Genomic DNA, 57,671 nt, shown 5'->3' with positions numbered 1-57,671 from the left:
TCAGCATTTTCCCCCACAACCCCACTTGTCGCAAGAGCAAAATCACAATTTGAAATTTTAAAAATCCCTTTAAGCATAAAATACACGCATTTTTCGCTATATTCTCCACCATGTTCTAAGACACTTTCGCTAATGCCTAGCCACTCATGTTTTAAACGATTTGAATAGCTTATGACAGATCCTTCAAAGCAAGAACTCACACCATGTATCTTTGTAAGCTCACTTGCACAAAGTCCTCCTGTGCAACTTTCTGCAAAAGAAATTTTAAGCTCATTTTCAAGAAGTTTGTTTGCAATGAGTTCTAGTAAATTATCTCCTAAGATAAATTTTGTTCCAAAAAGTTTTTTTGTTGCTTGTAAGAAAGTTTGAAGTTTTCCAAACTGATACTGCGTAGCCTTTACGAGCGTGAGATTTTTCAAAATTTCACTTGTTTGAATACTTACTTCATAAGATTTTGATAAGGTTTCAAGCAGAATTTTTGCACCTTGTTTATCTGTATCTTGAAGATAAAAATATTCAAATTTTGTTTGAATTTCTCCAAGCAAACTTGGTAGCTTATCGCCCACTTCTGTTCTGATGACATTGATTTTACAATTTTGAATTTGGGTTAAAAAACTATCTTTTCTAAACTCTAGAGCTTTTTGAGGCACAAGAATTTCATCTTGAAGCACTAAGGTATCTTCGTTGAGCGTGGCAAGGATTTTAGTTGTGATATGGTATTCTTCCTTATCGACGAAAATACTTATAAATTCATAATCAGCAAATAGTTTTCCAAGAATAAAGGGTAAATTTTTATCATTTTTTTCTAAAATCTTTATATCTTTTATTTGTTTAAATTTTTCTTTATATGTCCTTTTAATGTAGGATTGATAGATTTCATGGTTAGCAAGTTCTTCGCCGATGATAAAAAGGAGATGATTCATTATAAATTTCCTTGTTTTTTCCTCAAATTATATCTAAATTTAAAGTCAAATTTAAAGCATTTTAAAGTAAAATTAGTCTTTTAATTTTCAAATTTGAGGTTAGCTATGGATTATAAAGATACCTTGCTCTTGCCATATACAGACTTTGCTATGAGGGCAAATTTAAGCGAGGGCGAGCCAAAGATTTTTGAAAAATGGTTTAAGGATAATTACGCTTATGAAAAGATGAAGGCCAAAAGAAAAGATGCTGTAAAAAGCTTTATTTTGCACGATGGCCCTCCTTATGCAAACGGACATATTCATCTAGGTCATGCTCTGAATAAGATCCTAAAAGAAACCATTATAAAAACGCATTATTTTAACGCAGAAGCCGTGCGTTTTACTCCGGGCTGGGACTGTCACGGTCTTCCCATAGAACAGCAAGTTGAAATTAAGCTAGCAGCTAAGAAAAAAGAACTTAGCATAAAAGAGCTTAGAGAGCTTTGCAGAAAACACGCTGAGGAGTTTATAGACATTCAAAGAGCTGAGTTTAAAAGTCTTGGGGTCATTGCTGATTGGGACAGGCCTTATATCACTATGGATTTTAAATTTGAAGCTGATATTTACCGCCTCTTGTGCGAACTAGCTAAAAAGGGGCTTTTGGTGCAAAGACATAAGCCTGTTTTTTGGAGCTGGGCTGCTAGATCAGCTTTGGCAGAAGCTGAGGTTGAGTATGAGGATAAGGAGGATTATTCTATCTTTGTGGCCTTTGATTTAGATGAGAGCTCTTGTGCTAAGCTTGGGGTTTCAAAGGCAGCTGCTGTTATTTGGACTACTACGCCTTGGACCCTGCCAGCTAATCAAGCCATAGCCTTAAATCCAAACGAAGGCTATGTTTTAACAAGGGAGGGTCTAATCTTTGCTAAGCCCTTGCTTGAAAGCCTAGCTCAAAAAGAGCTTACTAAGGGCGAGATCGTGAAAGAATTTAAGGCAAGCGAGCTTGAAAATTTAAATGCTATCAATCCTCTTAATCAAAGAAGTTCAAGGCTTATTTTAGGTGAGCATGTTTTGATGGACGGAGGCACAGGGCTTGTGCATACTGCTCCAGGACACGGCGAGGATGATTATTATGCTTGTTTAAAATATGATATAAAAATGATCATGCCTGTTGATGATGGGGGGCTTTATGATGAGACTTTAAGAACTGAAAAGCTTATGCCAGAATCCTTGCTTGATGAGTTTATAGGACTTCATATCTTTAAGGCTAATGAGAGAATTTTAGAGCTTTTGGGTAAAAACTTACTTTCTAGTTCTAAATTTATACACTCATATCCCTTTTGCTGGAGGACACATAAGCCTGTGATTTTTAGAGCTACTAAGCAATATTTTATCGCAATGGATGAGAAAAAATTAAGCGGACAAAGCTTAAGAGAACTTGCCTTAGATGAAATTTCAAAGACTAAATTTTATCCTCAAAGCGGGATTAAACGCATAGGCTCTATGGTGCAAAAACGCCCTGATTGGTGTATTTCAAGGCAAAGGGCTTGGGGAACGCCAATAGCCTTTTTTAAGGATAAAACAAGCGGGGAGCTTATCTTAGATGAGAAGCTTTTAGAGCATATTGCTAATATTTTTGAAAAACAAGGAGCTGATGCTTGGTGGCAGCTTAGCACAGAAGAGCTTTTGCCAGCTCATTTAAAATACGATCCCTCAAAATTAGAAAAAATTTATGATATTTTGGATGTGTGGTTTGATAGTGGAAGTACTTGGAACGGGGTTTTAAGGGCTAAAAATTACGAGGCTGGGGATTTTCCTGCAAGTATGTATTTAGAGGGAAGCGATCAGCACAGAGGCTGGTTTCAAAGCTCGCTTTTGCTAAGCTGTGCGGTGAATGAAAAGGCTCCTTATAAGGCTATTTTAACCCACGGCTTTACCATAGACGAAAAGGGTCAAAAAATGAGCAAGAGCAAGGGTAATGTGATTGATCCTAAGGATATTGCAAGAGATTATGGGGTTGAAATTTTAAGGCTTTGGATCTTGCTAAGTGATTTTACAAGTGATTTAAAAATATCTCAAAATATCTTAAAACAAGTTGCCGAGCAATATAGAAAAATAAGAAATACCATAAGATTTTTACTTGCTAATACTAATGATTTAGAGTTCTTAGAAACAAAGCATTTTAAGCTTTTAGATCAGTGGATCTTAGCTCGTGCAAGCAAGCTTTTTAAAGAGGTTAAGCAAGGCTTTGATAATTACGAATACGCCAAGGGCTTTAATGCTCTTTTAAATTTTTTAACTAGCGATTTAAGTGGGATCTATCTTGATGTATGCAAAGATAGGCTTTATTGTGAGGCTAAGAGTTCTGAAAAAAGACTAGCCGCACAATCTGCTATGGCTTTAATTGCTAAAAGATTGCTTATTTTACTTGCTCCAAGCCTTACTTACACTGTAGATGAGGCCTTAGGGCATTGTAATCCCATCATCAAGGGCAGGGCAAATGATGTCTTTGATTTAGTCTTTGAAGAAGAGCTAGAATATGAATTTAAAGAAGATAGCGAGCTTTTGCTTGAAAGTAGGGAAAAGTTCTTAGAGCAAATTGACGCTCTTAAAAAGGAAAAAAAGATTAAATCCACTTTAGAATTAAGCCTTCAAAGCTCATCAAAAGAGCTTTTAAGCTATGATTTAGATGAGCTTGAGGATTGGTTTTTGGTAAGCAAGATTGAAGGCCTTGATGAAAATAGCGAAGCCTTGGCTGAATTTAGCGTAGGAGATCTTAAATTTAAGCTTGTAAGAACAAGGGAGTGTAAGTGTCCTAGGTGTTGGAAATTTAAAGCAAAGGCAGAAAATGAGCCTTGTACTCGCTGTAAAGAGGTGCTAAATGCTTGAAAAAGAAATACCAACTAGCCTAGTAATCATCACCATAGTGGTGATTTTTAGCCTTAGTTTTATATTAGCTATTTTGATTAAAAAGGGAAGAAAATGATAAGCTTAAAAGAGGCTTTAACATACTCAAAAGAAGAACTAAAAGAGCTTAAAAAAGAGCTAAATTTAAGAGCTTTAAAGCAAAAAGAGCTTGGAGCTTATGTCGAGCAGTTTTTAGCAGAGCCTTTGAGCGAGGTTGAAGAAAGCGGAGTTCCTATTGCTATTAAGGATAATATCAGCGTTAAGGGCTGGGAGCTAACTTGTGCGAGTAAGATCTTGCAAGGCTACATCGCCCCTTATGATGCGACAGCCATTGTAAATTTAAAGCAAAATGGTTTTGTGCCCTTTGGACGCACCAATATGGACGAATTTGCTATGGGAAGTTCTACGGCTACTTCATGTTATGGCAAAACCCTTAATCCTTTAAATTTAAGCAAGTCTCCTGGCGGAAGTAGCGGAGGAAGTGCTGCTGCTGTGGCTAGTGGCTTAGCCTTAGCAAGTCTAGGAAGTGATACAGGAGGATCAGTTCGCCAGCCAGCTGCTTTTTGTGGCTGTGTGGGTCTTAAGCCAAGTTATGGCAGAGTGAGCAGATACGGCCTTGCAGCGTATTCTTCAAGCTTAGATCAAATCGGGGTTTTAGCTAGAAGTGTCGAAGATGCAGCCCTTTTGTATGATGCTATTGCAGGACACGATGAAAAAGATAGCACCAGTGCTAAGCTTGATTTTATCAAAACAGCCCCAAAGTTAAATGCAAATAAGAACTTTAATATTATCGTTATTGAAAATTACATAAATGAGGCAAGCGAGGAGGTAAAAAAGGCTCTTTTAAAAGCAGTTGATATGCTAAAAGCAGCAGGACATAGCATAATTTATAAAAACTTACTTGATTTTAAATATGACATAGCAGCTTATTATATCATCGCTACAGCTGAAGCAAGTGCGAATTTAAGCAGGTATGACGGCATTCGCTACGGACAAAGGGCGAGGGATTTTAAAAATCTTAAGGATTTATATGTAAATACCAGATCTCAGGGCCTTGGCGAGGAGGTTAAAAGAAGGATCTTGCTAGGCTCTTTTGTGCTAAGTAGTGGCTATTATGATGCTTATTATATCAAGGCCTTAAAGGCAAGAGCCTTGATAAGAGCTAAGTATGAGGAGCTTTTTAAAGAAGGTGAGCTTATCTTTATGCCTGTAAGTCCTACCACAGCCTTTGGCTTTGAGAGTAAAAAAAGTCCTATGCAGGTGTATTTAGAAGATATTTATACAATTTCTGCAAATCTTGCAGGACTTGGGGCTATTTCTGTGCCTATTGCTAAGGATAAGGAAGGGCTTAATATCTCAGCTCAGCTTCTTTGCAAGGCCTTTGATGAGCAAAGCTTACTTGATGGGGCATTGAGTTTAGAAAATATAATAAAAAATGCCTGAGCTTTTGAAACCTTTAAGCAATGCAAATAGGCTATAATAATAAAATTTAAGCTTTAAGGAGGATAGATGAGGATTGTAAAAAGAGCCTTAACCTTTGAAGATGTGCTTTTGCTCCCTGCTTATTCAGAAGTTTTACCTAAAGATGTTGATATTAAAAGTAAGCTCACTCAAAAAATAACCCTAAATATGCCTATCATTTCAGCTGCTATGGACACGGTTACTGAACACCGTGCAGCAATTACCATGGCTAGGCTTGGAGGGCTTGGGATTATCCATAAAAATATGGACATTGCTTCTCAGGCAAGAGAGGTAAAACGCGTTAAAAAAAGTGAAAGTGGGGTTATTTTTGATCCTATATTTATAGACGCAAAAGCTAAGGTGCGTGAAGCCTTAGAGCTTATGGCAGAATATAGAATTTCAGGTGTTCCTGTTGTCAATAAAGAAAAAAAACTTATAGGTATTTTAACAAATCGTGATTTAAGATTTGAGACAAATTTAGACAATCTAGTTGAAGCAGTGATGACAAAGCCGCCTCTCATCACAGCTTTAAAGGGTTGCACCCTTGATGATGCAGAAAGGATTTTTAGTAAAAATAAGGTTGAAAAATTACCTATCGTTGATAAAAATGGGCGTTTAGAGGGGCTTATTACGATAAAAGATCTTAAAAAACGCAAAGAATATCCAAATTCAAACAAAGATGCTTTTGGGCGTTTGGTTGTCGGTGCTGCTGTTGGTGTTTATCAAATGGACAGAGTTGATGCCTTGGTGGAAGCTGGGGTGGATATTGTAGTATTAGATAGCGCTCATGGACATTCAAAGGGTATCATTGATACGGTAAAAGCGATAAAGGAAAAATACAAAAATCTAGAGCTTATAGCAGGCAATGTCGCTACAGCAGCTGCTACAAAAGCCTTATGTGAAGCAGGTGCTGATGTTGTGAAAGTGGGCATAGGTCCTGGAAGTATTTGTACCACACGCATTGTTTCAGGTGTTGGAGTGCCTCAAATTTCAGCTATTGATGAGTGTGCGAGTGAGGCTAAAAAGCATGGGGTAAGTGTTATAGCTGATGGGGGTATTAAGTATTCAGGCGATATCGCAAAGGCTATTGCCGTTGGTGCAAGTTCTGTTATGGTGGGTTCGCTTTTGGCAGGAACTGATGAAAGCCCGGGAGAGCTTTTTACCTATCAGGGAAGACAGTATAAGAGCTATCGCGGTATGGGTTCGCTTGGAGCTATGCAAAAGGGAAGTTCAGATCGTTATTTTCAAGAAGGAACAGCTAGTGAAAAGCTCGTGCCAGAGGGCATTGAGGGGCGTGTGCCTTATACAGGGAGTATAAGAGGGGTCATTCATCAGCTTTTAGGAGGTCTTCGCTCTTCCATGGGTTATGTTGGGGCTAAGGATATTGCTAGTTTTCAAGAAAAGGCTGAATTTGTTGAGATCACAAGTGCTGGACTCAAGGAAAGTCATGTTCATGATGTGTTTATCACTCAAGAAGCACCAAATTATAAGGTAAGTAATTAATGAGTTTTGAAGAAAAATGTAAAAAAGCTAACGAAGCTCTTGAAAAGCTTAATAACAATGAGCTTAGCCTTGATGATAGTGTAAAAATCTATAAAGAAGGACTTAAAAATATCAAAGAAGCAAGAGAAATTTTAGAAAAAGCAAGGCTTGAAGTGGAGCAAATCGATGAGTAAAATCGCTGCTTTACAGCTTCCAACACTTTCTTTGAGTAATTCAAGGCTTGATTATTATCTTAAGATCGCAAGGGATAATGACGCTAGGCTTGTTGTTTTAGGCGAATATGTGTTAAATAGCTTTTTTACAGAGCTTTTGAGTATGCCTCGCACCATGATAAAAGAACAAAGTTTAAGCAAAAAAGAAAGCCTTATAGAGCTTGCAAAAAGATACGAGCTTCAAATTCTCGCACCCTTTGTGGAAGTTGGGGCAAGATCTTTTAAAAAGCTTTGTTTAAGTGTAGATCAAAATGGCATAAAAAGCTATGAACAGCAAATTTTAATGCCTTATGAGCATTGGAATGAGGAAAAATTTTTTTCTAACAAATGTGAAAAATTAAAACTTTTTACTTTTTCTTATAATGAACTTAAATGTGCTTTAATGTTTGGTTTTGAAGTGCATTTTGATGAGTTTTGGCAAGAAGTAAGAGCTAAGAAAGTAGATCTTGTCATCGTGCCTTGTGCTTGTGCGTTTAATTCTCAGCAAAGATGGCTTGAGCTTTTAAAAACTAGAGCTTTTTTAAATTCTGTAAATATCCTTAGGATAAACCGCATAGGAACTTTAAAAACCCCACATAGTGAGCAAGAATGGTATTTTTACGGGGATACTTTTTTTATTAATGCTTATGCAGAGCTTGTTGATAAGCTTGGCGATAAGGAAGAAATGCTTATCATTGAGCCTAGTAAAGCAGATGAAGCAAGAAAATTATGGGGCTTTGAAAAGCTTATAAAAAAACATTCAAAAGCTTAGTAAGGAAAAGCATGAATACTATCTTGCAAAACAATATCAATGCCCTAGCAAGTGGGACAAACAAACCCTTAGCTCAAAAGTTGCTTGTTTTGCTTGATAGAGGTTTTACTCGTTTTTTTCTTGATGAACATAACAATATCTTTGATAAGAAAAAACAAAGCTTTTTTTATGAGAATTTAGCCGATGAACTAACTTTTTTTGAGCAAAAAATTCTTCATGCGAGTTTTAGATATCCTATTCTTTTCCTTTATGGTATAGGTAATGGTCTTTTGCTTCAAAATTTAGCTCATGGGGGGGGGCATTATAGCCGTATTTTTGTATTTGAGGAAGAATTAGAGCTTATTGCCTTAGCTTTAAGCGTGGTTGATCTAAGTAAGGAACTTTCACAAGGAAGTATTCATATCTTAGATATGCAAGAAGATAAGAGACAAATACAAGCTTTAATGCTTTTTGACCATAAAAACAATATAGAATATTTAAGTTTATATGAACTTTTTATCACTAATTTTTATTATGAGAACTTTTATAAAGAAAAATACTTACTAGCTGATGAGTTTTGTAAGGAATGCATTTTTTTGGTATCAAGTCCTTTTCTTAAACATAAGTCTTTGTATTTTACCTCTTATGAACATATCTTACTTAACACCCCAGCCATGCTTGAAAATATCCCTTTTCAAAGGCTTTTAAGCCAGAGAAAGAATAAATTTGAAAATGCTGTGGTTGTGAGTGCTGGTCCCTCGCTTGCCAAACAGCTTGATTTACTTGCAAAATATCAAGATAAGCTTGTGATTTTTGTTGCTGATGGTGCTTTGAAAAGCATGGAAAATGCAGGCATTAAGCCTGATTATGTGTTAAATATTGATCATACGAATAGGGCTTTGAAATTTTTTGATCCTGATTTAAAGAGGGATTATTTGTGTTTATTATCTACTGCGACGCATCCTGATTTGGTTTGTGCTCTTAATCACAAATGCTTGATTTTAAGATCAGATGATGTGTGTAGGCGTTTTAAGCTAAATGATTTTGGGTATTTGGATACTGGAACTATGGTTTCTCATGCAGCTTATGCAATAGCCTTAGAGCTTGGTTTTAAAAATATCATCATGATAGGACAAGATTTAGCCTTTGATGAAGATGGAAGAACGCATGCAAAGGGTTATGCTTATAGTGAGCATTCACAAAGAGAAATACAAGTTCAAAAGATAAAAACCCTAGCTTATGGTGGAAAAAAAGAAGTTTTAACACATGTATCGTGGAATCATTACCGAATAAAGCTTGAGTTTTTCTTAGCTAATTATCAAGACAAAGCTCATTTTATCAATGCAACAGAGGGAGGAGCTAGGATAGCTTGGACTGAGGAGTTAAGTTTTAAAGAATGTTGTGAAAGACTTTTGAGGGATAAAAAGCCTTATTTTCCTCCTATAAAAACTTTAACTAAGAACAGATCAGATAGACTTTTATCTAAATTTATAGAGAATTTAAAAGAAGATAGCCAAATTTTAGAGTATTTTTTGCAAAATTCCAACTCCTTACATGATATGCTTGAAAATGTTTTAAATGCAAATAAAGATTTGCCCCTAAATTTCTTGCAAAATGTAGTCATAAGTATAGAAAATTTCAACGAACAAATAAGCAAAGACAGCTTACTTGGCGATATTATTTTTAAAGCTTGCTTTTTTCAAAGAGGTGTGATGATTAGCAAGGTGTTAAGTCTTAAACTTATAGATGAGAAATATCACTTGCTTCATTATATCAATGCTTATAAAGAGTGGCTACTGATCTTTCAAGAAGATTTACATAAGAGAAAGGATATTATCTATAAGTCTTTACAATCATACGAAGATGAAGATAAATCTTGATCATTTGCAAGATAAATGCATAAATTTAGCTATAATTAGAATTTATTTATGATGCTAAGGAGAGCTAACTTGCAAAAAATTCACTTTATAGGTATAGGAGGCATTGGCATTTCAGCCCTTGCACGCTTTTTAAAAGAAAAGGGCTTTAGTATAAGTGGGAGTGATTTAAAAGAAAGTAAGATCACAGATGAGCTTTTTAAAGAAGGAGTTAAAATAAGCATTCCCCACAGGGCTCAAAATGTGGCTGGGGCTGATTTGGTGATATACTCAGCTGCCATAAAAGAAGAAAATGTCGAACTTAAAGAGGCACTAAAACAAGGCATTAAATGTCTTTGCAGAAAAGAAGCCCTGCCTCTTATCTTGCAAGATAAAAGAGTCTTTGCCATAGCTGGAGCTCACGGAAAAAGCACCACCTCAAGCATACTAGCTTCTTTAATGAGTGAGGCCTCTGTTATCATAGGGGCTATCTTAAAGGAATTTGGCTCAAATATGATTTATAAGCAAAGTAAAGACTTGATCTTTGAAGCTGATGAAAGCGATAGTTCTTTTTTAAACTCAAACCCCTACCTAGCCATAGTTACAAATGCTGAGGCTGAGCATTTGGATCATTATAAAAACGAGCTTAAAAACTTACACAAGGCTTATGAGGATTTTTTAAGCTTGGCTAAGCTTAGGGTCATTAACGCAGAAGATGAGTTTTTAGCTAGTTTAAATTTAGAAGCCATAAAATTATATCCAAGTAAGGATATCAAAAAGCTTCGCATGAGCGTTCAAAATTTCAAGCCTCATACTAGCTTTGAGCTTAAGGATTTAGGCGAGTTTAGCCTTTTTGGAATGGGGCAGCACTTGGCTATTGATGCAAGTTTAGCCATATTAGCAGCTCTAAATTTCACAGACTTAGATACCATTAAAACAAGGCTTAAATTTTATCAGGGCATTAAGAAAAGATTTGATATTTTATATGCTGATGAAAAAATAGCTTTGATTGATGATTACGGTCATCATCCAACCGAGATTAAAGCCACACTTAAGGCAGCTAAAGAATACGCAAAATTAGCTGGATATAAAAAGATCACAGCCTTTTTTGAGCCTCACCGCTACAGCCGCTTGGCTGCAAATTTAAAGGAATTTAGCAAGGCCTTTGAGGATATTGATGAGCTTGTGATCTTGCCTGTTTATAGTGCTGGAGAGGCTAAAATAAAGCTAAATTTAAAGGATCATTTTAAAAACGCTCTTTTTATAAAAAATCTTAAAAGGGAGGGTAAATTTTTGCTTGATGATAAGGGCAGGGTCTTTGATGAGGGGCTTATGATAGGCTTTAGTGCTGGGGATTTAAGCACAAAATTAAGGGGAAAAGATGGCTAAATTTTTTGTTTTTATCATACTTGTTCTTTTGCTTTTTGCACTAAGCTATGCTCTAAGAAAGAGATTGAGGGATAAAATTTATTATTTTTTCTTTTTTTTCTTTGGGGTTTTAATCATTGTAGCCGTGCTTTTTGAGTTGCGATCTTCAAAGGAGGATAAAAGTAAAGAAGAACTTATCCTAGCCTTTTTTCAAGGTAGTAGCCTAAAATGTAAGGATATTCATGTAAGTAAGGAAAATTTTAATTTTGATTACGGAACAAGTGCTTTTATCGCAAATGATAAAAATGCTAGCCTTAAATTTATGATATTTAATGCAAGGGATTGCGAGCTTGAATAAGGATCTTTTTGCTAAACTTGATCTAAGTTCTTATTTATGGGATTTTGAAGCTCTTTTAGCCAGAAAAAAAAGCTTTGTTTTAGAAGGGGATTCAAGGCTTCATTTTAAACGCATAGAAGAGCTTTTAAAGCTTGATTTTAAACCTCCAAAAGAAGTAGCAAATTTAAATACAGCCCTAATGCATATAAGCAAACAAGGCATTATCCACCTTGATACTTGCTTTGAATTTGTTAAAATTTATCTTTATTTTTCTTATCTTAAAAGTTTAAAGGCTGAAAGGGAGCTTAAAACTTGGCTTGATAAGATTATCCTTGAAAAATCCTTGCTCGAGCTTTGTGCTTATTTTAACGAAAAGGGCGAGCTTAAAGATAGTCTTGATGAGAGGCTTTTACATTTAAATGAGAGCATGAAGCTTAAAAAAGAGCAAATTTCAAGTGAGTTTAAAAGGCTCATTTACACTAAAAATATCAGCTCCTATCTTTTAGATAATCAAATTCATTTTATTAATGGCTTTGATACCCTTTTGGTGCGTGGGGGCTTTGCTAGTTTTTTAAAGGCTAGCATAGTAGCAAGAAGTGCTAATGGAGGCTTTTATGTTAGGCCCCTAAGCATAGAAAGGCTTGAAAATGATATGCAGGGTTTAAGAGAGCAAAAAGAGCAAATTTATTATGAATATGCTAAAAAATTTTCAGCCCTTTTTTATAAATTTCATTCTCATTTAAGCTTTATAAATAGGGCCTTTGATTTATTTGATCACTATCAAGCTAGGGTTTTGTTAGCTAAAAATAAGGACTATGACTTTGTTTTGGCTGATGAGAGTAAGGATTTGATCTTAAAGGACTTTGCTCATCCTATGCTTAAAAATGCCAAAAGCGTTGATGTAAATTTTTCAAAGCAGGTTTTAATCATCACAGGGGTAAATGCAGGAGGCAAAACCATGCTTTTAAAAAGCCTTTTAAGTGCAGCCTTACTTGCTAAATATCTTTTGCCTATGAAAATCAATGCAAATAAAAGCAAGATAGGCTCTTTTAAGGACTTTGAAGCCATTATAGAAGATCCTCAAAATGCCAAAAATGATATCTCCACCTTTGCAGGCAGAATGCTAGCCTTTTCTAAGCTTTTTGAGAAAAAAGAACTTCTTTTAGGCATAGATGAAATAGAGCTTGGAACGGATTTTGAAGAAGCGGCAAGTTTATATAGCGTCTTGGTTGAAAGGCTGATTTTTCAAAAGGCTAAGATCATCATCACAACTCATCATAAAAGACTTGCCTTTTTACTTGCTAAAAATGAAGAGGTCGAGCTTTTGGCTGCTTTGTTTGATGAAAAGCTTATGAGACCAAGATTTGAGTTCTTGCAAGGAACTATAGGAAAGTCCTACGCCTTTGAAACAGCGCTAAGATATGGCATAGCCTTAAATTTGATAGAAAAGGCAAGGAAAAATTATGGGGAGGATAAGCAAAACTTAGAGGAATTAGTTGGAAAAAATATAAATTTAGAACTAAGCTTAAAGCAAGCTCTTATAGAGCTTGAAAATAAGCAAGAAAGGGCAAATGAGCTTTTAAATAGCTTAAAGGAGCAAAAAGAGCTTGAAAAAGAGCGTTTTGATAAGGAGCTTTCAAGGCTTGAACTTGATTTTTACAAGGCGATTGAAGAGGCTAAAAAAAGCATAAGGGCATTAAATTTAAAGGATAAGCAAAGGGCTTTAAATAAGGCAAATGAGCTAAAAAAAGAACTTAGTTTGCCTCAAAAAAATGAGGCTAAGGACTTTAAAATAGGAGATTTTGTAAAATACAATCAAATCAAGGGACAAATCATAAGCCTTTTTAAAAATGAAGCTCTAATAGAAAGCGAGGGGCTAAGGCTTAGGGTAGGGTTAAGCTTACTTAGTCCAAGTTCTAGCATAAGGGCTAAAAATACCAGCAAAATAGAGCTTGTAAGGCTTAAAAATGCTAGTATGAGCCTTGATTTACACGGCTTAAGAAGTGAAGAGGCTATTCAAAGGCTTGATAAATTTATCTCAGATGCCCTAATAGCTGGCTTTGATGAGGTGTTAATTTATCATGGCATAGGCACAGGCAAGCTAGCTTATGCGGTAAAAGAGTTTTTAAAAGCTCATAAAAGTATCAAAGGCTTTAGCGATGCACCCCTTAATCAAGGAGGCTTTGGGGCAAAGCTTGTCAGGCTTTAAATTTATATCTTTTTAAGATAAAATCGCTATAATCTCTAATTTTAGGAGGATAAAATGAAAAAAATAGCGGTCGTTTTTTGTGTGCTACTTGCATTTTTTACACAAATGCTTGAAGCCAATTCAAAGGATAAGAGTATGCAAAAGGAAGTTTATATCGTGCATGGTTTTGATGCAAATCCTAGCAAACATTGGTTTTCATGGCTTAAAGATGAGCTTGAAAAAGAAGGTGCTAAGGTCAATGTTTTAACTATGCCAAATCCTACTGATCCTAAGCTTAGCGAGTGGGTTAAAACTCTTCAAAAGCAGATTAAAGTAGGGGAAAATACCTACATAGTAGGACATTCTTTAGGTTGTATCACGATTTTAAGATATTTAGATAAGCTTAAGAAAAATCAAAAAATCGGTGGCGTTGTGCTTGTAAGTGGTTTTTATGAAAAATTAAGCATTCTACCACAGCTTGATAGTTTTGTAAATCCTACACTTGATTTTGAAAAGGTTTCCAAAATAGCTCAAGAACGCGTTGTGATTTCATCAAGAGATGATATGATTGTTCCTACAAATTTGAGTTCAAATCTTGCTCTTAAATTTAAGGCAACATTTATTCAAACTGAGCTTGGTAAGCATTTTATGCAAGATGACGGATTTACAAGTTTTCCTTTAGTGCTTTCAGTTTTAAATGCTATGTTCGTAGATAAAAGATGAGTTTATAACTCATCTTTATTTGATTTTTGAGCGTTCTTGCTCTAGTCTTTCTTGCATTTGCTTTCTTGTATTTTCAAGCCAGTGTTCATCATTTGCATCAACAAGGGGTAAGCAAATGAGCTTAAGTGTCCCACTTTTCACGCTAAAGCTTTTGCTGTCTAGAATTTTTGATGAATCTACTATGAGAATGGGCTGAATTTTTAAGTTAAGTTTCTCGTTTAAAATTTTAGCTCCACTTTGAAATTTAAGCATTTTATCACTTTTTGAGCGTGTTCCCTCAGGAAAAATAGCCAAAACTCTACCCTCATCAAGTCTTTGTTTAGCCTCTTTTAAAATGCGTACCAAATCGCGTGGATTTTTTCTATCTATGCATAAAAGTTTTGGTTTAATCATCGCATATTTAAAAATAGGGAGTTCTTTAAGTTCTTTTTTGGCTATCCATGCTAAATTTTTAGGATAGAGTGCTTCAAGTGCTATAATGTCAAGCATGCTTTGATGATTCATCAAAATCATACTAGCTTCTTGCTCAAATTCGCCCTCAAGTTCATAATCAAAGCCAAAGATAAAGCCCTGTAACTTAGCCCATTTTTGGCGAATTTGCCAAATTTCATGTTGAGAGCGAGTAAAACAAAAGGCTAGAAACACAAGCAAAACGCTAAGTATGAAAAAGGGTGCGTAAAATACAGCCTTAATTTTTGAGTAAATCATCTTTATGTACCCAACCTATCTTACCATCTTCAAGGAGAATTTTTACATAATCTTGTCTTGTATTTAGCACTTGCACTTCTTCTTCTTTATCGCTGATGTAAAAAGAAGTTGATTGTGATGTTGGCAGTAATTTTGCCTTAGTATTTGCCTTAAGGGTTTGTTTATGTGTTGTTGTATCAACAAGAAAGCTAAGGATAAAAAAGATCAAAGCAGCAACAAAGAAATAATAATTTTTTCTTAAAACAAAGACCAAGGCACAAATTCCAGCCAACACCCAAAGAGCAATTTGTTTGTAAAAATTAAGATCATTGTTTTTTGGATTAAGATCAGTTTGTGTGCTTATCTCATCATCATCGCTTATTTCAACCTTTAAATTTATATTTTCAAGCTTTTGTGTTTGCGTGTTAAAATAACTAAACTCAATATTTTGTTTTGATGGCTCAAAAACAGCTGAATAATAAGCACTTGAAGCATTGAAATCTCCTTGGATATTATCTACTCTTTGCTGTAAAATTTGAGGATCTTTGAGTTTAAAGTATTTTAAATTTGCATTTTGAGCTTTTAAATGAATAATCATGACTAAATTTTTATCATCAAAATAATTTGTCTTGAAAAGACTAACTTCAAGGTTTTTAGCAACAATTTGTGAATAATTTTTATCCACATCAACCCTTTTAAATTCTATAGGATTTAAATTTAAAATCGAGCTTTGAAAAATATCATTATTTCTTGTTAAAGAAACAATGATTTGGCTTAAATTTGCATTTGCACTATGGGCTTGAAAATAAAGTGTGGTTTGGTAGGTATTGCCATCTTTTTGCCATTTTACTTTAGGATTTAAAAATTCCAAATCATTACTTTTGCTAAATTCAAGCTTAAAGTCAAATAGTGTATTTTCATTTGTTATGGCTTGTAAATTTATGGAAAAAACTTCGCCTATAAAGTATTGTCCCTTATAATCACTTGCATTAAGAACCAAAGAATTTGAAGCTATATAGGGATCAATATTGTTTTCTTCGTAGTTTCCAAGCTCATCACTTGGTAAAATATTGTTATAAATTTCTTTTTCTTTATCATCAAGTTCAATACTAAATGCCTGAACAATAAGCATAGTAATAAGTAAAATTTTTTTTATCATAAGAAACCCTTAAGCATTTTAAGTCCTATTTTACTACCCAAAAGCTCATCACAAGCCCTTTCAGGGTGAGGCATGAGACCAAAAATCCTTTTACCCTCATCGCAAATTCCAGCGATATCATCGCTTGAGCCGTTTGGATTATCCTCATATTTAAGAGTGATGAGATCTTTGTCTTGAAGGTTTTTAAGCGTAGACTCATCAGCGTAAAAATTTCCTTCTCCGTGTGCTATAGGTAAGCTTATAAGCTCATCTTTTTGGAAATTTTTTAAAAGGGTATTGTTGTTTGAGATAATTTTTAAGCTTTGATCTTTGGCTATGAAATTAAGATTTTTATTTCTTAAAAGTGTGCCTTTTAAAAGGTGAAGTTCGGTAAGCATTTGAAAGCCGTTACAAATTCCAAGTATAAAACCACCTTTTTTGGCATGTTCTAAAACCACTTTCATCGCAGGGGAAAATTTCGCAATCGCCCCACATCTTAGATAATCCCCATAAGAAAAACCACCCGGCAAAACGATCAAATCAGCACTAAAATCCTGCCTTTCATGCCAAATGATCTCAGCACTAACGCCAAGCTTTGAAAAGGCGCAAGCTGTGTCAAATTCACAATTTACTCCGGGAAGCTGAATGATGGCTATTTTCATATCAAAATCTCGTAATTTTCAATAACCGTATTTGCCAAAAGCTCTTCACACATCGCCTTAGCTTGCTCTAAGGCTTTGTTTTTGTCCGTTTCATCGAGCTTAAAGCTGATTTCTTTTGATACCTTAACATCGCTTACTTTAGTGAAATTCAAGGAATACAAAGCCTTTTCTATGGCTTTTCCTTGAGGATCAAGCACCCCTTCTTTTAAAAATACTCGAATAACAACTTTCATCTTAGCCCATTATCCTTTTTAAAACTTCCTCATAAGCCATTTTTACATTACCCAAGTCTTGTCTAAAGCGGTCTTTATCAAGCTTTTCGTTTGTTGCTTTATCCCAAAATCTGCAGCTATCAGGGCTGATTTCATCAGCTAAAACAAGCTCATTATCTTTGGTAAAGCCAAGTTCGATTTTAAAGTCAATGAGGCGTAAATTTTTGCTGTCAAAGAAAGGCAAAAGTATGGAGTTGATTTTCTTTGCGATATCTTTGATTTCTTTGATTTGGTTTTCATTTTGCACCAAATTTAAGAGCAAACAATGATCATCATTGATAAAAGGATCGCCTAAGGCATCATCTTTAAGACAAAATTCCACCAAGGTAAAAGGCAAAATAGTGCCTTCTTTGATACCAAGCCTTTTGCTAAGAGAACCTGTAGCGATATTTCTAACGATGACCTCGATAGGAACGATTTTGCATTTTTTCACAAGCTGTTCGGTCTGGCTTATAGTTTTTACAAGATGTGTTTTGATACCATTTTTTTCAAGCAAATGAAAAAGCTCGGTTGAAATTTTACAATTTAACGCACCTTTTCCTTGCTCACTCCCTTTTTTTTCCGCATTAAAAGCGGTTAAGTCGTCTTTAAATTCGCTGATGAGTAGGTTTTCATCATCAGTTTTGTATAGCTTTTTACCCTTGCCCTCATACAAAAGCTCTTGTTTAGTCATTTTTTATACCTTGAATATTGAGGATTTTTACAGCATCAATAGCCGATTTTAGCTGTGCGTCGTTGTTGATTTGAGTTTTTGTTATGAGATTTTTATCCTCTTTTGAGCTTTTTGGCTTGCTTTGTTCGATTTTTTGAAGTTCCCCTTCAAGATGAAATTTCAAATCACTTTCTTTAATGCTAAAATTATTATCAATCACATTGATCTTGCCCGCCATAACTTCTATATCAGGCTTTACACCCACAGCTTGTATAGTTCTCCCACTTGGTAGATAATATCTTGCTATAGTAAGTCTTATACCCTCAGTTTTATTGATAGGCACGATATTTTGAACACTACCCTTGCCAAAGGTATTTTCTCCTATGATGATAGCTCTTTTAAGATCTTGTAAAGCCCCACTTACGATCTCGCTAGCACTAGCACTTCCACCATTGACAAGAACAACAAGGGGAGCTTTTGTAATTTTCTTTTTAGCACTTGCTTCATAGCTTCTATCCTCGCCTTCAATTCTTCCTTTTTGAGAAACAATCACACCCTTATCAACGAATAAATTTGTAAGTCCTATGGCTTGATCTAAGAGACCTCCCGGATTATTTCTAAGATCAAGAACTATACCCTTTACTTCAGGGTATTGTTTGATGAATTTGCTTGCATCAGCAGTTACTTTTTCGTTGAAATTTGTAACCCTAAGATATAGAATATCTTCATCTTCGATCATCTTAGCATAAACACTATCAACCTTGATAATATCCCTTGTTACACTTACATCAAAGGGCTGTATATTTCCCTTTCTAAATATAGTTAAATTGACCTTAGTTTTAGGCTTACCTCGCATTTTTTCCACAGCTTCATTGAGGCTTAGATTAAGGGTTGATTCTCCATCTATTCTTAAGATAACATCGCCTGATTTAATCCCAGCTTTATCAGCAGGTGTTCCCTCAATAGGCGCAACAACAGTTAATGCTCCGTCTTTCATCTCTATAGTGATACCAAGTCCGCCAAATTCCCCACTTGTTTGAATTTTAAGCTCTTTAAATTCTTTTTCATTCATAAAAGAAGAGTGTGCGTCTAAATTTGAAAGCAAACCAGAAATCGACTTATCGATTAGGTCCGTAATATTTTGCTCATCGACATAAAACTGCTCCACCATAGAAAGGGTTTTAGTATATTTATCTAAGGCTTCTAAACGCTTGTTGATTTGTGCGTTTTTTGAATTGTCGGTTTTTGCATAGGAATTTGTTGTAAGTAAAAAGCATAAAGATAAGGCACTTATAAAGCCAAGTATGCTCATGAGAATCTTTTTTGTTTTCAAGTTCAGCTCCTTTGATTTAAAAATCTTATTTTATTAAATTTTGTTTAAAATTTCATAAATAAAAATTTTTTATCCTTAAAAAATTCGAATATTTTTGTGATAAAATTTCTGATATATTTATAAGGAAGCGTATTTATGTCAAAATCTCACATACATTCAAAAGGGCACGATAGAGCAATGATTAATCGCTTAAGTAAGAGCATAGGACACTTAGAGCGAGTTAGACAGATGATAGAGCAGGGGAAGGATTGTGCTGAAGTGCTAATACAACTTGCTGCTGTGCGTGGAGAGATTAATGCTACTGGCAAAAGTATACTTAAGGAGCATTTGAGCCATTGTATTTTGCATGCTATTGAAGAAGGCGATGAACAGAAGATAGAAGAGTTAAATAAGGCTATTGATATGTTTGTGAAATAAAAGAGTTTTAAGCTCTCTTTTGATATAATCATAAACTTCATTCAAGTAGTATAGTTGCAATGTTTTGCCTAATTATATTTTAAGGATTTTTGTGTGAGAAGTATTTTTTTATTATTTTTTTCTATTTTAAGCCTTTTTGCAAAGCCTATTGTGAGCGTTTCCATACCTCCACAAGCCTTTTTTGTGGAAAAAATCGCTAAAGATAAGCTAGAAATTAATATCATCGTGCCACCAAATACTGATGAGCATAATGTGGATTTTAAGCCTGAAATCATGGCAAAGCTTGAAAAAAGTGATATTTATTTTACTACAGGACTTGAGTTTGAAAAAATCATGCTTGATAAATTTAAGAGCCTTTTTAAAAATCTTGAGATCGTAGATTTAACAAGGGGTGTAAAAATCATTCAAGAAAGGCATTCACACGAACATTCTCATCATGAAAATGAACCACACATTTGGCTTGATCCTATCCTAGTCAAAACTCAGGCTCAAACGATAGCCGACGCTTTAAGCGCTAAATATCCGCAAGAAAAGGTGTTTTTTGAGGCAAATTTAGAGGAATTTCAAAAAGAACTTGATAGTCTCAACGCTGAAATTTTAGAGCTTTTAAAGGATAAAAAAGGCAAAAAATTTATCGTTTATCACCCAAGTTGGACTTATTTTGCCCTAAGATATAATTTGGTGCAAATTCCGGTTGAAATCGAGGGAAAAGAGCCTAAAATTAAGGATTTAAAAGCCCTTATTGAAAAAGCTAAGAAAGAGGCAGTAAAAACGATTTTTGTGCAAAAAGGTTTTCCTCAAAATGCAGCCAAAACCTTAGCCAAAGAAATTGGTGCAAAGGTGCTGGAAATCGATCATTTAAGTAGGAATTGGGATAAAGAGCTTCTAAAAAGTGCGCAAATTTTAAGTGAAAATTAAAAGCTTAAATTTCATTTTATTGTAGATAAATTTAAGCCTTTTAAAAGCTTAGTAAAACTTCCTTAAAAATTCTGTAAATTCTTCGTTAAATTTATAATTCAATCAATTTTTATAAAAGCTTATTTTTAGTAAATTTAGAACGGATTCAAAAATAAATTTAAAAAAATTATTTAAAAAACTTGACATTAACTCACTAAAGTTATATAATAGCACCCATATAAACTTATAGTAAAAAAGGATTCGATATGGCAAATATACAAGATTTTTTAACAGATTCTATGCTTTCAAATTTAGAAAGTGCGGCTTCTTTAGCCCTTCATTCTAAAAATGCTGAGATTGTGCCCTTGCACTTACTTTGGGCTTTAAGTGTTGATAGTTCTAGCATTTTAAATCAAATTTTAAACAAAATGAGCCTTTCAAATGCTGCTTTGGAACTTGAAATCAAAAGCAAGATTGCGAGTTTTCCTACAAGTTCAGCCATAAATAGAGAAAATTTGCGTTTTTCAAAGGACATGATAGATAGTCTTGAAAAGGCAAAAGCCTTGATGACAAGCAAGGGCGATAATTTCTTAGCTGTTGATACTTGGCTTTTAAGTACGAGCGAGGAGGGAGTTATTAAAGAAATTTTGGGCAAGTTTTTAAATTTGCTTGATTTTAAAAAAGAACTTGAAGCTCTTAGGGCTGGCAAAAAAATAGAAAATAAAACCAGCGATGAAACCCTTGACGCTCTTAATAAATTTGGTATTGATCTAACCCAAAAAGCAAACGAGGGCAAGCTTGATCCAGTCATTGGCAGAGAAGAAGAAATCAGCCGTCTTATGCAAATTTTAATTCGCAAAACCAAAAATAATCCCATTTTATTAGGAGAGCCCGGAGTTGGTAAAACAGCCATAGTTGAGGCCCTAGCTCAAAGGATAGTAAAACAAGATGTGCCTACTAGCCTGCAAAATAAACGCGTTATCGCTCTTGATATGAGTGCTTTAATAGCTGGGGCAAAATACAGAGGCGAGTTTGAGGATAGACTTAAGGCTGTGGTGAATGAGGTGATTAAAAATGCGAATATTATTTTGTTTATAGATGAAATTCACACCATAGTTGGAGCTGGGGCAAGCGAGGGTTCTATGGATGCTGCAAATATCTTAAAACCAGCCTTAGCAAGAGGGGAGCTTCACACCATAGGAGCAACAACACTTAAAGAATATCGCAAGTATTTTGAAAAAGATGCCGCCTTGCAACGCCGTTTTCAGCCTGTAAGTGTGAGTGAGCCAAGTGTAAATGAGGCTTTGGCTATGCTAAGAGGCATTAAAGAAAAGCTTGAAATTCATCACAATGTAAGTATAACAGATAGTGCGCTAGTGGCTGCTGCTAAGCTTTCTAAGCGTTATATAGCTGATCGCTTTTTGCCTGATAAGGCCATTGATTTAATTGACGAGGCTGCGGCTGAGCTTAAAATGCAAATTGAAAGCGAGCCAAGCTCCTTAAGAAAGGTTAGAAAGGAAATTGAAAGCTTAGAGGTTGAAAATGAGGCTTTAAAAATGGAAAAAAATGATAAAAATGCCTCAAGACTTGAAGAAATAGCCAAGGAACTTGCAAATTTAAAAGAAAGGCAAAATGCTTTAAATTCGCAGTTTGAAAATGAAAAAAGCGTTTTTGACACTATAAGTGCTAAGAAAAAAGAAATTGATAGCCTTAAAAATGAAGCACTTTTAGCTAAAAACAAGGGTGAGTTTCAAAGGGCCGCCGAGCTTGAGTATGGATCAATTCCAGCCCTTGAAAAAGAGCTTTTAAATCTTAATGAAAAATGGGCTAAGATGAGCGAAAATGGGGTTTTGCTTAAGAACGAAGTTGATGAGGATTTAGTGGCTTTAATCCTTAGTAAATGGACAGGCATAAGCGTTCAAAAAATGCTAACAAGTGAAAAGCAAAAATTCCTAGAGGTTGAAAAGCATTTAAAACAAAGCGTTATAGGGCAAGACAAGGCTTTAAGTGCCTTAGCAAGAGCCATTAAACGCAATAAGGCTGGGTTAAATGCTGAAAATAAACCTATAGGAAGCTTTTTGTTTTTAGGTCCAACAGGGGTTGGAAAAACCCAGTCTGCTAAGGCTTTGGCTAAGTTTTTGTTTGATGATGAAAAGGCTATGATTCGCTTTGATATGAGCGAATTTATGGAAAAACATAGTGTTTCAAGGCTTTTAGGAGCACCTCCAGGCTATGTGGGGCATGAAGAAGGAGGAGAGCTAACAGAAGCTGTTAGAAGAAAGCCTTATAGCGTGCTTTTGTTTGATGAGGTGGAAAAGGCGCACAAAGATGTTTTTAATGTGCTTTTGGGCATTTTAGATGATGGCAGGGCAACTGATAGCAAGGGCGTGACAGTGGATTTTAAAAACACTATCATTATCCTTACTTCAAATATAGCCTCAAGTGCGATTATGAATTTAAAGGGAAAAGAGCAAGATGAGGCTGTAAAAAATGAGCTTAGAAATTTCTTTAAGCCAGAGTTTTTAAACCGCCTTGATGATATCATCACCTTTAATCCTCTAGGACAAGATGAAGCTTATGAAATCGTGAAGCTTCTTTTTAAAGATTTGCAAAAAAATCTAGGACAAAAGGGCATAAAAGCTGAGCTTAGCGAAAATGCAGCCCTTTTAATAGCCAAGGAGGGCTTTGATGCTGACTTTGGAGCAAGACCGCTTAAAAGGGCTATTTATGATATGATCGAAGATAAGCTTAGCGATATGATTTTAAGTGATGAACTAAGCTTGAATGATGATATTTTAATCGATGCTGATGATGAAAATATCATTATTAAGAAAAATACGGTTCATTAAAATTTTTTGCGAAGAAATATTTTTTCTTCGCATATAAATTTACTTTTTAAAATAAAAGTTCATCAGCTCCCATATCATGAATGCTTTTTTGCGGAAGAGGGGATTTATCCGTATAGAATTCATTTTGTCCATTATAAGTTCCTTGTTTTACTCCACTTGGAACGCTAAAATATCTTTTTGTTTGGGGAAATTTCTTAACATATTCGGTAATGAAAACTCTAAAAACAGGAGCTGAGGTTCTTGCTCCTCCTTCTGTGGCTTTCATGGGTTTGTTATTGTCGTTTCCATACCAAATGAGTGCTTCTATTTCAGGCGTAATACCAACAAACCAAGCATCTATGCTATCATTACTTGTTCCTGTCTTTCCTGCAACCTCAATGCCCCAAGCTCTAGCATTGCTACCTGTTCCCCTATTTACAACATTTCTCATCATATCAAGAGTTAAGAAAACTTGCTCTGGTTCGCTGATTTTGGTTTCATTTGAATCAAATTTCAAGATTATTTGATCGGCTTGATTTTTGACATTTTTGATAAGTATAGGCTCTCTAATCGTTCCATAATTTCCAAAAAAAGTAAAAAATTTAGCATACTCAAGAGGCGATATACCAAAACTTCCAAGTACTATAGATAAATTTGCTGGTATTTTATCGCTAAAACCCATACTTGTAATTTTTGAATAGACCACATCTAAACCAAGATCTAGGGTTAAATTTATGGTAGCTAGGTTTCTTGAGCGTGTAAGAGCGTCTTTGAGAGTAACTAATCCTTTTAAAGAGCTATCGAAATTTTTAGGCTTCCATTTGCCTCCTGAAATTTGGAAAGTTCTTGAAATATCAGCAACTTCGCTCATTGGAGAATAGCCAAGATCAATGGCAGCTTGATACACAAAAGGTTTAAAGGAGCTTCCGGGTTGTCTTTGGCTTTGAGTGGCTCTGTTAAAATTGCTTTTTGCATAATCAACCCCACCAACAAGAGCCAAAACACCTCCATTTTGATGATCAACGACAACCATAGCCCCATTTAAAACACTCAAATTAGCATCTTTATCTCTTTTAACAATCTCATCATAGCCAAATTTTAGTGCATTTTGAGCCATATCTTGAATATCCAAATCTATGCTCAAATCAATCTTATACCCAGCGGTTTTAAGATCAGGTAGTATAGGCTCTAAACGCTTAATAACTTCATCGACAACATAAGGAGCGGCATTTTTTGTAAGTGTATCATCATAAATGATAGGCACTTCAGCCATACTTTTGCGGTATTCATCTTCATTAATCCAGCCTATATTATACATTCTTTGAATCACAGCATTTGCTCTTGAAAGCGATAAGTTTAAATTTCTTGTTGGATCATAACTACTTGGTGCTTTTGGAAGCCCTACTAAGATAGCGATTTCTTTTAAGCTAAGTTCGCTTAATTCTTTTCGAAAATATCCCAAAGAAGCTGTTTTGATCCCATAATACCCATGCCCAAAAAAGATATGATTTAAATATCTTTCTAAAATTTCTTCCTTAGTGAGTTTGAGTTCGATTTCATAGGCAAGTAAAGCTTCTTTGATCTTTCTTGATAGAGTTTTTTCTGGGCTTAATTCTGTATTTTTAATAAGTTGTTGAGTAAGTGTAGAAGCACCTTCAACGGCATGTCCTGCTTGGATCATTTTTACAACAGCTCTAGCAATAGCATCAACATTAACGCCATTATGTTCAAAAAAAGCTGTATCTTCAATAGCTACTAAAGCTTCGATGACACGAGGAGGTATATCTTCGTATTCTACATAAAAGCGGTGTTCTTTATCAAAAATATTGGCAACTAAATTCCCATTCCTATCGAAAAGTTGTGTGCTTAAGGGTGGTTTAAATTCTTTGAAGGTGTAATTTTGTACACCAGAATTTGAGAATAAATATATAGCGTAAATAATCCCAGAAATTATACAGAGCAAAAATAAAGAAAGAAGAAATTTTAAAATTCTCATAAATAAGCCTTTAAAGTTGGTATATCAAGCCCTAAGGCTATGCTTAGATCACCCTTAAGCTCTTTTATGTATTCTTTATGAAAGCCCTCGCACTCTACAGCACCAGCTTTTCCTTTAAAATTTCCATTTTGTATGTAAGCTTTCATCTTTTCTGTGTCAAAGGGTTTAAATTCTAAATCAGCCTTAGAAAGACTGATAAGCTTAAAGTTTTTTGTGCTTAAAATCATTGCTGAAAGTATGCAAACACTTCGTCCGCTTTGAAGTTCAAGCATATAAAGAGCTTCTTCTTTGGTTTTAGCCTTTGTAAAAACCTTATTTTGAATGCTCACGATACTATCAACAAAAAGCACCTTTTCTTCAAAGGTGTTGAATTTATCATAAAATTGCCTTTCTTTTTCTAAAAGAACTCTTTGAACATAAATTTGTGGTTCTAAATTTATATCAACAGCACTTTCATCATAGTCAAGCTCTATTTGTTTGAAGTTTATATGGGCTTTTTCAAGAAGTTTTGCTCTTGAGCTAGAACTTGAGGCAAGATAAAGCATTAAAGCTCCTTTTGTATGCTTGAAAGAGCCCTTTTTAAAGCTTCTTCAATCTTGCTTGCATCTTTTCCTCCAGCGGTGGCAAAATCATCTCTTCCCCCTCCATTTCCGCCAAGAATTTGAGCTGCTTCTTTAACCAAGCTTCCAGCCTTTAAGCTTGCGTTTTTAACGCCTGCTGCAAGGCTTATCTTGCCATCTTTATTTTGAATGAGTAAGATTACAGCCTTGTTAAATTTATTTTTAAACTCATCTATCATAGCCTTGATATCGCCATTTGTAAGGCTTTGAACGCAAATTTGAGTGCCGTTTTTTTCAAAGCTTTGAAGCTCTTGTTTGCTTTGATTTTTAAGCTCATTTTTTAAGCTTAAAAGCTCATTTTTAAGCCTTTTAAGAGCATTTAAAGGCTCATTTGTTTTAAGCTCATTTTTTAAGCTTAAAAGCTCTTTATTTAAATTTTTAGCATAATTTAGTGCTGCCTTACTCGCAACTGCTTCTATGCGTCTTACCCCAGCACTTACCCCGCTTTCTTTAACTATATAAAAGCTTCCTATTTGAGCTGTGTTTTTTACATGAGTTCCCCCACAAAGCTCTTTGCTTTCTCCAAGGCTTATGACACGGACTTTTTCTTGATATTTTTCATTAAAAAGAGCAAGGGCTCCGCTTTTTTTAGCCTCGTTAAGTTCCATAATATCAAGCCTTTTTTCATAAGAATTAATAATCATTTCATTAACCATATTTTCAATTTTTTCAAGCTCTTCTTCACTTAGGGGTTTTGGGTGGGTAAAATCAAATCTTAACTTATCAGGCTCAACCAAGCTTCCAGCCTGAGTGATATGAGAGCCTAAGATCTTTCTTAGGGCGTGGTGTAAAAGATGAGTGGCTGAGTGATGGCTTGTGGTTTGCCTTCTTTTTTCTATATCAATCCTAGCTTCCACCCTATCAGCTATGCTAAAATTCTCATTTGCCTTTAATTTTGATAGATTAAGATTATAAATTTTTTGCGTATCTAAAACCTCGCTCTTATTAATAAGCCCAAGATCAGCCACCTGACCTCCACTTGTGGCATAAAAGGGGGTCTTATCAAGCATAACAAAGCCTATTTGTCCGCTTTTAAGCTCTTTGATTTGCTTAAAATCCTCATCTAAAAGAGCTAGTATTTTAGAATGAGAGCTAAAATTATCATAGCCTATGAACTCATTTTCTTTAAATTCTTCAATCAAGGCTTTAAAATCGCCCAAAAGCTCCTTATCCCCGCTTCCCTTCCAAGAAGCCTTGGCGCGGATTTTTTGCTCCCTCATCAGCTCATCAAATTTAGCCTCATCAACAGCTAAGCCCTTTTCTCTAAGCATATCAGCTGTTAGATCAAGTGGAAAACCATAGGTATCATAAAGCTTAAAAGCAAGCTCTCCGCTAAAAATTTCCTTTGTATTTTTAAGCTCTTCGTTAAAAAGCTCTATCCCTCTTTCTATGGTGGCTAAAAATCTTTCTTCTTCAAGCTTGATTTGCTCTTTAATAAAGTCTTTTTTTTCATTTAAATAGCTATAATGAGTTCCCATAAGCTTACAAACAATATCCACAAGCTTATACATAAAAGCTTCTTTAAAGCCCAGCAAATAGCCATGCCTTAAAGCACGCCTTAAAATGCGTCTTAGCACATAACCACGCCCTTCCTTATCAAAGCTTAGTCCTTGGGCTAGTAAAAATACGCTTGATCTTATATGATCTGCTATTACTCTAAAACTAGCCCCGCTTTCATACTCATAAGCCTTGCCGCAAAGCTTTGAAATTTCATTTATAATAGGCATAAATAAGGAGCTGTCAAAATTGCTAAGCTTACCCTCTTTTATGGCAGTAACCCTTTCAAGTCCCATTCCTGTATCAATGCTTGGCTTTGGTAAGGGGCTAAGCTTGCCATCAGAACTTCTTTCATACTGCATAAAGACTAAATTCCAAATTTCAAGGAAGCGGTCTCCATCTCCTCCCATATAATCCTCGCTTGAGTTAAAATGCTTTTCTCCTTGATCATAAAAAATCTCACTACAAGGACCACAAGGGCCAGTATCTCCCATTTGCCAAAAATTATCTTTGTCGCCAAATTTATAAATGCGTTCTTTTTGAATATGTTCTTGCCAAAGTTCATATGCCTCATCATCGCTTTCATGAACTGTTACATAAAGTCTTTCTTTAGGAAGCTTTAAGATCCTTGTTACAAACTCCCAAGCATAGGCTATGGCTTCTTTTTTAAAATAATCTCCAAAGCTAAAATTTCCAAGCATTTCAAAAAAGGTATGATGGCGTGCTGTATATCCTACATTATCAAGGTCGTTGTGCTTTCCGCCTGCTCTTATGCAGGTTTGACAGCTTGTTTTGCGTGGTGGATTTGGGCGTGGGATCTCGCCTGTAAAAATGCTTTTAAAAGGAACCATTCCAGCATTAGTAAAAAGTAAGCTCGCATCATCAGGAACCAAAGGACTTGATGGGGTTATCTCATGTCCTTTTGATTTAAAAAATTCTAAAAATTCTTTTCTTACATCCATAAAAATTTCCTATAAATTTTTCTCATAATCATACCAAAAATACTTTAAATTAAGTAAAAATAAGCTACAATTATGGCTTATTTTTATAAATTTTAAGGTTTAAAAATGAAATTTCCCTTTATCAATCTTAAAGCTCAGTATGAGGATTATAAGCAAGAAATCGATGAGGCTATAAATTCGGTTTTGCAAAATACTTCTTTCATAGGTGGAGCAAAGCTTGAAGAATTTGAAGAAAATCTAGCTAAATATGTCGGTGTTTCTTATGCTTTGGGTTGTTCTAGTGGCACAAGTGCTTTGTATCTTGCACTTAGGGCGCTGGATATAAAATCAGGCGATGAGGTCATCGTTCCTAGTTTTACTTTTATTGCTACTGCTGAAATGGTGAGCTTAGTCGGTGCTAAGCCTGTTTTTGTGGATATTGATTTACTTGATTTTAACCTTACTCTTGAGGGCGTCAAAAAGGCTATAAGTGCTAAAACAAAGGCTGTTATTGCTGTAAGTATGTTTGGGCAGATGAGTGATTTATTAAGCTTAAAAGAGCTTTGCGAAAAAAATAATATCTTTTTGATTGAAGACGGCGCTCAAAGCTTTGGGGCTTCTTTTAAGGGGAAAAAGTCTTGCTCTATAGCACATATTTCTTGCACGAGCTTCTTTCCTTCAAAGCCTCTTGGTGCTTATGGGGACGGCGGGGCTGTTTTTAGTGATGATGAAAATTTAGCTAAAAAGATGAAAATACTTCTAAATCACGGACAAACAAAGCGTTATTATCACGAGCTTATCGGCATTAACGGCAGGCTTGATACCTTGCAAGCAGCAATTTTAAATGTCAAGCTAAAACACCTAGATAAAGAGCTTGCAAAAAGGCAAGAACTTGCAAAAGCTTATGATGAGGGCTTAAAAAACTGCGTTGTGCCAAAGATAAAAGAACATTGCTTCAGTGCTTATGCACAATATAGCGTTTTGATCGAGGATAGGGCTAATGCACTCAAAGTCCTTGAAAATGCAGATATTGCTTATGCGATACATTATCCTATTTGTTTGCATAAACAACCTTGCTTTAGCGAATTTAAGGATTTGAGGCTTGAAAAGGCTGAGTATGCTAGCGAGCATGTGCTTTCCTTGCCTTTTTCTGCATTTTTGAGCAAGGAAGAGCAAGAAAGTGTAATTGCTGTGTTTAAGGAGTTAAAATGAAATTAGATCAAGTGGGTTCTTTTTTAAGACCCTTAGTTTTAAAACAAGCAAGAGAAAATTACGCTCAAGGTAAAATCGATGAAGAACAGCTTAGAAGCGTGGAGGATTCTTGTATAATAGAGCTTTTACAGCAGTGCGATAAGGCTGGGATTTATTATTTAAGTGATGGAGAATTTCGCCGTTCGTGGTGGCATTTGGACTTTTATTGGGGCTTTGAGGGCTTAAATAAAATCAAAAAAGAGCGTGGCTATTTTTTCAAAGGCATTGAAACAAGGGCTGAGGGGATCGAAATCGTAGGCGATATCAAATGTGGCGATCATCCGTTTTTGAAAGATTTTGCAAGGCTTATGGAGCTTGCTAAGGGCCTAAAACTTGATGTAAAACGCCTTAAGCTTACTATCCCAAGCCCTTCAATGCTTTTATACATGCTTTTTATTCGTGGAGGTAAAAACAGCGAGTTAAAGCATTACGGCAAGGATTTTTTAAGGCTTAAAAATGATATTTTAAAAGCCTATGCAGATTTTTATGCTAAATTTGCCCAGCTTGGTGGTGTGTATTTACAGCTTGATGATACAAGTTTTGGTTCTTTGTGTGATGAGAGTTTTTGTCAGACGAATGAAATTAATGCTGAAAATTTATGTGAAGAATATGTGGATTTTCTTAACGAGAGCTTAAAGACTATGCCAAAGGGCGTGATGAGTGCGATTCATATTTGTAGAGGAAATTACCGCAGTCGTTATGTAGCAAGTGGGGGTTATATGAGGGTGGCTAAAAAGCTTTTTGGCGAACTTCGTGTGAATAAATTTTTCTTAGAATTTGATGATGAGAGGGCTGGGGATTTTGAGCCTTTGAAATTTATGAAAGATCAAATTGCTGTTTTAGGAATCCTAACCAGCAAGGTTAATGAAAGCCCAAGTGTTGAAGAGCTTAAGACTAGAGTTAAGATCGCTTCTAAATTCATCAGCCCTAAACAAATCGAGCTTAGCACACAATGTGGCTTTAGTTCCACAGAAGAGGGCAATGAAATCGCCAAAGAAACACAATGGCAAAAAATAGCCCTTCTAAATGAAACCCTAAAAAGCCTTGAAGCTGAAGGCTTTTTTTCGTGAGAATAGGGCTTATAGGGCTTGGACGAATGGGAAAAAACCATTTGAACGAGCTTAGCAAAAATGAGAATTTTAAAGAAATTCTTTTATACGATATAGCTAAAAGTCAAGATTTTGCTTATCCTTTTTATGAGAATTTAGATGAGTTTTTAGAGCAAAATCTTGATTTGCTAATCATCGCAAGCCCTACAAACACACATTTTGATCTAGCAAAAAAGGCTTTTTCAAAGGTTAAAAATATCCTTATTGAAAAGCCACTAGCCTTAAATTTAACCCAAATGAAAGAACTTGATGAGCTTAGCAAAACCTTGCAAATTAATGTTGGTGTAGGCTTTAGTGAGCGTTTTAATCCTGTGATAAAAGCATTAAAGCAAGCGTTAAAAGATGAAAAAATCATTAGTATAAACATACAAAGGTATTCAAGCTATCCGCAAAGGATAACTGATGTGGGCGTTTTGCAAGATTTGGCTGTGCATGATCTTGATTTGCTTGCTTTTTTAAGCCAGAGCGAATTTAAGCAAAGTAAGGTATTTAAGGGCTTTGCCCACTCACAGCAAAGAGAAGATGATTCAATCATTGCTTGCGAGCTTGAAAACTGCATTGGCGTGGTGCATGAAAGCTGGAATGCAAGCTATAAAAAAAGGCAAATCAGTGTGATTTGCGAGGATAATTCTTATGAGGCAAATTTAAATGACTTTATTTTATTAAAAAATTTAAATCCACTTGAATTTAATGATAAAACAAGCCCTTTAAGAGCTGAGCATGAGGCTTTTTTAAGTTTTGCTAAAAATGATTTTTCCCCTCTTGCGAGAATTAAAGATGCTATAAGGGTTCAAGAATTACTGGAGGATATGCGTTGAAACTTGTATTATTTTTAAACATGGGTGGAGCTTTAAATCTTAAAGATTGTGAGCTTTTTTTAAAAAATATGTTCAATGATCCTTATATACTAGGTATTCAAAACAAGGCTTTAAGAGGCTTTGTGGCTTGGTGTATCACGAAAATGCGTGTGGGTGCGATGAGGAAAAACTACGAACATTTAGGCGGAAAATCTCCCTTAAATGAACTTACTCAAAGCTTGTGTGATAAACTTCGTGAAAAATGCGTGCAAAATGATAATTTTAAGGATTTTTACTTTGATTTTGTAAATTTATATGTGCCACCTTTTGCCAAGGAAGTTTTGCAAAAATATGAGCTTAAGGCAGATGATGAAATCGTGCTTTTCCCCTTATATCCTCATCATTCAAAAACCACGGTTAGCTCATCTCTAGAAGTACTTGAAAGAGAAATTCAAAACCTAAATATCAAATCAAAACTTAGCAAAATTCCTGTTTTTTATGATGATGAAGCGTATAATGAAATGATCATTTCACACATTTTAAGTGCAAACGAGCAGTTTTTAAAAGGACATAAAAAAACGCTTATTTTTTCAGCTCATTCTTTGCCTATTTCGCATATAAAAAAGGGCGATGTGTATGAAAGTCATGTAAGGGCACATTTTGAGGACTTAAAACAAAGACTTGAGCCTTTTTTTGATGAGATTGTTTTAGGCTATCAAAGTAGGCTTGGACCCGTAAAATGGCTTGAACCAAATACAAGCGACATTTTAGCAGGGCTTAAAAATGAGGCTTTAATCTATCCTATTGCCTTTTGTATTGATTGCTCAGAAAGTGTTTTTGAGCTCGAGCTTGAGTATAGAAAGGTGGCGACGAAAGACTACAAGGTCATTACTTGTCCTAATGATAGTAAGGAATTTATCGATTTTATCTTAAAATATCTTCAAAAGAATTTAACCTAGGTTTGTGTATAGGATAGTGCTTATTTTAAATTTCTTCCATAAATTTTTGGCGTTTAAAATTTATATTTATGTCAAGGCTTGCTCTGTTTTTTATATTTAGAGGATAATTTATGCCACCGCGTATTTTTAGTGTTTTGAATATTGCTTCTTTTTTATAATTTTGGCTAATAAATCCTTAGTCAAGTATAAGTTTAGTGAAATGATCGTTAAAAATAAGATGAAAAAACTTTTTTTATTTTTCTTTCTTTGTTACAACAAAGAATAATCATGTTTTAAAATTTAAGTTTCAATGTTTAAAATAATATATTTTTTGTATTTTAGGTTTTGCAAACCTTGTGTTTAAGGATTTAGATTTGAGCAAATATAAGAAAAATCATTTGTAACTCTATGCAAAGGTGCTAAAATTTGGAGCTATTGCATCAAATTTAAACTTAAATTCAAACTTTTTAGTAGAAATTAATAAGACTAGCAAAAGAACTTGTAAGAAAAATGCCCCGCCACTTTGCGAGGCATAAGTTAAATCAAAGCCCTAAGGCTTTTGTAGCGTATTGAACACCCAAATCAAAAGCTTTGGCATTTGCCTCTCTTGTTTTGGCAGGGACCATCTCAAGCATAGTTTCTTTAAGTGGTTCAAGTTCTATACATTTGCTCATAAAAGCTGCTATAGAAAGAGCGATGACTGATTGGGTAGCAACATTGCCAACCTCGTCTTTGGCTATAGTAATGATAGGAATTTGATAAATTTGCCATTTTTCAAAGTCTTGTTCTTGAGGATTGACCAAATTTGGCTCAACAACTATAATCCCCTTTTCTTTTACGCCCTCTTTAAAGCTATGATAACCCTTATCTGCTGTGGAAAGCATAAAGCCTATTTCACCTTCTACAGCATAAGGAAATAAAATTTCCTCATTATCAATGATAATATCAACTTTTGTAGGACCTCCACGAACTTGTGAAGTATAAGTTGATGCCTTAAAAGCATAGCGACCCTCTTTAATCGCTGCTTCTGCTAAAATTTCTCCAGCGGTAATGACGCCTTGTCCACCTTCTCCACCAAATCTTAGTTGATATTTCATAGATCCTCCAATTTAACCATTCTTTTTTCTTTTGAAGCACGACGCACTTCTTCGTAGGCATGGCAGTATTCTACTCTTTCTTTATCGTGATGTAGTATACCCATTGGAAATTTATGTTTTTTATCTGGCTCTTCAAGCTTTTCAAATTTATCTTTATCTATACAAAGCCCTTTGATCCAATCAAGCATTTGGGTGGCTTCTCCCATTTTGTTTTTACGACCTAGGTTGATATGACAATTTGAAAAGACATCCACAAAGCTGTATCCTTTATGCTCTAAAGCCTTAGCTATAGTGTTTTCAAGTTTCATCGCTTCGATAATATTTGCTCTTGCGACAAAGCTAGCTCCTGCTGCTATGGTAAGCTTACAAGCATCAAAATTTGGATCGATATTACCATGTTGTGCTGTAACTGTATAAAAACCTTGAGGGGTTGTGGGCGAGGTTTGCGAATTGGTAAGTCCGTAAATGAAATTGTTGATTAAAATATGAGTTAAATCTATATTTCTACGGCATCCGTGTATCGTGTGATTGCCTCCAATAGCTAAGGTATCGCCATCTCCACTTACTACGATGACATGTTTGCTAGGATTGGCAAGTTTTATTCCGCTAGCATAAGCAATAGCTCTGCCGTGAGTGGTATGCACGGTGTTGCAATTTACATAAGAACTCATCCTCCCACTACAGCCAATACCAGAAACAAGACAAACATCATCCATATCCCAGCCTACTTTTTGAATGGCTCTAATAATAGCTTTTAAAACCACTCCATCGCCACAGCCCCAACACCACTGTGTCGGCATTTTATTCACTCTAAGATAATTATCATATTCAAAAGCCATTATAAACTCTCCTTTATTTTTATCATAATTTCGCTTGGGGTTAGTGGGCGTCCATTTGCACGAAGTAGGGTGTAAAAATCATCCCTTTTGCTTGCTCTTTGGATTTCTTCTAAATATTGTCCCATATTTAATTCACAAACCAGAACTTTTTTAAATTTACTCACAACTTGGGCTATTTTTTTCTCATGCACAGGATAAAGAGTAAGAGGTCTAAAAAGCCCTACCTTTATGCCTTGCTCTCTTAATCTGTGAATAGCTTCTTTCACGCTTAAAGCTACGCTACCATAGGCTATAACAAGAAAATCAGCATCCTCAAGCTCATATTCTTCAAATAAACAAATTTCATCGACTCTGTTTTTGATCTTTCCAAAAAGGCGTTCGATATTGTATTTTACAATAGCACCATCTTCAGTAGGAAAGCCTATATCTCCGTGATGAAGCCCTGTGATATGATAGCGATACCCCTCGAAAAAAGGATTTAGAGTCGCTGGCTCATTCATCGGCGCTTCATAAGGCTTGTAAGCTTCTTTAGCTCCGCTAAATTTAGCTCTATTAATAATTTGTAAATCTTTAACCTCAGGAATTTTTGCTTTACCATTCATATGACCTACGGTCTCATCAAGCAGTAAAAATACAGGCGTCATTAATTTTTCAGCCAAATTAAAAGCCCTAATCGTCTCAGTATAAGCTTCTTCTAGTGTCGTAGGAGCTAGAGCTATACTTGCAAAATCGCCGTGAGTAGGCGCTTTTGCTTGAAATAAATCCCCTTGTGCAACCCTAGTTGGAAGCCCAGTTGATGGACCTCCACGCATAACATTGACTATGACTAGGGGAATTTCAGCAATAAAAGCATAGCCGATTTGTTCTGATTTTAAAGAAATGCCAGGACCACTACTTGCGGTCATAGACTTTGCCCCACTCATAGCAGCACCTATGCTGACGCTTATGCCGCTGATTTCATCCTCCATTTGTATAAAAGTGCCATCATTTGCAGGCAAGAGCTTAGATAGGATATGAGCTATCTCAGAACTTGGAGTAATGGGATAGCCACCAAAAAATTTACAGCCACATTCTACGGCAGCTTTTGCCACTAGGCTATTTCCTGTTGCGATTAATTCTCTCATCTTAATTTTCCAACTTTTTATAATGATTTTCTTTGATTCGTAATGCTCTTTGTTTTGACTCATCAGTGAGTTTTGCAAATTTAAAGTCATTTCTTTTTGCAACCATAATGGCAAAATCAGGGCAGTGCAGTTCGCATTCATTACAACCTATGCAAGAATTTGGATTAACCACTTCTATCATTTGTCCTAAGACGGCATTGACATCATCTCTCATAGCCAAAACCCCAGCAGGGCAGTAACTCACGCAAATATTACAGGCTTTGCAACGCTTTTCATTCACCCAAACGGGCATATTATTAACACTCATTTTTTTTCCTTAAATGTATTTGTATTTGATTAAAGATTTTTCAATACTTAGCTTTTCTGCCTCGTTTAAATTTAGAGGCAAAACTTCAAGCACTCCATCTAAACTTAAACGAGCCAAAACTCCAAAAGCTTTATTATGAACCCCAAATTCTCCGTGCAAAATCACACTCATAGGTAAAAACTCTCTTGTGCGAATCCCTTCTATCATCCTTACACAAGCAGCAGCTGGAGCTAGATAAGCTGAAGCTTTAAGGTGTTTAATCACCTTTGCACCGCCTGTTTTGACCTCATTTTCAATATCTTCAAATTCTTCTTCATTTAAAAGTGTGGAAATTTTTTCATTTTTGCAAGTTGATAAAGATTTTAACAAAACCATATCATCATTGTGAAAGCCTATAAGTTTGGTGTCTATATCAAAACTTTTGCATTTAAATTTCTTTGCAAGTTCATATTTAAAACGAGCATTATCAAGTGTCCCTGCCATAGCTATGATTTTCTTAGAATCAAAAAGATGGCTTTCATATAAGACATTAAGTAAAGAATCAACAGGATTTGTAAGTATGATAAAAAGGGGATTTTCTACATATCTTTTGATTTGCTTAGCACATTTAAGCATAATTTCTTTATTGGTTTGCAAAAGCTCATCTCTGCTTTGTCCATCCTTTCGTGCAACACCAGCACAAAAAATCACTATATCACTATCTTTGCTGTAAGAGTACTCCTCAGTGCAAGTAAGCTTAATGTCTAAATTTAAAGCAGCTATGCTTTGTCCTAGCTCTAAATCTCTTGCTATGAGGGATTCTTTTTCTATCCCTATCATTACAAGCTCGCTGACACTTTCTCTTAGAATCAAAGCATAGGCTATGCTTAAGCCAACATTACCAGGACCAATGATGGTGATTTTCATTGAGCTAGTCTTTCTATGATATCATTGAAGGTTTTACTTGGTCTCATAACCGCATTAGCTTTCGTATCATCAAATTTATAATACCCTCCAAGATCAACTGCTCTACCTTGTTCATCTAAAAATTCTTTTCTGATCTCATCTTCTTTTGTGCTTAATTCCATAGCAATATCATGAAAGATCATTTGAAGTTCCTTTTCATTTCCCTGTCTTGCAAGCTCATTTGCCCAGTAACTTGCAAGATAATAATGACTAGTCCTATTGTCATCTTCTCCAACTTTTCTTGAAGGCGTCTTGCCCTTTTCAAGCCAAGAAGCAATGGCTTCATCAAGGCACTCTGCCAAGACCTTAGCCTTGTAAGATTCATTTTTTCTTGAATAAAACTCAAGTGCTGCTTGCAAGGCTAGAAATTCACCCAAGCTATCCCAACGCAAGTGATTTTCTTCAACGAGTTGTTCAACTTGTTTAGGCGCACTTCCACCTGCACCTGTTTCAAACATAGCTCCACCGCTAAGCATTGGCACTATAGAAAGCATCTTAGCACTTGTTCCAAGTTCTAAGATAGGGAATAAATCCGTAAGATAATCGCGTAAAACATTGCCTGTTATAGAAATCACATTTTTACCTTCTCTGATAAGTTTTAAACTTTCCAAGCAAGCTTCTTTTGGAGCTAAGATACTGATTTGATCGCTTTTTTCAAGGTTTTTTTGAGCTAATTTTTCTTTAACAATATCAATCATAATTTTATTGCTCGCTCTTTGAGGATCAAGCCAAAATATAGCCTTATCTCCGGTTATTTGCATTCTTTCTATGCCTAAATCAATCCAATTTAAAATCGCATTTGCTTTTGCTTCATTCATACGGAAAATATCGCCTTTTTTAAGCTTAAAGGATAAGAGATTTTCTTGAGCTTGTGTTTGGACAATAAAAGTACCATTTTCAGGAGCAACAAAGGTCTTATCATGAGAGCCATACTCTTGAGCTTTTCTAGCCATAAGACCTATATTACTTACGCTACCAAGCTTACTAGGATTTAGAGTTCCATTTTTATGTAAATCCTCAAGCACAGCCTCATAAATAGTCGCATAGGTTTTATCAGGAATAACAGCATTGGTATCTTTTTCCTTTCCATTTTTATCCCAAAGTTTTGCTCCATTTTTAAGCATAGCAGGCATAGAAGCATCAACAATAACATCGCTAGGAACATGTAAATTTGTTACGCCTTTTTCTGAATTGACCATGGAAATTGGGGCATTTGTATCAAGAATTTCATTATATTTGTTAAGAATTTTATCTTTAAGTGGAGAATTTTGTATCTTTGCTAGGAGTTCGCTTATGCCATTGTTTGGATTTACTCCAAGCTGATCTAATTCTTCTTTAAATTCATGAAATAAATCTTTAAAATATGCTTTCACAGCATATCCAAAAAGGATAGGATCGCTTACTTTCATCATAGTAGCTTTTAAATGAAGTGAAAAAAGTATATCTTCTTTTTTGCATAGAGCAATTTGTTCTTCATAAAACTTTTGCAATTCTTCGCAACTAAGAAAGGTAGCGTCTAAAATTTCATCTTTTTCAACTTTAATATTTTCTTTGAAAACCTTAGTGTCGCCATTATCGCTGATAAAAATGATATTTACACTTGTATCTTCTTTAATTAAAACAGCTTTTTCATTATCAAAAAAATCAGCTTTTGGCATATAAGAAACTCTCGTTTTAGAATTTGGATCAAAAGGAATGATTTTATAAGGATTAGATTTGGCATATTGTTTTACGGCAAATGAGCAACGACGATCAGAATTTCCCTGTCTTAGAACAGGATTTACAGCTGAGCCTAATATCTTTTGATATTTGTTTAAAATTTCCTTTTCTTTATCCGTATTAGCAACATCAGGATAATTAGGAACATTATAACCTTTTTCTTGCAATTCTTTTATCGTTGCTTTAAGCTGAGGGATAGAAGCTGAAATATTTGGCGTTTTTATTAAAATGCAGTTTGGACTTTGAACCAACTCTCCGAGTTTTGATAAATCATCATCAATCCTTTGTTCAGGTTTTAGTTCATCACTAAAGGTAGCGATAATACGACCTGATAAAGAAATATCGGCTGTATTGATCTTGATATTTGCATGAGCTAAAAAGGCACGAACTATTGGTAAAAACGAATAAGTAGCTAAAGCTGGGCTTTCATCTGTAAGAGTGTAAGTCATTGTAGTCCCTTAGAAATCTTAAAATTTTTCTGTTAATTATACACAAAAACTATGATTTTAGAGAAAAAAAATACCTCATGTTACATTTTTTTACATTTTTAAGCATTTTATAAGCTTATTTAAACCATGTCGAAGGAGCTTCAACAATGTTTTTTAGGATATTAAAAGGTAATTTTAAGGTTTCTTTAATCACTTGTGTTTTAAATTTAGGATTATCTAATTTTCCTTCCACTACTATGCGTGTTGAAATTTCTCTATCTTTTCCTAATAAAACTTGATTAATGATAGGCACTTTATTGATAATTTCTGAGGCTGATTTTAGTGTCTTAAGTTCAAGCTCTATAAAGATACTTTCATCTTTGAGATTAATCTGACCAGAGCCTAGTATATCAACACTATCTCCGTCTAAGTTCAAGCCTGTGATATAAATAATATCATCTTTTCTTTTTAGTAAAACCGCACCTTTTTGTATATTAAGTCCTTTTTCGTTGAAAGTAGGGGATTTAAACATTAATAAACTAGGGATAGTATCGATAAAGGAAATGAGTTGATTATAAAGCTTTAGATCTTTAAGATAAGTATTTCCAAGATAGATCCTTCCCTCAAAGTCTTTAAGATCATTGCCTTCGAGGAAAAGATTGAAATTTCCGCCTTTAACTACGGTTTTGTTAAAAATCTCATTAATGATTTCATCATCGAGATTGAAAGCTTTAAAAAGCATGTGATTATTTTGTTTATCAAAGACATATTGAGCATTTTTTCTTGAAGCTTTGAGATTTGAAAGTTCTTTATTTGTATAGAAATAAAATTGATCAAAATGAAAGTTTTCATCCTTAAAGTATATACCCGAATTTGTTGCTCGGATACTTAAATTTGATATATTTGTTTCATTCGTATCAAATTTAAGTTCATCAGTATATTTTAGGCTAAGATCCTTTACGATGATATCTTTTTTATCAGGTTTGAAATTTAGACTTAAATGTTTACTTGCACTTTGTAAGCTGAAATTATCTCCATTTTTCTTAATGATAAAATCATCAAGATTATAAGGACTTTGATCTTTTTGAAACAAGGGTAGGTTAAAATGGGTATTTGTAAGAAAGATATTGAAATTTTTATAGTCTTTTGTTTGTAGCAAAAAAGAGTCAGCACCTTGTATTTGAAGCTTTTGCATGAGGGGTGAGTATTCTTTAAATTTCTCTAAACTTGGTGTTTGCAAACTTAAGCCTTTGGTGAAATTTATACTTAAATCAAAATCTTTTGAGTATAAAATCACTTCATTATCATAAGAAAAATTAAGCAAAAGATGTTTGTTTTCTAAATTTAAAAGATTATTAAAATAAATTTGAGAGATATTAGTATCAAAGATACCTTTTTTTGAAGATAAATTTAAGCTTGCATTAAAATCTGCTTTTAAAAAATCATTGAAAATATTAAAATTTTGCATAGAAAGATCGGTATTTTTTAAAGTAAGCACCCCACTATCCACCATAAAAGAAGCCATATCTAGCTTGGTTTTATTGATATGAAAATCCCCCTCGTAAGTTCCTTTTTTTGTAGCAAAAGGGAGATTGATAGTAAAATTTGTATCCATTTTTCCTGAAAGTTGTTGTAAGGGAACATTAATTTTGTATTCTTTGAGTAAGGTTTGCATTTTATCATCAAGTAAAAGTTCATTTGAGATGATATTAATATGAATGCCCGTTTTTTTAGGCTCTAAAATATCATAAATATAAACCTTGCTTTGACTGATATCAAATTTTCCAAAGTTTGCCTTGTCAAATTTGAAATCAAGCCTTTGTCCATTTAAAATTAAATCCACATATGGAAATATAATAGACTGGATATTTGGTTTAAGTTTTAAATCGAGATTTTGAGCATACGCCTTTGCTTTAAGATCAGTAATTTGATATTTATTTCGTATTTGTCTTACCTTGCCCTCTAAGAAATCAAAATGATAAAACTCGGCTCTTGCCTTTGTCCCAAGCCAATCAACCAATCCTTTTGATAAATTTATACTTTTGAGATTATCTAAAACGGCGTTGATATTAGTGATGTTTATATTTTCAAGATCGTAGCTTATCTCATTGCTAGTGTAGCTAATATTAAAATCAAAATACAAAGAAGTGGAATTAAAATCTCCAACAAAAGTATATTTTTCCTTGTCTATATCGATGTAAATTTCTCCCTTAGAGCTTGCATTGTAATCCTTGATGAAAAGATCGTTAATATTGGCTTTGATCATGTTTTTATCACTATTTAAGCCAAGTTGTATGAAAAAATGCTCATTATCCATGATAAACTCATCATTTATAAATCGCAAACGAGTATTTTGATTTTTAAGATGTAAATTTTCTATGTCGATTTCTTGAAAAAAACTATAAAAAAATTCAAGGTTTTGGCTCAATTCCAGCATAGTTTTAGAGCTAAAGCTTTCATCTTGTTCTTGTGTAAAAATTTCTATTTTTTTGGCTTTTACTATAAGTTTTTTATCTAATTTTATATATAATTCTTCAAGATGAAAAAATTGTGTTTGGATAATAGATAAGGTAAAACCATTTTTCAGGATAATAAAAAGGACTAAAAAAATGATAAAAACAATGAATAAATATCGCAATATATTTTTTTTCATGATAGATTTCTTTCTCATTTTACTGATAGGAATTTTTTACTATTTAAGTTTGCCTTTTAAAAGCGAATCTGTTGTATATATTCCCTCAGGTTCTATTTCACAGATTATACAAAATTTAGATAACAATAATTATAAAATGAGCAAAATAGATAAATATATTTTGTATTTTTTAGGCTATCCTCAATCAGGCTGGATAAACATAGGTCAAACACCGCTTAACCGAGTAGAATTTTTACATAAGCTTACAACAGCAAAGGCAGCTGAGCAAAGTATCATTTTAATACCCGGAGAAACAACGGCTTATTTTTTAAAACAGGTAGCTAAAGATTTAAATTTAAGCGAGGAAAAATTACTTTTAGAATACTCAAAGCAGGCTAAATTTAGCGAGGGTATGCTTTATCCTGAAACTTATTCTATCCCTAAGGGCATAAAAGAGGATTTACTTATTAAACTTTTGTTGGCTCATTCTTTTGAACAAAGTAAAAAGGCTGCGATAAAAATTTTTGGAGAATATAATGAAAAAAAATGGCATCAATTTGTCATCACAGCTTCAGTGATACAAAAAGAAGCCGCAAATAACGAAGAGATGCCCATAGTTGCAAGCGTGATTTATAATAGACTCAAAATAGGCATGAAGCTTCAAATGGACGGCACTTTAAACTACGGACTTTACTCGCATACAAAAATCACACCAGAGCGTATAAGAAATGATGAAAGTTCTTATAATACCTACAAATTTGCAGGACTTCCAGCAGAAGCTGTTTGCAATGTTTCTTTAAATGCGATCAAGGCAGCGATTTTCCCAGCAAAAACTGAGTATTTGTATTTTATGAGAGATAAAAAAACGGGACTTCATATCTTTACAACAAATGTAGATGATCACAATAAAGCCGTTGCAGCACAAAGAGGACTTTAAAATATCTTGTTTTTTATAAAAATAAATCCAAGAGGCTTGATTTTTTAACTTTCTTGTAGTAAAATTATTTAATTTAGAAGTTTTAAAAAGTTGGAATGCTTTTTGCTTGAGAGTAGTCAAGATATTTTTAAGGATAGCAAAAATGATCAACCCATTTAAGTCAAAAGAGCTTGTAACCTCAGCTTTAGCTGGGAGAAATTTAAGAAATCAGCTCATAAATTCAAACCTTGCAAATGTTGATACTCCATTTTATAAAGCGAGGGATATAGAATTTGAAACGGCTTTAGTTAAAAGAGCTGATGAAATTTTTAAAAGAAAAGATAATAAAGAACTTCAAATGGCACAAACAAGTGAAAAACATCAAGAGCCTTGGAAATTTCCAGATCCAAATAAGTCTATTATCTATCTAAGAGATGGACATTTAGCAAGAAATGACGCTAATACGGTTGATCTTGATGTGGAAACAACTGAGATGAGTAAAAATACTGCTATGGTTACAGCACTTGATGGGGTTTTAAGAAAACAAGGTAGCATTTTTACATCTATCATTGATGCAAGTTCAAAGCTTAGTTAAGGAGTAGGAAATGGCATATTTAAGTGATTTTGATATCAGTGGATATGGGCTTAGCGCTCAAAGATTTAGACTTAATGTTATAAGCTCTAACATAGCTAATGCAAATACAACTAGAACAGCTGAGGGTGGTCCTTATAGAAGAAGAGAGGTTATTTTTAAAGCCACTGATTTTAATGAAATTTTAAACAAACAAATTAAAGAAGATAACAATCTTTTAGAATACGAAAACCCACTCAATGATAAAGATGCACAAAAAAATGCCGATCCTAGTATTATGAGTGTTGTTGTTGATAAGGTTGTTCGTGATGATAAGGAATTTCGTATGAAATATGATCCAAGCCACCCAGATGCGAATGCTGAGGGTTATGTGGCTTATCCAAATATCAATCCGGTTATTGAAATGGCTGATTTGATAGAGGCAACTAGGGCTTATCAAGCAAATGTTGCAGCTTTTAATAATACTAAAGCGATTGCAAATAGTGCTATTGAATTACTAAGAGGTTAAGAAAATGAATGAAATAAACAAAATAGGACAAAGCTTAAATACCAGCAATGTAAATAAATCTTCTAATAACAATAACATAGGCGATGAGTTTGCAAAGCTTTTAAAAGGTTCTATCGAGGATCTAGATCAAACCCAAAAGGCTGGAGAAGCAGCTATGGCAGATATTGCTACCGGTGAGGTTAAAGACTTGCATCAAGCAGCAATTGCCATAAATAAAGCTGAAAGTAGTATGAAATTTATGCTTGAAGTGAGGAATAAAGCTATTAACGCTTATAAAGAAATCACAAGAACACAAATTTAATAATGCCTCAAACAAGCAAGAACAGAGTCTCTAAGGTTGCTTTTGCCTTTATTATGGCTGTGTTTTTTATGCTTATTTTTTTAAGTTCTACTTTTTTTCTTACCTCAAAACGCAATATCCCAAACACAGAAAAAGACCAATACGATAGTGCTTTAAGGGGAAGTATTATCACAAAAGATAATTTTATAGTTGCAAGTTCTAAGGAAATTTTTAGAGCAGAGATCGATCTTAGAAGCATAAACAAAAACAAGCTTGATTTGTTTTTAAAACTTTTTCAAATTTATAGCGGGGCAAGCGAAGCCCAAATGCAAGATATTAAAAAAAGAATGAGCGTTAAAAAACCAAAATCTTATAATTTTATTCTCTTGCAAAATTTAGATTCAAAACATGCTAGCTATCTTAGAGAGCTTGCTAAAAAGCTTTATGTTCAAGGCTTTTTTAAAGCTTTTACTAATAGCAATAATAAGGTGGAAACAAGAGGACTTAGCGTGATAGAACACAAAGAAGATCGCACTTATATGGGCGTTGATTCTTTAACTCCTGCACTAGGTTATACTAGAAGTGTTTTAGATGAAGAAAACCTAATCCTTAAAAATGTTGGCGTGAAGGGTTTGGAAAAGTATTATGATGAGTGTTTGCTAGCCTTTCAAAACGGAAAAATTCAAGGCTTAAAAGATATAGGTGGCAATATCATTTTAAATTTAAACTCAGTTGAAAAAAGAAAGATTGATGGTTGCAATCTTCACATTAACATATCTTTAAGACTTCAAAAAAACATAGAAAAAGCCATAGATAAAAAAAATGCTGATTTAAAGGCAAATGAAATTTTAGCTGCTGTTATGGAAAGTAAGACGGGTAGGATTGTTGCTTTGGCAAGCTCAAGAAGATATGATCCACAAAATCGCGGTAAAGACTTATCTGTCCTTAATGCAAGTGCCATAGAATATGGCTATGAGGCTGGCTCTGTCATCAAACCCTTTATCTTTGCCACAGCTCTTAGTGTAAATAAGATTAAATTTGATGAGAGTATTAACACTTACAATGGTGCTTACAAGCTTGGACGATTTACTATAAAAGATGATCACCCAGCTACAAAAATGAGTCCTGAGGAGATTATGATATATTCTTCAAATATAGGTATGATACAAATTGCTAAGAGATTGAATAATTTTGAGATTATTTCAGGGCTTAAAATTTTTAAATTTGGTGAAAAAAGTGGCATAGATCTTCCTTATGAGCAAAAAGGAGAATTGCCAAATCCTAAAAAAATACGAGAAATTGAAAAATCTGTTTTAAGCTATGGATACGGTCTAAAAACAACTTTTATTCAACTTTTAGCAGCATATAATGTTTTTAATAATGATGGTTTTTATATCTCTCCAAGACTTGGGGATAAATTTTATCAAAATGGAAAATGGACTGATTTAAACGATACAAAACCTGAGAAAATCTTATCCACTCAAACAGCTAGGATTATGCAAGAGCTTCTAATTTCTACCATAAAAAAAGGAACAGGAAGAAAGGCTTATACAGAAGGGCTTATCATAGGTGGAAAAACAGGGACAGCAAGGATAGCCGAAAGACAAGGATATACCTCAAATCGCCATAATGCTTCATTTTTTGGCTTTGTTAATGATGGCAAAAACTCTTACACCATAGGCGTTTTAGTAAGAAATCCAACAAAACCTTATAGCTACTATGCAGCACAAAGTGCCTTGCCCATGTTTAAAGATGTGATAGATATTTTAGTGCAAGAGGGCTTTATAGAGCTTATCAAATAAATTTTTAAGATATCTCAAGCTTTCTTTTTACACCTCTTATACTAAGTTCTGCTTGAATTTCATCAAGATAAAAAACACTAAATTTTTCATCATTTGCATCTTCAAAACGAGTTTTTGCTTTATCTATATAGCTTTGTTTTATGGTTTTATTATCCTCAAAAACAGCTTTTGCATTTATCCTTACCCAAGAAAAATCATCAGCACAAACGCAAATACAAATTTCAGGATTAGCCATAAGCTCTTGAAACATTGTTTTATCGTTGTTCATACAATACCAAATTTTATTTAAAGCAAGCATAAAGCTTCCTATGGGACGAGAATGAGGGATACCTTGAACACTTGTACTTAAAATTTGGATACTATTTTTTTCTAAAAAGGAAGAAAGTTCTTGCAAGTCATTATTCATTATATATCCTTAAATTTTTATCAATGCTAATTTTATCAAAATTTATGCGTAATATCATTTAAAAATGATATAATTTTTGCTTTAAAGGGCTTAAAAATGTTTAATATCGTTTTGGTTTCTCCAAGAATCCCACAAAATACAGGAAGTATTGGCAGAATGTGTTATAATGCGGGCTTTACCTTGCATATAGTAAAGCCCATAGTTTTTGATATAGATGAAAAATCCGTTAGAAGAGCAGGGCTTGATTATTGGGCTAAACTTAAGCCTGTGATTTGGGAAAGTTTGGACGAATTTTTGGAAAAAAATAAACAATTTTTAGAAAGATTTTTTTTCGCAACAACGAAAAGTTCAAAGCCTTTTTTTGAAGCTCATTTTAAAAAGGGCGATTTTCTTTTTTTTGGAAGCGAAAGCTATGGCTTGCCCATGTCTTTAATGCAGCTTAAATTTGAAAATGCCATTACTATCCCTATGAAAAGCTACGGAAGAAGCTTAAATTTAGCTACAAGCGTGGGTATAGTTTCTTATGAGGCTTTAAGGCAAAATTATCAAGATTTTCAAAGGTAGTTTATGGAAAATTTTTTGGATTTTATTATCACGGCTTTATTTATTGCTTTGATTGCATTTTTTGTGATAGGATTTAATAAACAAATGCTAGAAAAAAATAAGCAAAGAGAAGAAAAATACAAAAATTTAAAGGATAAAAAATGAGCAAAAAGATCTTAGCTCCGCTTGCAACAGGCTTTGAAGAAATTGAGTTTGTAAGCATAGTGGATATTTTAAGAAGGGCAGGACTTGAGGTGATCATCGCTACCTTAAATGATGATTTCTTAGTAAAAGGAGCACATAATATCATCATTAAAGCAGAAGTAAAACTATCTAGTATAAACGCACAAATGCTCGATGGTATAGCATTAGCAGGGGGTTATGATGGCATGATGAATCTTAAAAAGAGTAAGGAAATTTTACAGCTTATTAAGGATTTGCATGCGGATAAAAAGCTTGTTAGTGCACTTTGTGCCTCGCCTATCGTGCTTCATGAAGCAGGGGTTTTAGGTGGAAATTTTACTTGTTATCCGGGCTGTGAGCAAGGATTAAAGGGAACAAGGCTTGAAAAAGCTGTTGTTATCAATGAAAATATCATCACTTCAGCAGGTCCTGCTACCGCGTCTTTGTTTGCACTTGAACTTGTAAGGTATTTGTGTGGCGAAGATACTTACAATAAACTTCATAAAGAGCTTTTGATACCTTTGATCAAAGCTTAATTTTTAAACAAAGTAGATTGTAGCTTTTTTGGATATAAACACTCTCAAAAAAGCTATAAAAATGAAAAAAATTTTATTGTTTATTGAGAGAATTATTTGGATAATTAAATATTTTATAAATGATAAATTCTATTAAAAAGTGTTTTTAAAAAGTGTTTTATATGTTTGCGATATAAATTTGCTTCAAATATCTAATTTATAGCAATCTTAAGTATATGTCTTGCATTTAAAAATATATCGCAAATATTATTCATTAAAAGAATAAATATAGCCTTAAATAACCTATAAAAAGGGTTTTTTAATTGTTCTTATTTAATTTTAAACTAAGTTTAAATGAGTAGAATACTATTGTTTTAAATTATAGAGATAGGAGAAAGGTATGAATAGAAGGGATTTTATTAAAAATACCGCTATTGCAAGTGCAGCAAGTGTTGCAGGTATGAGTGTTCCTAGCTCTGTTATGGCAGATGAAACAAAGGAAAATTGGCGTTGGGACAAGTCCGTTTGTAGATTTTGCGGAACAGGCTGTGGAATTATGGTTGCTAGAAAAGGCGACAAAATAGTTGCCGTAAAAGGAGATCCATCAGCTCCTGTTAATCGTGGCTTAAATTGTATTAAAGGCTATTTTAATGCTAAGATTATGTATGGAGAAGATAGACTTGTTATGCCTTTACTCCGCGTAAATGATAAGGGAGAATTTGATAAAAAAGGTAAATTTAAACAAGTTTCATGGCAAAGAGCCTTTGATGAAATGGAAAAACAAATCAAAAAAACCATAGCAGAAAAAGGTGTTGAAGGCATTGGTATCTTTGGTAGTGGTCAATATACTATCCAAGAAGGTTACGCCGCTGTTAAACTTATAAAAGGTGGATTTAGATCAAATAATATCGATCCAAATGCAAGACACTGTATGGCTTCAGCTGTTGTTGCCTTTATGCAAACTTTTGGTGTTGATGAACCATCAGGCTGTTATGATGATATCGAACTTACTGATACTATCATTACTTGGGGAGCAAATATGGCTGAAATGCACCCTATACTTTGGAGCCGTGTGAGTGATAGAAAACTTAGCAATCTTGACAAGGTAAAACTTGTAAATTTAAGTACCTTTTCAAACCGCACTTCACATATCGCTGATACTGAAATCATCTTTAAACCAAGTACAGATTTAGCCATTTGGAATTATATCGCAAGGGAAATTGTATATAATCACCCAGAAGCTATGGATGAGAAATTTATCAAGGAACACTGTGTTTTCACTACAGGCTATGCTGATATAGGTTATGGTATGAGGGCTAATCCAAATCACCCTAAATTTAAAGAAAGTGAAAAAGACACCGTTGCAAAAGAAAACGAAATTACTCTTGATGAGGAAGAGGCTGCAGCTCTTAGTTATCTTGGCGTAAAGGCTGGCGATAAACTCAAGATGACCCACCAAAATGAAGCTGACAAACACTGGGAAATCAGTTTTGAAGAGTTTAAAAAAGGCTTAGAGCCTTATACCTTAGACTATGTTGCACAGGTTGCAAAGGGCGATGATAACGAAAGTATTGAGGATTTTAAGAAAAAACTTCAAGAACTTGCAAATTTATATATAGAAAAAAATCGTAAAGTCGTAAGCTTTTGGACTATGGGCTTTAACCAACATACAAGAGGAACTTGGGTAAATGAGCAAGCTTATATGATCCACTTTTTACTTGGCAAACAAGCAAAACCGGGTAATGGTGCTTTTTCTCTTACAGGACAACCAAGTGCTTGCGGAACAGCTAGAGAAGTTGGAACCTTTTCTCACCGCTTACCTGCTGATATGGTTGTGGCAAATCCTAAACACAGAGAAATCACAGAAAAAATTTGGAAACTTCCTGCAAAAACGCTTAATCCAAAACCGGGTGCACCTTATCTTAAAATCATGCGTGATTTAGAAGATGGTAAGATCACTTTTGCTTGGGTTCAAGTTAACAATCCTTGGCAAAATACTGCTAATGCAAATCACTGGATAGCAGCAGCTAGAGAAATGGATAATTTTATCGTTGTGAGTGATTCTTATCCGGGAATTTCAGCAAAGGTAGCTGATCTTATCTTGCCTACTGCTATGATTTATGAAAAATGGGGTGCATATGGCAATGCTGAAAGAAGAACACAGCACTGGAAACAACAAGTTTTACCTGTAGGCTCAGCAATGAGTGATACTTGGCAAATGGTCGAACTTTCAAAAAGATTTAAAATTAAAGATTTTTGGGGTGAAACTAAGGTTGATGATAAACTTACTTTGCCAAGCGTCTTAGAAGAAGCTAAAGCTATGGGTTATAGCGAAGAAGCAACTTTTTATGATGTGCTTTTTGCAAATGAAGAAGCGAAAAAATTTGTTGCTAATGATGCCGTGATGAAAGGCTTTGATAATACCGAAGTTAATGGCGATGAAAGAAAGGTTATAGGAAGTGATGGTAAGGAATTCACAGGATATGGCTTTTTTATCCAAAAATATCTGTGGGAAGAGTACCGCAAATTTGGCGTTGGACATGGACATGATTTAGCTGACTTTGATACTTATCATAAGGTTAGAGGCTTGAGATGGCCAGTGGTTAATGGTAAAGAAACTCAGTGGAGATTTAATACAAGATTTGATTATTATGCTAAAAAAGCAGCTCCTAATTCCGATTTTGCTTTCTATGGAGACTTTGCTAAGGCTCTTACAAATGGAGATTTATTAGGACCTAAGCAAGAAGAAGCTCATAGTATCAAAAATAAGGCTAAGATATTCTTCCGTCCATTCATGAAAGCACCTGAAAGACCAAATGAAGAGTATCCATTCTGGTTAAGTACAGGTAGGGTTTTAGAGCATTGGCATAGTGGAACGATGACCATGCGTGTACCTGAACTTTTCAGAGCTGTACCTGAAGCACTTTGCTATATGAATGAGAAAGATTGCGAAAAGCTTGGTTTAAGTCAAAATGATCAAGTTTGGGTAGAATCTCGTCGTGGTAAGATAAAAGCTCGTGTTGATATGCGAGGTAGAAATGCTCCACCGGTTGGGCTTGTGTATGTTCCTTGGTTTGATGAAAATGTTTATATCAACAAGGTTACTTTAGATGCAACTTGCCCGCTTTCTAAACAAACTGATTTTAAAAAGTGTGCTGTTAAAATTACGAAAGTTTGATAAAAATGAAGAACAGAAGAGATTTTTTTAAGACAAGCTTCAAAACTTTGTGCCTTTGCGGAGGTGCATCGTTTTTAGCAAGTCTAGCTTTAGAGGCAAAGGAAGAGTATTTTTTAAGACCACCCGGAGCTGAGGACGAGGAGAGATTTTTATCTCTTTGTATTCGTTGCGGGCTTTGTGTTGATGCCTGTCCTTATGATACTTTAAAGCTCGCTTCTGTTTTAGATGCAGCAAAGACAGGAACACCTTTTTTTGAGGCACGAAAAATTCCATGCTATCTTTGTAAAGATATTCCTTGCATAAAAGAATGTCCTACAAATGCTTTGGATAATAAACATCTAGCACCAGATAAGGGTATAGAGTCTTTGCAAATGGGTATAGCTATCGTTGATAGTGCAAGTTGTGTTGCGCACTGGGGAATACAATGTGATGCCTGTTACAGAGCCTGTCCTTTGATAGATAGGGCTTTGAAAATCGAAACAAAGAGAAACGAACGCACAGCAAAACATGCTCTTTTGCTTCCTGTGGTGGATCATGAAGTTTGCGTGGGTTGTGGACTTTGTGAGCTTGCATGTATCACACAAGAACCAGCTATACGAGTTTTGCCAAGAACTTATGTCTTAGGTAAGGCTGGAGATAACTATATCAAGGGTTGGGATAGAGATGATGAAAATCGTTTAAAAGAAAGTTCAACGAAGAAGAAATTTGATAGCAAAAAAGCTACCCAATATCTTAATGACGGAGATTTATAATGAGGTATTTAATCGCTAGAAGAATAGTTCAAATTGCTATTTTAGCACTTTTTGCCTTTGCTCCTAGTGCTTTAGTTATGGGCAATTTAAGCTCTTCGCTTTGGTTTAATACTATACCACTGAGCGATCCTTTTGCTGCGCTTCAAATTTTTTTAGCAAGTTTAAGCATAGATTTAAGTCTTTTGGCTGGAGCTTTGCTTATTTTTTTGCTTTATGGAATTTTCTTAGGAAGGGCTTTTTGTGCTTGGGTTTGTCCTATCAATCTCATCACAGATTTTGCCTCCTTTGTCCGTCAAAAGATGGGACTTAGGGCTTCGAAATTTATTATTTTGAGTAAGAATTTGAGATATCTTATTCTTATACTTACCCTTGTTTTAAGTTTTATTTTAAGTCAACCTGTCTTTGAAGCTTTTTCTTATATAGGAATAGTTCAAAGGGGCGTGATTTTTGGCGGTTTTTCTTGGGCTTTTGTTGGATTTGTTATCTTTGTAATTGATGCTTTTTTGGCTTCAAGAGCTGTTTGTTCGCATTTTTGCCCACTTGGGGCATTTTATGCATTTATTTCAAGATATGCTCTTTTAAAGGTAAGATATCATCTTTCAAAATGCACAAAATGTTTTAAATGTGTTGAAATTTGTCCAGAAAGACAGGTTTTAGCTCATATTGGCAAGGAACAAAAAAATGTTCTTTCAGGAGAGTGTATTCGTTGTGGTCGCTGTATAGAAGTGTGCGATGATGATGCACTTGAGTTTAGTATTTTTGATATAAGGAGAAAAAATGTTTAAGAAGATGTTGGTTGGACTTGGTATTTTTGCTATGCTTTTTATAGTTGCATGCAAAGATAACAGTACAAAGGAAACAAACTCCTCTACCAGCGAAGAGATAAAAACAGAAGCTGGAGTGAGTGATGTTGATATTGGTTTGAGAAGAAGTGATTTAGCAAGGGAAGAAGTTGTTTTACCAGAATCAAGCTTTACCACACTTGCACCGGGCGAGGCTGAAGTGATAGACCGCTCTTTTGAAAATGCTCCACCTTTTATACCACATAGCACAGATGGACTTTTGCCTATCACAAAAGATAACAATATGTGTTTATCTTGCCATGTAAAAGAACTTGCTACTGAAGTTGGTGCTACGGCTATGCCTGCAACTCATTATTTTGATTTTCGTGCAAATAAATCAACAGGAGATGTGATTAGTGATACCCGTTTTAACTGCACCTTGTGCCATGTACCTCAAAGCAATGCAAAACCTTTAGTAGGTAACACCTTTAAACCTGTTTTTGATGACGCAACGCTTAAAAATAAGTCAAATTTAATTGATGTTATTAATGAAGGTGTGAATTAATGCTAAGAAAATGCTTGACATTTCTTTGCTTTTCTTTATTTTTGTTTGCTTATGAACTGAAGTTACCTTCAAATTTAACAGCCTTAAATTCTGAGGGTAAGTTTTTGTTCATAGGCACTATAAAGGGTGAAATTTTAAGTTTTGACACTGAAAAAAAGGAGTTAAAAGAAATTTTTGCCCTCCAAAATATAAAAAATTACTACGATGATAAGGCTGATTCTCAAATTTATAGTTTAGATATTTTTAATAACCAACTCCTCATTGTTTCTAGCGGTGATTTTGGTGGCTTAAATTTAGGTGTTTTAAATTTAAAGACTAAAGAATTTACAAGTAAAAAGCTTGATTTTGATAGTGTAAAAAAAGCATTTTTTATTGATGAAAATACCATTCTCTTAGCGCTTTTGAGCTCAGATATTAAGCTTTTAAATTTAAAAGATCTAAAGGAAATAAAAAGCTTTAAATTTTCTCATTCTAGTTTAAATGATGCGGCTTTGAGTAAGGATAGAACAAAGCTTGTTACCGGTTTTGAAAGTGGAGAGGTTAAACTTTTTGATATACCAAAATGGCAACTTGAGTTTAACTATGATAAAAATCACAAAGATGGAATTTATCAAGTGGATATAAAAAACAACACTCTTATAAGTTGTTCTACGGATAGAAAAATAGGACTTATTAAAAATGGAAAAGAAAGTTTTTTGCAAAAAAATTTTCTTATCTATGCTTGTGCCTTAAATGAAAATGCTAAAGTTTTGGCTTACGCAGATAATGAAGCTGGAGTTGTTGAGCTTTTAGATACTAAAGATTTTAAGCCCTTGTTTAAGGCTGAAAATGTAAATTTTATGGTAGAATTTGTTTTGTTTATGGGCGAGAATACATTTTTGATAGCGGGCTTTCATGATAAAATTCTCATCTTTGATAGATAAGGAGCTAATTAGTGAATATTTCAAGTGCTTTGGTTGTTGCTAAACAAGAGGATCAAGAAAGAGTTTTAGAGGCTATTTCAAGTATTGATTTGTGTAGTGTAGAGCTTATAGAAGATGAAAAGATCATTGTTTTGATAGAAAGTGAGAGTTTAGATGAGGAGTTAAAAGCCTTTAAGGCTCTTGAAAAAATCAAAAACACCATCAGTGTGAGTATGGTTTTTTCATATCAAGATCTTGATGATGAGATCCAAAAAGCTGGAAAAGTTGATATAGAGCAAAGACTTGATGAGAAAAAGGATGCTGAAGATATAGAATATTACGGCAATATTTTTCAAAAATATTAATTTCTAAGGCTTAAATATCTACGATTTTTATATTCTACCTTAAATTCTTGTGCAAACTTTTTGAAAAGTATTTTTTATTTGAACTTTTTTTGTTATAATCCTAAATTTCAAAAAAGCTTAGCTTGAGGTCAATTTTGTGAATTTTTTAAAACTCTTTAAACTTACCTTACCTGTAATGACTGCTTATATCCCGCTTGGAATGGCACTTGGTATACTTGCTGCGAGTAATCATTTTAGCATATATCAAGCCTTAATGATTTCTTTTTTTGTGTATTCTGGTTCGGCTGAGTTTTTGCTTGTTACTTTCATCGTGGCAAATGAAACCTTGCTTGGTATTTTTATAACCTTATTTTTGCTTGGTTTTAGGCATTTTTTTTACACGCTTACGATTTTGAGCGAATTAAAAAATTTAAATTTTTTAAGACATTATGTTATTTTTTCTCTCTCAGATGAAAGTTTTGCACTCTTAAGCACCTATCAAAAAGATTTTGAATCAGTAAGCAACAAACATAAGAGAAGTTTGTATTATGCCTTACTTTGTTTTTTAAATCAAAGTTATTGGCTTTTTGGAGTTTTTCTTGGATTTTTATTTCAAAACAATATTGATATTGATTACTCAGGGATAGAATTTAGTTTAAGTGCTCTTTTTATCGTGCTTGCTTACGATGCTTACAAACAAAATCCAAATCCAAAAATTCTTTTTATAGCCTTTTTTATTGGCTTTTTTGGTTTTTTGTTTATAGCAAAAGCTTATATGCTTTTTGCTTGTTTGAGTATAGCACTTGTGTATTTGCTTATAAGGAAAAACTATGTTCGATGAAAAATACTTTTTTCTAGCACTTCTAATGGGCTATATAGCAACTTATGGAGCAAGAATTTTACCTTTTTTACTTTTTAAGCATAAGCAAGAGGGTGAAAATTTGGTTTTTATACAAAAGAATATGCCTTTAGTCATCATGGTTATTCTTGTTTTTTATACATTTTTTATTTATGATTTTTCTCACACTCAAACCTTAGTCTTTGTCCTTGTTTCTTGCATTTTTACTTTAGTATTGCAGCTTTGTTTTAAAAGTGCTTTGATAAGTATTTCTCTAGGCATTATCTTTTACATGGCGATAAGTAGGATTTTTGGGTGAGCTTTTTACTTTTTGTATTAAGCTTTGCTTCTGTTTCTTTTCTGCCCGGACTTTGTATGAGTCTTGCTTTATCTTTAGGGCTTAGCATAGGTTTTAAAAAGACTTTGTGGATGATGAGTGGAGAGTTGTTTGGTATTTTCATCATCATCTTAGTTTGTGCTTTTGGGGCTAGTTTTATTTTAGAATATAAATTAGCATTTTGGGTGTTTAAATTTTGTGGAGCATTGTTTTTATTTTATACAGCCTTTGTTCTTTTTAGAAAAAGGATAGAATTTAAAGAAATGAAGCTCAGCCCAAAAGACAAATTCTCTTTGGCTCTGCAAGGCTTTTTGGCTAGCGTTTCAAATCCAAAAGCATGGATTTTTATACTTTCTTTACTTCCTCCTTTTTTAAAAGAATTTAGCCTTATTTTGCTTTGTGTGAGTATACTTTTTATCGAATTTGTAGCACTTTGCACTTATGCTTTAGGAGGAAGTGCTTTTCGTATCTTTCTTTTAAAATACATAGGCATGCTCACAAAATTCAGTGCTTTTTGCGTATTCTTGCTTGCTTGTTTTATGATGTATGATCTTTTTTCTTGAGCTTATATTTTAAATTCTGCTAAGCTTTTATTAAGATTTTTTGTCTTTTCGCTAAGAGAATTTGAAATACTTTGCATATTTTCATTGATTTTTATAAGATCAGATACACAAGCATTAATTTTATCTCCATTTTCAAGTATATCTAAAGTGTGAGAATTTACAGACTTTGTTCCTTCAAGAGAATCCAAAGACTTTTTAACAGCAGTGTTGATAACCTCGCTCAGTTGCGTGATATTTTGTTGCATATTATCAGCATTTATGCTAAGTTCATGAACGGATTCTAAATTTTCTTTCATGTCATCATTAAATTCACTTATAGACTTAAGTATGGTTTTGATGATATTTCCTGTTTGAGTGATCGAATTTTGTGTTCTTTCAGCAAGTTGTCTTATCTCATCAGCCACCACAGCAAAACCTCTTCCATGCTCTCCTGCACGAGCTGCCTCAATGGCTGCATTTAGGGCTAAGAGATTAGTTTGATCAGCTATTTCTGTGATAGTATCTAAAACAGCTTGTATATTTTTTGCTTCACTAGCTAGTGTGTTGATTTTTTGAACATTTTGTTCTTCTTTGGTTACATCTTGTCTGATTTTATCACTAATTTTATTGACTATATCTTGATTTTCTTCAAGTTCTTTGAGTACAGTTTCAAGTTCTTCTTTCGTTGAAAGCGATATTTCCATGTTTTCTTCAATGATTTTTCTGCTTTCTTCTCCTAAACGAACATTATTTGCACTCATGTTTGAAATTTCTTTGCTACTTGTATCAAGATTGTGAGTGATTTGACTTATTTGATCTGAAATATCAAGATTATTTTTTGTTTGCTGAAATACGCCAGCAATGACATTTTGCATATAAGAAATAAACACATTAATAGACTTTGTCATTTTATCAATCTCATCATTTGCAAGAGAGGGGATTTTTTCTTTAAGAATTTTATTATCAATGATATATTGTATTTTGGTGTTGACATTTTTTAAGCGAGAAGTAATATTTCTAATGATAAAGAAAGAAAGAACAAAGACTATGCCTAGTAAAACAATAACAAAACCTAGAGTAAGATATAATTTTTGCTCTTGCTCCAAAGTAAGGGTAAGAATTTTTTGATTGATTTTATTAGCAACACTATCTTCAATTTCTTTTAGGGTGTTTATTTTTAAAGTAATGGTACTAAACCAATCCTCAGGATTTATATCATAATTTCCAATTTCGTGATTTTCTATAAGAGTTTGCCTCATTTTAAGTACTTTTTCAAAACTTTCATTCTTAGATTTTTCTTGATACAAATTTATATTTTCTTCGTCACTAAAGGCAAAAAAGTATCCTTGATATGTTTCTTGTTCTGAAGTAAGACTAACGAATCTGTTGTAAATAGTGTTATTGGTTGGAGCATTAGCTACAAAAATACCATTAACAAGTGCTCTTTCAAGACCGGATCTTTCTTTGATATATAAAAAACTTGAGTATGCAAGCATATCTACTGAAATTTTTGCATCAGTGATAGTTTTTGAGGTATTTAAGACCCCATTAAGTAAAAAAGCAATAGTCGATGTGAAATAACTTGCTGTTTGAGCCGCTATAGGTGCTTGAGTTGTGATAGAAGTATCAGCATTTTGTCTTGCTGTAGAAAGCTCCTTAAGTTTTTCTATACCTTGAGCAAAGAGGGTAAGATCACTTTCTTCTTCACTTTTGATAAAATTTAAAAGCTCATCATAAGCCTTGCTTGTAAGCTCTCTTTGTGCCTTTAATTCAGAGTCAAATTTAGCTCCTTTAGAGGTAAGCCAACCTACGCTAAGTCCTCTTTCTTTTTGCATCTCATGTACAAGGGCTGAAATTTTTTCGCTCAAGGCAATTTGCTGATAGATGTGTTTGTATTCATTAGCAAGCGTACGCGCTGAATCAATTTCTTTTAAAGAAAATAAGATAATAGCAAGAACAGGGATAAAAACCAAGATCACGACCTTAGTTTTAAGAGAGACATTACTTAAAAAAGATAGCATTTTAACTCCATATTAAAGTATAGGTTTTCTATGGTAGCTTTTTTTGGCTTAATAAAAAGTAAATTTAAAGATAATATTTGTTTATTTTTTTAAAAATATTCCCTTTTTTCGCATTTTATTTTTGAAAAATATCGCTATTATATAAACCATAAAAATTTACAAGGGTAGGGTAAAATAAAAATATTTTGGATTTTTTTCAAAGCCTATTTCTCCGCCATGTGCATTAATGATTTCTTTGCAAAGACAAAGTCCTAAGCCATTTCCCTTGAGTTTTGTTGTCTTAAAGGCTTCAAAAACCTTTTGTTCATCTTTGATCGCAACGCCTTCATCAAAAACCTTGATACAAATTTGCCTT

The 57,671-nt window shown here is 34.1% G+C and carries 54 protein-coding genes and 1 pseudogene (2 of these 55 cut by a window edge); 34 read left to right on the top strand and 21 right to left on the bottom strand.

What is annotated here, in order from left to right; genetic code table 11:
* Nucleotides 1–923: the 5' portion of a CinA family protein gene (locus DMB92_RS03570; RefSeq protein ID WP_142681686.1), read on the bottom strand. Its footprint begins 166 nt before the window's first position; only the first 923 of its 1,089 coding nucleotides appear in the window; its start codon is at nucleotides 921–923; its stop codon lies off the left edge, out of view.
* Between the two features lie 105 nt (nucleotides 924–1,028).
* On the opposite strand from DMB92_RS03570, the gene ileS reads away from it, so the two are divergent.
* The 10 genes from ileS to DMB92_RS03520 all read left to right on the top strand — a co-directional run bounded on the left by ileS (nucleotide 1,029) and on the right by DMB92_RS03520 (nucleotide 14,184).
* The gene (gene ileS / locus DMB92_RS03565; protein ID WP_142681685.1) at nucleotides 1,029–3,788 is read left to right on the top strand and encodes an isoleucine--tRNA ligase; all 2,760 of its coding nucleotides are present in this window, start codon (nucleotides 1,029–1,031) and stop codon (nucleotides 3,786–3,788) included.
* Nucleotides 3,789–3,881: 93 nt separating this feature from the next.
* Nucleotides 3,882–5,249 (top strand): Asp-tRNA(Asn)/Glu-tRNA(Gln) amidotransferase subunit GatA, encoded by a 1,368-nt coding sequence (gatA, locus tag DMB92_RS03560; RefSeq protein ID WP_142681684.1) that lies wholly within the window; start codon nucleotides 3,882–3,884, stop codon nucleotides 5,247–5,249.
* Nucleotides 5,250–5,315: 66 nt separating this feature from the next.
* Entirely contained in the window at nucleotides 5,316–6,770 is a 1,455-nt protein-coding gene (gene guaB / locus DMB92_RS03555; protein ID WP_142681683.1) for an IMP dehydrogenase, read from the top strand.
* Nucleotides 6,770–6,943: an exodeoxyribonuclease VII small subunit gene (xseB, locus tag DMB92_RS03550; RefSeq protein ID WP_142681682.1), complete on the top strand. Its 174-nt coding sequence runs from the start codon at nucleotides 6,770–6,772 to the stop codon at nucleotides 6,941–6,943. The genes guaB and xseB overlap by 1 nt, the downstream gene beginning before the upstream one ends.
* The gene (locus DMB92_RS03545) at nucleotides 6,936–7,733 is read left to right on the top strand and encodes a carbon-nitrogen hydrolase family protein (protein ID WP_142681681.1); all 798 of its coding nucleotides are present in this window, start codon (nucleotides 6,936–6,938) and stop codon (nucleotides 7,731–7,733) included. Before xseB ends, DMB92_RS03545 begins: the two co-directional genes overlap by 8 nt.
* 11 nt (nucleotides 7,734–7,744) lie before the next feature.
* The gene (locus DMB92_RS03540) at nucleotides 7,745–9,592 is read left to right on the top strand and encodes a motility associated factor glycosyltransferase family protein (protein WP_142681680.1); all 1,848 of its coding nucleotides are present in this window, start codon (nucleotides 7,745–7,747) and stop codon (nucleotides 9,590–9,592) included.
* Nucleotides 9,593–9,661: 69 nt separating this feature from the next.
* Nucleotides 9,662–10,957 (top strand): UDP-N-acetylmuramate--L-alanine ligase, encoded by a 1,296-nt coding sequence (gene murC, locus DMB92_RS03535; RefSeq protein ID WP_260604741.1) that lies wholly within the window; start codon nucleotides 9,662–9,664, stop codon nucleotides 10,955–10,957.
* Nucleotides 10,950–11,294 (top strand): hypothetical protein, encoded by a 345-nt coding sequence (locus DMB92_RS03530; protein WP_142681679.1) that lies wholly within the window; start codon nucleotides 10,950–10,952, stop codon nucleotides 11,292–11,294. The genes murC and DMB92_RS03530 overlap by 8 nt, the downstream gene beginning before the upstream one ends.
* On the top strand, nucleotides 11,278–13,482 hold the full coding sequence (locus tag DMB92_RS03525) for an endonuclease MutS2 (RefSeq protein WP_409513388.1): 2,205 nt from the start codon (nucleotides 11,278–11,280) through the stop codon (nucleotides 13,480–13,482). Before DMB92_RS03530 ends, DMB92_RS03525 begins: the two co-directional genes overlap by 17 nt.
* Before the next feature lie 54 nt (nucleotides 13,483–13,536).
* Complete coding sequence (locus DMB92_RS03520) at nucleotides 13,537–14,184, top strand: RBBP9/YdeN family alpha/beta hydrolase (RefSeq protein ID WP_221886246.1); 648 nt, start codon at nucleotides 13,537–13,539, stop codon at nucleotides 14,182–14,184.
* Nucleotides 14,185–14,199: 15 nt separating this feature from the next.
* On the opposite strand, the gene DMB92_RS03515 is transcribed toward DMB92_RS03520, so the two are convergent.
* Genes DMB92_RS03515 through DMB92_RS03490 form a run of 6 tightly spaced genes read right to left on the bottom strand, consistent with a single transcriptional unit; the run spans nucleotide 14,200 to nucleotide 18,928 of the window.
* Nucleotides 14,200–14,892 carry a lysophospholipid acyltransferase family protein gene (locus tag DMB92_RS03515; RefSeq protein ID WP_142681677.1) on the bottom strand — a complete coding sequence of 231 codons (693 nt, stop codon included), beginning with the start codon at nucleotides 14,890–14,892 and terminating at the stop codon, nucleotides 14,200–14,202.
* On the bottom strand, nucleotides 14,873–16,030 hold the full coding sequence (locus DMB92_RS03510; protein ID WP_260604740.1) for an SH3 domain-containing protein: 1,158 nt from the start codon (nucleotides 16,028–16,030) through the stop codon (nucleotides 14,873–14,875). The genes DMB92_RS03515 and DMB92_RS03510 overlap by 20 nt, the downstream gene beginning before the upstream one ends.
* Entirely contained in the window at nucleotides 16,027–16,671 is a 645-nt protein-coding gene (gene purQ / locus DMB92_RS03505) for a phosphoribosylformylglycinamidine synthase subunit PurQ (protein WP_142681676.1), read from the bottom strand. The genes DMB92_RS03510 and purQ overlap by 4 nt, the downstream gene beginning before the upstream one ends.
* Nucleotides 16,668–16,904, bottom strand: coding sequence for a phosphoribosylformylglycinamidine synthase subunit PurS (gene purS / locus DMB92_RS03500; RefSeq protein WP_142681675.1), 237 nt, complete (start codon nucleotides 16,902–16,904; stop codon nucleotides 16,668–16,670). The genes purQ and purS overlap by 4 nt, the downstream gene beginning before the upstream one ends.
* A gap of 1 nt (nucleotide 16,905) precedes the next feature.
* A complete protein-coding gene (gene purC / locus DMB92_RS03495; protein WP_142681674.1) occupies nucleotides 16,906–17,616 on the bottom strand; it encodes a phosphoribosylaminoimidazolesuccinocarboxamide synthase in 711 nt (236 codons plus the stop codon).
* Nucleotides 17,609–18,928 carry a S41 family peptidase gene (locus DMB92_RS03490; protein WP_260604739.1) on the bottom strand — a complete coding sequence of 440 codons (1,320 nt, stop codon included), beginning with the start codon at nucleotides 18,926–18,928 and terminating at the stop codon, nucleotides 17,609–17,611. Before DMB92_RS03490 ends, purC begins: the two co-directional genes overlap by 8 nt.
* Before the next feature lie 135 nt (nucleotides 18,929–19,063).
* On the opposite strand from DMB92_RS03490, the gene DMB92_RS03485 reads away from it, so the two are divergent.
* From DMB92_RS03485 to DMB92_RS03475, 3 genes are all read left to right on the top strand, one after another.
* A complete protein-coding gene (locus DMB92_RS03485) occupies nucleotides 19,064–19,345 on the top strand; it encodes a metal-sensing transcriptional repressor (protein ID WP_142681673.1) in 282 nt (93 codons plus the stop codon).
* Nucleotides 19,346–19,438: 93 nt separating this feature from the next.
* Nucleotides 19,439–20,263, top strand: a complete 825-nt coding sequence (locus DMB92_RS03480; protein ID WP_142681672.1) for a metal ABC transporter solute-binding protein, Zn/Mn family — start codon at nucleotides 19,439–19,441, stop codon at nucleotides 20,261–20,263.
* A gap of 245 nt (nucleotides 20,264–20,508) precedes the next feature.
* Nucleotides 20,509–23,091, top strand: a complete 2,583-nt coding sequence (locus DMB92_RS03475) for an ATP-dependent Clp protease ATP-binding subunit (RefSeq protein WP_142681671.1) — start codon at nucleotides 20,509–20,511, stop codon at nucleotides 23,089–23,091.
* 46 nt (nucleotides 23,092–23,137) lie between these two features.
* Here the strand turns inward: DMB92_RS03475 and DMB92_RS03470 are convergent, their stop codons facing one another.
* From DMB92_RS03470 to alaS, 3 genes are read right to left on the bottom strand one after another with little or no spacing between them, the layout of a single operon-like run.
* Entirely contained in the window at nucleotides 23,138–25,066 is a 1,929-nt protein-coding gene (locus DMB92_RS03470; protein WP_142681670.1) for a penicillin-binding protein 1A, read from the bottom strand.
* The gene (gene maf / locus DMB92_RS03465; RefSeq protein WP_142681669.1) at nucleotides 25,063–25,611 is read right to left on the bottom strand and encodes a septum formation inhibitor Maf; all 549 of its coding nucleotides are present in this window, start codon (nucleotides 25,609–25,611) and stop codon (nucleotides 25,063–25,065) included. Before maf ends, DMB92_RS03470 begins: the two co-directional genes overlap by 4 nt.
* Nucleotides 25,611–28,145, bottom strand: a complete 2,535-nt coding sequence (gene alaS, locus DMB92_RS03460) for an alanine--tRNA ligase (RefSeq protein ID WP_142681668.1) — start codon at nucleotides 28,143–28,145, stop codon at nucleotides 25,611–25,613. The genes maf and alaS overlap by 1 nt, the downstream gene beginning before the upstream one ends.
* Nucleotides 28,146–28,250: 105 nt before the next feature.
* Here alaS and DMB92_RS03455 point away from each other — a divergent pair, with 105 nt between their 5' ends.
* The 4 genes from DMB92_RS03455 to hemH are packed head-to-tail and all read left to right on the top strand — an operon-like array spanning nucleotide 28,251 to nucleotide 32,240.
* A complete protein-coding gene (locus tag DMB92_RS03455) occupies nucleotides 28,251–29,336 on the top strand; it encodes a DegT/DnrJ/EryC1/StrS family aminotransferase (protein WP_142681667.1) in 1,086 nt (361 codons plus the stop codon).
* Complete coding sequence (locus tag DMB92_RS03450) at nucleotides 29,333–30,445, top strand: 5-methyltetrahydropteroyltriglutamate--homocysteine S-methyltransferase (protein WP_142681666.1); 1,113 nt, start codon at nucleotides 29,333–29,335, stop codon at nucleotides 30,443–30,445. Before DMB92_RS03455 ends, DMB92_RS03450 begins: the two co-directional genes overlap by 4 nt.
* Entirely contained in the window at nucleotides 30,442–31,302 is an 861-nt protein-coding gene (locus tag DMB92_RS03445; protein ID WP_142681665.1) for a Gfo/Idh/MocA family protein, read from the top strand. Before DMB92_RS03450 ends, DMB92_RS03445 begins: the two co-directional genes overlap by 4 nt.
* On the top strand, nucleotides 31,299–32,240 hold the full coding sequence (gene hemH, locus DMB92_RS03440; protein ID WP_142681664.1) for a ferrochelatase: 942 nt from the start codon (nucleotides 31,299–31,301) through the stop codon (nucleotides 32,238–32,240). The genes DMB92_RS03445 and hemH overlap by 4 nt, the downstream gene beginning before the upstream one ends.
* Before the next feature lie 521 nt (nucleotides 32,241–32,761).
* Here hemH and DMB92_RS03435 read toward each other — a convergent pair.
* The 7 genes from DMB92_RS03435 to DMB92_RS03405 all read right to left on the bottom strand — a co-directional run bounded on the left by DMB92_RS03435 (nucleotide 32,762) and on the right by DMB92_RS03405 (nucleotide 41,331).
* The gene (locus tag DMB92_RS03435) at nucleotides 32,762–33,316 is read right to left on the bottom strand and encodes a 2-oxoacid:acceptor oxidoreductase family protein (protein WP_142681663.1); all 555 of its coding nucleotides are present in this window, start codon (nucleotides 33,314–33,316) and stop codon (nucleotides 32,762–32,764) included.
* Nucleotides 33,313–34,155 (bottom strand): 2-oxoglutarate ferredoxin oxidoreductase subunit beta, encoded by an 843-nt coding sequence (locus DMB92_RS03430; RefSeq protein WP_142681662.1) that lies wholly within the window; start codon nucleotides 34,153–34,155, stop codon nucleotides 33,313–33,315. The genes DMB92_RS03435 and DMB92_RS03430 overlap by 4 nt, the downstream gene beginning before the upstream one ends.
* The gene (locus DMB92_RS03425; RefSeq protein WP_142681661.1) at nucleotides 34,155–35,279 is read right to left on the bottom strand and encodes a 2-oxoglutarate synthase subunit alpha; all 1,125 of its coding nucleotides are present in this window, start codon (nucleotides 35,277–35,279) and stop codon (nucleotides 34,155–34,157) included. The genes DMB92_RS03430 and DMB92_RS03425 overlap by 1 nt, the downstream gene beginning before the upstream one ends.
* Nucleotide 35,280: 1 nt before the next feature.
* Nucleotides 35,281–35,586: a 4Fe-4S binding protein gene (locus tag DMB92_RS03420; protein WP_142681660.1), complete on the bottom strand. Its 306-nt coding sequence runs from the start codon at nucleotides 35,584–35,586 to the stop codon at nucleotides 35,281–35,283.
* Between the two features lie 9 nt (nucleotides 35,587–35,595).
* Nucleotides 35,596–36,492 (bottom strand): malate dehydrogenase, encoded by an 897-nt coding sequence (locus DMB92_RS03415; protein ID WP_142681659.1) that lies wholly within the window; start codon nucleotides 36,490–36,492, stop codon nucleotides 35,596–35,598.
* On the bottom strand, nucleotides 36,489–38,699 hold the full coding sequence (locus tag DMB92_RS03410) for an NADP-dependent isocitrate dehydrogenase (protein ID WP_142681658.1): 2,211 nt from the start codon (nucleotides 38,697–38,699) through the stop codon (nucleotides 36,489–36,491). Before DMB92_RS03410 ends, DMB92_RS03415 begins: the two co-directional genes overlap by 4 nt.
* A 115-nt stretch (nucleotides 38,700–38,814) precedes the next feature.
* A complete protein-coding gene (locus DMB92_RS03405; protein WP_142681657.1) occupies nucleotides 38,815–41,331 on the bottom strand; it encodes an AsmA-like C-terminal domain-containing protein in 2,517 nt (838 codons plus the stop codon).
* Between DMB92_RS03405 and mltG the strand changes: the two genes are divergently transcribed.
* From mltG to DMB92_RS03380, 5 genes are all read left to right on the top strand, one after another.
* Nucleotides 41,288–42,247 (top strand): endolytic transglycosylase MltG, encoded by a 960-nt coding sequence (mltG, locus tag DMB92_RS03400; RefSeq protein ID WP_142681656.1) that lies wholly within the window; start codon nucleotides 41,288–41,290, stop codon nucleotides 42,245–42,247. The two genes, DMB92_RS03405 and mltG, sit on opposite strands and share 44 nt — an antisense overlap.
* A 142-nt stretch (nucleotides 42,248–42,389) precedes the next feature.
* The gene (gene flgB, locus DMB92_RS03395) at nucleotides 42,390–42,821 is read left to right on the top strand and encodes a flagellar basal body rod protein FlgB (protein WP_142681655.1); all 432 of its coding nucleotides are present in this window, start codon (nucleotides 42,390–42,392) and stop codon (nucleotides 42,819–42,821) included.
* A 10-nt stretch (nucleotides 42,822–42,831) separates the two neighbouring features.
* Complete coding sequence (flgC, locus tag DMB92_RS03390) at nucleotides 42,832–43,326, top strand: flagellar basal body rod protein FlgC (protein WP_142681654.1); 495 nt, start codon at nucleotides 42,832–42,834, stop codon at nucleotides 43,324–43,326.
* Nucleotides 43,327–43,330: 4 nt separating this feature from the next.
* Complete coding sequence (gene fliE / locus DMB92_RS03385) at nucleotides 43,331–43,627, top strand: flagellar hook-basal body complex protein FliE (protein WP_142681653.1); 297 nt, start codon at nucleotides 43,331–43,333, stop codon at nucleotides 43,625–43,627.
* A 2-nt stretch (nucleotides 43,628–43,629) separates the two neighbouring features.
* Nucleotides 43,630–45,408, top strand: a complete 1,779-nt coding sequence (locus tag DMB92_RS03380) for a peptidoglycan D,D-transpeptidase FtsI family protein (RefSeq protein WP_142681652.1) — start codon at nucleotides 43,630–43,632, stop codon at nucleotides 45,406–45,408.
* Between the two features lie 4 nt (nucleotides 45,409–45,412).
* Here DMB92_RS03380 and DMB92_RS03375 read toward each other — a convergent pair whose 3' ends face one another.
* Nucleotides 45,413–45,814, bottom strand: a complete 402-nt coding sequence (locus tag DMB92_RS03375) for a pyridoxamine 5'-phosphate oxidase family protein (RefSeq protein WP_142681651.1) — start codon at nucleotides 45,812–45,814, stop codon at nucleotides 45,413–45,415.
* Nucleotides 45,815–45,910: 96 nt separating this feature from the next.
* On the opposite strand from DMB92_RS03375, the gene DMB92_RS03370 reads away from it, so the two are divergent.
* The 12 genes from DMB92_RS03370 to DMB92_RS03320 all read left to right on the top strand — a co-directional run bounded on the left by DMB92_RS03370 (nucleotide 45,911) and on the right by DMB92_RS03320 (nucleotide 55,316).
* Nucleotides 45,911–46,378, top strand: coding sequence for a tRNA (cytidine(34)-2'-O)-methyltransferase (locus DMB92_RS03370; RefSeq protein WP_142681650.1), 468 nt, complete (start codon nucleotides 45,911–45,913; stop codon nucleotides 46,376–46,378).
* 3 nt (nucleotides 46,379–46,381) lie between these two features.
* On the top strand, nucleotides 46,382–46,522 hold the full coding sequence (locus tag DMB92_RS09150; protein ID WP_185900154.1) for a hypothetical protein: 141 nt from the start codon (nucleotides 46,382–46,384) through the stop codon (nucleotides 46,520–46,522).
* Entirely contained in the window at nucleotides 46,519–47,076 is a 558-nt protein-coding gene (locus DMB92_RS03365) for a DJ-1 family glyoxalase III (RefSeq protein WP_142681649.1), read from the top strand. Before DMB92_RS09150 ends, DMB92_RS03365 begins: the two co-directional genes overlap by 4 nt.
* 379 nt (nucleotides 47,077–47,455) lie before the next feature.
* Nucleotides 47,456–50,233 carry a periplasmic nitrate reductase subunit alpha gene (gene napA / locus DMB92_RS03360; protein WP_142681648.1) on the top strand — a complete coding sequence of 926 codons (2,778 nt, stop codon included), beginning with the start codon at nucleotides 47,456–47,458 and terminating at the stop codon, nucleotides 50,231–50,233.
* 5 nt (nucleotides 50,234–50,238) lie between these two features.
* A complete protein-coding gene (napG, locus tag DMB92_RS03355; RefSeq protein WP_142681647.1) occupies nucleotides 50,239–50,985 on the top strand; it encodes a ferredoxin-type protein NapG in 747 nt (248 codons plus the stop codon).
* Entirely contained in the window at nucleotides 50,985–51,770 is a 786-nt protein-coding gene (gene napH / locus DMB92_RS03350; protein ID WP_142681646.1) for a quinol dehydrogenase ferredoxin subunit NapH, read from the top strand. Before napG ends, napH begins: the two co-directional genes overlap by 1 nt.
* Nucleotides 51,763–52,332, top strand: a complete 570-nt coding sequence (locus tag DMB92_RS03345) for a nitrate reductase cytochrome c-type subunit (RefSeq protein ID WP_142681645.1) — start codon at nucleotides 51,763–51,765, stop codon at nucleotides 52,330–52,332. The genes napH and DMB92_RS03345 overlap by 8 nt, the downstream gene beginning before the upstream one ends.
* A complete protein-coding gene (locus DMB92_RS03340; RefSeq protein ID WP_142681644.1) occupies nucleotides 52,332–53,255 on the top strand; it encodes a WD40 repeat domain-containing protein in 924 nt (307 codons plus the stop codon). Before DMB92_RS03345 ends, DMB92_RS03340 begins: the two co-directional genes overlap by 1 nt.
* An 11-nt stretch (nucleotides 53,256–53,266) precedes the next feature.
* Nucleotides 53,267–53,599: a chaperone NapD gene (locus tag DMB92_RS03335; RefSeq protein ID WP_142681643.1), complete on the top strand. Its 333-nt coding sequence runs from the start codon at nucleotides 53,267–53,269 to the stop codon at nucleotides 53,597–53,599.
* Between the two features lie 136 nt (nucleotides 53,600–53,735).
* A complete protein-coding gene (locus DMB92_RS03330) occupies nucleotides 53,736–54,419 on the top strand; it encodes an AzlC family ABC transporter permease (protein WP_185900153.1) in 684 nt (227 codons plus the stop codon).
* Nucleotides 54,409–54,735 carry a branched-chain amino acid transporter permease gene (locus DMB92_RS03325; protein WP_142681642.1) on the top strand — a complete coding sequence of 109 codons (327 nt, stop codon included), beginning with the start codon at nucleotides 54,409–54,411 and terminating at the stop codon, nucleotides 54,733–54,735. The genes DMB92_RS03330 and DMB92_RS03325 overlap by 11 nt, the downstream gene beginning before the upstream one ends.
* Entirely contained in the window at nucleotides 54,732–55,316 is a 585-nt protein-coding gene (locus DMB92_RS03320; RefSeq protein ID WP_142681641.1) for a LysE family translocator, read from the top strand. Before DMB92_RS03325 ends, DMB92_RS03320 begins: the two co-directional genes overlap by 4 nt.
* A 2-nt stretch (nucleotides 55,317–55,318) precedes the next feature.
* Here DMB92_RS03320 and DMB92_RS09525 read toward each other — a convergent pair whose 3' ends face one another.
* The 3 genes and pseudogenes from DMB92_RS09525 to DMB92_RS03310 form a co-directional block, all read right to left on the bottom strand.
* A complete protein-coding gene (locus tag DMB92_RS09525) occupies nucleotides 55,319–55,999 on the bottom strand; it encodes a methyl-accepting chemotaxis protein (protein WP_409513387.1) in 681 nt (226 codons plus the stop codon).
* Nucleotides 56,000–56,437: 438 nt separating this feature from the next.
* Nucleotides 56,438–57,316: pseudogene (locus tag DMB92_RS09520) on the bottom strand (nitrate- and nitrite sensing domain-containing protein); the annotation flags it as partial.
* A gap of 156 nt (nucleotides 57,317–57,472) precedes the next feature.
* Nucleotides 57,473–57,671 carry the end of a sensor histidine kinase gene (locus DMB92_RS03310; RefSeq protein WP_142681639.1) on the bottom strand. The gene runs 830 nt beyond the window's last position, so only the last 199 of its 1,029 coding nucleotides appear in the window; the start codon falls outside the window, past its right edge; its stop codon occupies nucleotides 57,473–57,475.

It is taken from the genome of Campylobacter sp. MIT 99-7217 (genome assembly GCF_006864365.1).
Lineage (GTDB): Bacteria > Campylobacterota > Campylobacteria > Campylobacterales > Campylobacteraceae > Campylobacter_D.
This window is presented reverse-complemented; position numbering and strand designations above follow the sequence as displayed.

Coding starts and splice junctions, on each gene's coding strand:
- ileS (WP_142681685.1), top strand. CDS start 1,029: ATGGATTATAAAGATACCTTGCTCTTGCCATATACAGACTTTGCTATG.
- gatA (WP_142681684.1), top strand. CDS start 3,882: ATGATAAGCTTAAAAGAGGCTTTAACATACTCAAAAGAAGAACTAAAA.
- guaB (WP_142681683.1), top strand. CDS start 5,316: ATGAGGATTGTAAAAAGAGCCTTAACCTTTGAAGATGTGCTTTTGCTC.
- xseB (WP_142681682.1), top strand. CDS start 6,770: ATGAGTTTTGAAGAAAAATGTAAAAAAGCTAACGAAGCTCTTGAAAAG.
- DMB92_RS03545 (WP_142681681.1), top strand. CDS start 6,936: ATGAGTAAAATCGCTGCTTTACAGCTTCCAACACTTTCTTTGAGTAAT.
- DMB92_RS03540 (WP_142681680.1), top strand. CDS start 7,745: ATGAATACTATCTTGCAAAACAATATCAATGCCCTAGCAAGTGGGACA.
- DMB92_RS03530 (WP_142681679.1), top strand. CDS start 10,950: ATGGCTAAATTTTTTGTTTTTATCATACTTGTTCTTTTGCTTTTTGCA.
- DMB92_RS03520 (WP_221886246.1), top strand. CDS start 13,537: ATGAAAAAAATAGCGGTCGTTTTTTGTGTGCTACTTGCATTTTTTACA.
- DMB92_RS03515 (WP_142681677.1), bottom strand. CDS start 14,892: ATGATTTACTCAAAAATTAAGGCTGTATTTTACGCACCCTTTTTCATA.
- DMB92_RS03510 (WP_260604740.1), bottom strand. CDS start 16,030: ATGATAAAAAAAATTTTACTTATTACTATGCTTATTGTTCAGGCATTT.
- purQ (WP_142681676.1), bottom strand. CDS start 16,671: ATGAAAATAGCCATCATTCAGCTTCCCGGAGTAAATTGTGAATTTGAC.
- purS (WP_142681675.1), bottom strand. CDS start 16,904: ATGAAAGTTGTTATTCGAGTATTTTTAAAAGAAGGGGTGCTTGATCCT.
- purC (WP_142681674.1), bottom strand. CDS start 17,616: ATGACTAAACAAGAGCTTTTGTATGAGGGCAAGGGTAAAAAGCTATAC.
- DMB92_RS03485 (WP_142681673.1), top strand. CDS start 19,064: ATGTCAAAATCTCACATACATTCAAAAGGGCACGATAGAGCAATGATT.
- DMB92_RS03475 (WP_142681671.1), top strand. CDS start 20,509: ATGGCAAATATACAAGATTTTTTAACAGATTCTATGCTTTCAAATTTA.
- DMB92_RS03470 (WP_142681670.1), bottom strand. CDS start 25,066: ATGAGAATTTTAAAATTTCTTCTTTCTTTATTTTTGCTCTGTATAATT.
- maf (WP_142681669.1), bottom strand. CDS start 25,611: ATGCTTTATCTTGCCTCAAGTTCTAGCTCAAGAGCAAAACTTCTTGAA.
- alaS (WP_142681668.1), bottom strand. CDS start 28,145: ATGGATGTAAGAAAAGAATTTTTAGAATTTTTTAAATCAAAAGGACAT.
- DMB92_RS03455 (WP_142681667.1), top strand. CDS start 28,251: ATGAAATTTCCCTTTATCAATCTTAAAGCTCAGTATGAGGATTATAAG.
- DMB92_RS03450 (WP_142681666.1), top strand. CDS start 29,333: ATGAAATTAGATCAAGTGGGTTCTTTTTTAAGACCCTTAGTTTTAAAA.
- DMB92_RS03435 (WP_142681663.1), bottom strand. CDS start 33,316: ATGAAATATCAACTAAGATTTGGTGGAGAAGGTGGACAAGGCGTCATT.
- DMB92_RS03430 (WP_142681662.1), bottom strand. CDS start 34,155: ATGGCTTTTGAATATGATAATTATCTTAGAGTGAATAAAATGCCGACA.
- DMB92_RS03425 (WP_142681661.1), bottom strand. CDS start 35,279: ATGAGAGAATTAATCGCAACAGGAAATAGCCTAGTGGCAAAAGCTGCC.
- DMB92_RS03420 (WP_142681660.1), bottom strand. CDS start 35,586: ATGAGTGTTAATAATATGCCCGTTTGGGTGAATGAAAAGCGTTGCAAA.
- DMB92_RS03415 (WP_142681659.1), bottom strand. CDS start 36,492: ATGAAAATCACCATCATTGGTCCTGGTAATGTTGGCTTAAGCATAGCC.
- DMB92_RS03410 (WP_142681658.1), bottom strand. CDS start 38,699: ATGACTTACACTCTTACAGATGAAAGCCCAGCTTTAGCTACTTATTCG.
- mltG (WP_142681656.1), top strand. CDS start 41,288: ATGATAAAAACAATGAATAAATATCGCAATATATTTTTTTTCATGATA.
- DMB92_RS03405 (WP_142681657.1), bottom strand. CDS start 41,331: ATGAAAAAAAATATATTGCGATATTTATTCATTGTTTTTATCATTTTT.
- flgB (WP_142681655.1), top strand. CDS start 42,390: ATGATCAACCCATTTAAGTCAAAAGAGCTTGTAACCTCAGCTTTAGCT.
- flgC (WP_142681654.1), top strand. CDS start 42,832: ATGGCATATTTAAGTGATTTTGATATCAGTGGATATGGGCTTAGCGCT.
- fliE (WP_142681653.1), top strand. CDS start 43,331: ATGAATGAAATAAACAAAATAGGACAAAGCTTAAATACCAGCAATGTA.
- DMB92_RS03380 (WP_142681652.1), top strand. CDS start 43,630: ATGCCTCAAACAAGCAAGAACAGAGTCTCTAAGGTTGCTTTTGCCTTT.
- DMB92_RS03375 (WP_142681651.1), bottom strand. CDS start 45,814: ATGAATAATGACTTGCAAGAACTTTCTTCCTTTTTAGAAAAAAATAGT.
- DMB92_RS03370 (WP_142681650.1), top strand. CDS start 45,911: ATGTTTAATATCGTTTTGGTTTCTCCAAGAATCCCACAAAATACAGGA.
- DMB92_RS09150 (WP_185900154.1), top strand. CDS start 46,382: ATGGAAAATTTTTTGGATTTTATTATCACGGCTTTATTTATTGCTTTG.
- DMB92_RS03365 (WP_142681649.1), top strand. CDS start 46,519: ATGAGCAAAAAGATCTTAGCTCCGCTTGCAACAGGCTTTGAAGAAATT.
- napA (WP_142681648.1), top strand. CDS start 47,456: ATGAATAGAAGGGATTTTATTAAAAATACCGCTATTGCAAGTGCAGCA.
- napG (WP_142681647.1), top strand. CDS start 50,239: ATGAAGAACAGAAGAGATTTTTTTAAGACAAGCTTCAAAACTTTGTGC.
- napH (WP_142681646.1), top strand. CDS start 50,985: ATGAGGTATTTAATCGCTAGAAGAATAGTTCAAATTGCTATTTTAGCA.
- DMB92_RS03345 (WP_142681645.1), top strand. CDS start 51,763: ATGTTTAAGAAGATGTTGGTTGGACTTGGTATTTTTGCTATGCTTTTT.
- DMB92_RS03340 (WP_142681644.1), top strand. CDS start 52,332: ATGCTAAGAAAATGCTTGACATTTCTTTGCTTTTCTTTATTTTTGTTT.
- DMB92_RS03325 (WP_142681642.1), top strand. CDS start 54,409: ATGTTCGATGAAAAATACTTTTTTCTAGCACTTCTAATGGGCTATATA.
- DMB92_RS09525 (WP_409513387.1), bottom strand. CDS start 55,999: ATGGAAATATCGCTTTCAACGAAAGAAGAACTTGAAACTGTACTCAAA.